Genomic DNA, 44798 nt, shown 5'->3' with positions numbered 1-44798 from the left:
TTTGTGCGTCCCCCCCCCCGACCCCCCCCCCCCCCCCCCCCCCCCCCCCCCCCCCCCCCCCCCCCCCCCCCCCCCCCCCCCCCCCCCCCCCCCCCCCCGGTGCCCCCTCAGGTCCGTCCCTCCCGCTCCTGCGCCGCCTCGATCGCGCCGGACGGTGCGGTCCAGCGGGCCCGTACGACGTGGTACCCGGCGCGTTCGGCGTCCGCGCACACGAGCGCGTCGTCGTCGACGAGCACCCGGACGTCCCGGTCGCGGGCGAGCCGGCCGAGTACCTCCAGCTTGGTGCGCCGGGCGGGCCTGCGGTCGTTGTCGCCCCGCATGTACACGCGTCCCTCCGGCAGCCCGTGCGCGGCGAGCCAGTCGAGGGTGTCGCGGCGGCAGCGCTCGGGCCGTCCGGTGAGATAGACGATCTCGCACTCCCGCGCGCTGTCCCGCACCAGCTCGACGCCCTGCGGGATCGGCGGGTCGTGCGGCGCGGCGGCGAAGAAGGCGTCCCAGTCGCGCGGCGAGCGCTCCAGGAACCGCTGCCGGTGCGCCGTGTCGGCGAGGGTGTTGTCCAGGTCGAACACGGCGAGCGGGCGCGCACTGCTGCTGTCGGTCACGCCGGCCAGCCTAGGGCCTCTCGTTCGGACCGGGCCGGGCTCGCGCACCCGCCCCGGCCGGGGGCCGTCGAACGGGGAACCGGGGGCCGGCGAACGGAGAACCGACGGACAACAAGCCGTCACCGGGCCGTTCAGCGGGCCACCGGCCGGTAGAAGTGCTCGCGGACCCGGCGCAGCCACGCCTCGGCGGGCGCCTCCTCGGGGCGGTCGGGCAGGGCGCTCGGCCGCTCGGTGAAGGCGGTCTCGTAGTGGCTGAGCAGGGGCCGCGCGGCGGAGGCGTCGACGGCGACGCGCTCCCCGAACGCGCGGTACTCCTCGGGGTCGTCCAGGCGGATCGTCAGCCGCCCGGTGGTGTACAGCTCCAGGCCCTGGTGGCACAGCCGCTTCAGGTGCCGGGCGTGCTTCGCGGTCCGGGCGCGGACCTCGGCCGAGCCGGAGGGGTCACGGGCTTCGAGGCGGCGGAACTGCTGGGTGGCGTAACCGAGGTAGGCGGCCCTGATCCGCTGAGCGCCGAGCAGCGACGTACGGATCCCGATCAGTTCGTCGCCGAGCGGGGTGCGCACCTCGTACAGCTCGTCCGGCAGCCACACCAGTTCCATGGCGGTCGGGTTGCCGCCCAGGGCGAGCCGGCACCACTTGGCGGCCTCGTGCAGGGTGGTGTCGGGCGCCGTGCCGACGTGGGACTCCTTCGGCTTGTGGAGACCGTGCAGGGCCTCGGTCGGCGCGGCGAACACGCCGAGCCGGTCGATGTCGGAGCCCTCGTGGGCGAGGCCGTAGGCGGTCGAACCGACGATGCCGGACAGCAGGACGTTGGGGACGGTCACGATCGGCCGCCTTCCTGGGACTGGGTGACGTGGGTGGCTCGGGTGGGGGGGCCGCGCGGCCGGCACGCGGGCGTCCCCCATTGTGATGACGTGCGGGAACCGCGGTCACCTGGTTTTCGCCGGGGGCGGCCCGGGAATGCCCGGGGCCGCCGCGCGTTGGAACCGGTGTGAGTTCCGTGATCGCCGCCACCCGTTTCTCCGTCCTGGACCGTTCCCGCACCCGCGAGGGGCACCCGCACGCCGAGGCGCTGCGCGACACCGTGCGGCTGGCGCGCGAGCTGGAGGGGCTCGGCTATCACCGGCTGTGGGTGTCGGAGCACCACGGCGTGCCGGGGGTCGCCGGGTCCGCGCCGACCGTGCTGGCCGCCGCCGTGGCCGCCGCGACGCGCACGATCCGGGTCGGCACCGGCGGTGTGATGCTGCCCAACCACCGGCCGCTGGTCGTCGCCGAGCAGTTCGGCGTGCTGGAGTCCCTCTTCCCGGGCCGGATCGACATGGGGCTGGGGCGGTCCGTGGGCTTCACCGACGGGGTGCGCAGAGCACTCGGACGGGACAAGGGCGACGCCGAGGACTTCGCCGCCCAGCTCGACGAACTCCTCGGCTGGTTCCGCGGCACCTCGGGGACGGGGGTGCACGCGCGTCCCGCGGAGGGGCTGAGCGTCCCGCCGTTCGTGCTGGCGACGGGTGAGGGAGCGGCGGTCGCGGCACGGGCGGGCCTGCCGATGGTGATCGGCGATCTGCGGGACCGCGAGAAGCTGCGGCGCGGCGTGGACCGCTACCGGGACGCGTTCCGGCCCTCGCCGTGGGCGGCGCAGCCGTACGTCGTCGTCTCCGGCACGGTCGCGGTGGCCGCCACGCCCGCCGAGGCGCGCCGCCTGCTGGTCCCGGAGGCCTGGTCGATGGCGTACTCCCGTACGCACGGCACCTTCCCGCCGCTGCCGCCCGCCGAGCGCGTCGAGGCGCTCACGATGACCGGCCGGGAACGCGAGTTCTACGAGTCGGGGCTCACCGGGCAGATCGCCGGTACCGAGGAGCAGGTCGCCGACGAGCTGGAGACCCTGCTCAAGGAGACGGGCGCGCAGGAGGTCCTCGTCACGACCAGCACGTACGACCGTGCGGCCCTGCTCGACTCCCACCGCCGGCTCGCCCGCGTCCTCGCCGGCTGAACCGCCGGCCGCGGTGAACGCCGCCGGGGTTCCTCGCTCAGGCGACCAGGGTCGCGTGGATCCGGTCCGGCGCGGGGGCCCCGGCCGGCTGGGCGGCGCGGGCCAGTGTCCGGCGGTCCGGGTGGCTGTCCGGCGGGATGGCGGGGCGTACCTCCACCTCGGCAACCAGCCCGCGCGACGACACCACCCGCCACACCGACGCGAGCAGTGTGTCCTCGCCGACGAAGGCGGGCGCCGTACTGGCCGCTCCCCCGGCGATCCGGTAGCGCAGACGCACCGGCTGGACCGGGACGCCCGCGTCGAGGGCGGCCTGGAACACGGCCCGGCGGAAGCTGCCCTGGGCGCGGCCGCACCAGGTGCTGCCCTCGGGGAAGGCCACCACCGCGCCGCCGCCGCGCAGCACCGCGGCGATCCGGTCGACGGTGTCCGGGAGTGCGCGCAGCCGGTCGCGGTCGATGAACAGGGTGGCACGCGCGGCGATCGGCCCCGCCACGGGCCACCGCCGGATCTCCGCCTTCGCCAGCATCCGGGCCGGACGCACGGCGGCGAGCAGCGGGATGTCCAGCCAGGAGATGTGGTTGGCGACCAGGAGGAGCCCCCCTGCGGGCGCCGCGGTGCCGGTGACGCGGACCCGCACGCCGGCGGCCCGCACGACGCTCCGGGCCCACCACCGCACCGCGCCGGCGGGGATCCGCCCGCCGAACGGCGACAGCACCGCCCCGGCGGTCACCAGGGCGGTGACCGCCACGAGCCGCAGTACCGCGAACGGTACGGCCGCGGCCGGCCCTCTCGGTTCCACGCACACGCCCGGGGTGCAGGGCGCGGTGGGCAGCCAGCCGCTCATCAGGCCGGCACGAGGGAGAGGAAGTGCCTCAGGTAGCGCGGGTTGACCCGGCGCATCGACAGCAGCACGTACAGGTCGGCGACGCCGAAGTCCGGGTCGTGGGCGGGTTCGGCGCAGACCCAGGCGCCCAGCCGCAGATAGCCGCGCAGCAGCGGGGGCAGTTCGGTGCGGGCGTCGCGGGGCGCGCCCTCGGTGTTCCAGGGCAGCAGCGGCCGGACCCGGAACTCCTCCGGGGCGAGGTGCTTGGCGCGCACCCGGTCCCAGGTGCCGGCGGCCAGGGCGCCGCCGTCGGCGAGCGGGACGGAGCAGCAGCCGGCGAGCCACTCGTGGCCGCGGTCGGTCATGTAGCGGGCGATGCCGGCCCAGATGAGCCCGATGACGGCCCCGTCGCGGTGGTCGGGGTGCACGCAGGACCGGCCCACCTCGACGAGTCCGGGGCGGATCGGGTCGAGCGGGGTGAGGTCGAACTCGCCCTCCGAGTACAGGCGTCCGACGCTCGCGGCCCGCTCGGGCGGCAGCAGCCGGTAGGTGCCGACCACCTGTCCGGTGGCGGTGTCCCGGACGAGCAGGTGGTCGCAGTGGGCGTCGAAGGCGTCGACGTCCAGTCCGGGCTGCGGGGTGGACAGCAGGGCACCCATCTCCCCGGCGAACACCTCGTGCCGCAGGCGCTGCGCGGCGCGTACGTCCGCCTCGTCGCGGGCGAGGGTGACGGTGTAGTGGACGGGTGCCTCGGGCTGCGGGGGGCGGTCGAGGGTCGTAACGCCGGTCATGGCACTCTCCTGGTCACGGGCCGGTTCGGGGACGACGGCCGTACACCCTGTTTCTTCCGAGGCCGGTTGGCGTGTACGTGACGTGTGCCGGGAGAGCGGATGTGGGAATGCTGAATGCCTGGGGCGCCCCGGAGAGCCAGACGGGACCGGGGATGAGCACCACTCCCGGTCCCGCCCGTCCGCCTGCTCGGCGAACGTCTCCTGGTGTCCTGGGCGGCCCTACCGCCTGGCCACCTTCCGCGTGGCCCGCAGCCACTCCTTGTTCATCCCGGTGATGGACACCAGCGGAATCCCCTTGGGGCAGGCCGTCGCGCACTCACCCGCCAGCGTGCAGCCGCCGAACCCCTCCTCGTCCATCCGGGCCACCATGTCCAGCACCCGTGTCTCCCGCTCCGGGGCGCCCTGCGGCAGCACGTTGAGGTGGTTGACCTTGGCGGAGGTGAAGAGCATCGCCGCGCCGTTGGGGCAGGCGGCCACGCACGCTCCGCAGCCGATGCACTCCGCGTGCTCGAACGCGAAGTCGGCGTCCGGCTTGGGTACGGGCGTGGCGTGGGCCTCGGGCGCGGCACCGGTCGGCGCGGTGACGTAGCCGCCGGCCTGGATGACGCGGTCGAGGGCCGACCGGTCGACGACCAGGTCCTTGATCACCGGGAAGGCGGCGGCCCCCCACGGCTCGACGTCGATCGTGTCGCCGTCGGAGAAGGACCGCATGTGCAGCTGGCAGGTGGTGGTGCGCTCGGGTCCGTGCGCGTCGCCGTTGATGACGAGCGAGCAGGCACCGCAGATGCCCTCGCGGCAGTCGTGGTCGAAGGCGACCGGGTCCTCGCCGCTGAGGATGAGCTTCTCGTTGAGGGTGTCGAGCATCTCCAGGAACGACATGTCGGTGGAGATGCCGTCCACCTCGTAGGTGGACATGGCGCCTTCGGCGTCGGCGTCGTGCTGCCGCCAGACGCGCAGGGTGAGCTTCATGCGTAGCTCCGCTGGGTGGGGTGGACGTACTCGAAGACCAGGTCTTCCCGGTGCAGCACGGGCGGGGTGCCCGTGCCGGTGAACTCCCAGGCGGCCGCGTAGGAGAACTCCCCGTCCCGCCGGGCCGCCTCGCCGTCCGGGGTCTGTGACTCCTCACGGAAGTGGCCGCCGCAGGACTCGGCGCGGTGCAGTGCGTCGAGGCACATGAGTTCGGCGAGCTCCAGGTAGTCGACGACGCGGTTGGCCTTCTCCAGGGACTGGTTGAACTCCTCACCCGAGCCGGGCACCTTGATCCGCCGCCAGAACTCCTCGCGGATCTGCGGGATGCGCTCCAGGGCCTTGCGCAACCCGCTGTCGGTGCGGGCCATTCCGCACAACTCCCACATGAGTTCGCCCAGTTCGCGGTGGAAGGAGTCCGGTGTGCGGTCGCCGCCGACGGACAGCAGGAGGTGCAGCCGGTCCTCGGTCTCCGCCACCACCTCCTGTACGACGGGGTGTTCGGCGGTGACGGACTCGTGGTGCGGGTTGCGGGCGAGGTAGTCGTTGACGGTGGCCGGCAGCACGAAGTAGCCGTCGGCCAGGCCCTGCATCAGGGCGGAGGCGCCGAGCCGGTTCGCGCCGTGGTCGGAGAAGTTGGCCTCGCCGATCGCGAACAGGCCCGGGACGGTGGTCTGCAGGTCGTAGTCGACCCACAGGCCGCCCATCGTGTAGTGCACGGCGGGGTAGATCCGCATCGGCACCTCGTACGGGTTCTCCGCGGTGATCCGCTCGTACATGTCGAAGAGGTTGCCGTACTTCTCCTCGACCGCCTTGCGGCCCATCCGCCGGATCGCGTCGGCGAAGTCCAGGTACACGCCCTGCCCGCCGGGCCCGACCCCCCTGCCCTCGTCGCAGACGTTCTTCGCGGCGCGGGAGGCGATGTCGCGCGGCACCAGGTTGCCGAACGAGGGGTAGACGCGCTCAAGGTAGTAGTCGCGCTCGTCCTCGGGGATGCGGTGCGGCGGCCGGTCGTCGCCCCTTGCCTTCGGCACCCAGATCCGGCCGTCGTTGCGCAGCGACTCGCTCATCAGCGTCAGCTTGGACTGGTGGTCGCCGGTGCGCGGGATGCAGGTCGGATGGATCTGGGTGAAGCAGGGGTTGGCGAACAGGGCGCCGCGCCGGTGGGCCCGCCAGACGGCGGTGGCGTTGGAGTTCATGGCGTTCGTCGACAGGTGGAAGACGTTGCCGTAGCCACCGGTGGCCAGGACGACGGCGTCCGCGAAGTAGGTGTCGACGCGCCCGGTGACCAGGTCGCGCGCCACGATGCCGCGCGCCTTCCCGTCGACGACGATCAGGTCGAGCATCTCGGTGCGCGGGTGCATCTCCACGTTCCCGGCCGCGATCTGCCGGGACAGCGCCTGGTAGGCGCCGAGCAGCAGTTGCTGGCCGGTCTGGCCGCGGGCGTAGAAGGTGCGGGAGACCTGGACGCCGCCGAACGAGCGGGTGTCGAGGAGGCCGCCGTACTCGCGGGCGAAGGGCACGCCCTGCGCCACGCACTGGTCGATGATCTCCACCGAGATCTGCGCCAGCCGGTGCACGTTGGACTCCCGCGCCCGGAAGTCGCCGCCCTTGACGGTGTCGTAGAAGAGGCGGTGGACCGAGTCGCCGTCGTTGCGGTAGTTCTTCGCCGCGTTGATGCCGCCCTGCGCGGCGATCGAGTGGGCGCGGCGCGGGGAGTCCTGGTAGCAGAACTGGACGACGCGGTAGCCCTGTTCGGCGAGCGTGGCCCCGGCGGAACCGCCCGCGAGGCCGGTGCCGACGACGATGACGCTGTGCTTGCGGCGGTTGGCGGGGTTGACCAGCCCGGCCTCGAAACGGCGGGTGTCCCAGCGCTCGTGGACGGGGCCGGCGGGGGCCTTGGTGTCGGCGACCGGTTCGCCGGTCGTGTAGTCGGCATAGGCAGTCATATCAGCTCACCACTCCGGTCATGACGCCCACGGGCACGGCGACGAAGCCGGCCGTGAGCAGCAGCGCGAGGACGTCGGCGGCGGCCCTGAGGGCGCGGTCGCGGGTGCGGCTGCCGGCGCCGAGGGTCTGGGCGGCGCTCCAGAAGCCGTGCCGCACGTGCAGGCCGAGGGCGAGCACCGCCACGATGTAGACGAGGTTGCCGTACCAGGTGGAGAAGGTGTCCACGACGTTCTGGTAGGGATGGCCCTCCTGGAAGCCGCCCGGGTGCGCGGTTCCCGTGGTCAGGTCGAGCAGGTGCCACACGAGGAACAGGCCGAGGATGATCCCGCCCCAGCGCATGGTGCGCGTCGCGTAGCTCGTATGCGCCTTGCGGTGGACGTACCCGACCGGCCGGGCTTTGATGTCGCGGCGGCTGAGCTGGTAGGCGGAGGTGGCGTGGGCGACGACCGCCACCACCAGCACCGCCCGGATGAGCCACAGCGTCCACTCGTAGTGCATGAACGGCTCGCCGACCGTGCGCAGCCAGTGCGCGTAGTGGTTGAACTCGCCCGCCCCGAAGAAGATCTTCAGGTTTCCGATCATGTGGGCGACCAGGTAGAGGAGCATGATCAGGCCGCTGACCGCCATCACGGTCTTCTTGCCGACGGAACTGTCCCACACGGTGCGTGCTATGGACGGTCGTCGGTCCGTCCGCGTTGCGAGAGCCATGTCTCCGCACGCTACGGGCCCGCACCTTCATCGGTCCAAGACATGCTCCGGCTCGTTTCGATAGCCGGCGCCTATCCTGGTCGTATGCAGTTCCAGCAGCTCCAGTACTTCGTGGCGGTCGCCGAGACCCGGCACTTCACCCGGGCCGCGGACCTCGTCCACGTCGCGCAGCCCTCGCTCTCCCAGCAGATCAAATCCCTGGAGCGGGAACTCGGAGCGGACCTGTTCCTGCGGGCCCGCGGCAACATCACGCTGACCGACGCGGGCGAGGCGCTGCTGCCGCTGGCCCGCCGCATCCTGGCCGACGCCGACACCGCCCGCCACGAGGTGCAGGAACTGGTGCAGCTGCGCAGCGGCCGGGTCCGGCTCGGCGCCACACCCAGCCTGTGCACCGGTCTGCTGCCGGACGTGCTGCGCGCCTTCCACGACCGCTACCCGGGCATCCGGCTGCTGATCGAGGAGGGCGGCTCCCACGATCTCGTACGGGAACTGGCCCGCGGCGCCCTCGACCTCGCTCTCGTCGTGCTGCCGCTGCCGACCCCGTCCCCGGCGCTCACCACGGTCGAGCTGCTGCGCGAGGACCTCGTCGTGGTGTCCTCCCCGGAGGCGCCGGCGCCGGGCGGCGGCCGGCGCGCGGTCGAGGTCGCCGATCTGGAGGGCGAGCGCATGGTGATGTTCCGGCACGGCTACGACCTGCGGGAACTGACCGTGGCCGCGTGCCGCGCCGAGGGCTTCGAACCGGACCTCGCGGTGGAGGGCGGCGAGATGGACGCGGTGCTGGGGTTCGTCCGGGCGGGGCTGGGCGTGGCCGTCGTACCGCGCATGGTGGCCGCCCGGTCGGGCCGCGGGCTGCGGGTGACCCCGCTGGCCCGGCCCGGCCTGCACCGGACCATCGCCCTGGCGCACCGCAGCGACGTGGCACCCCCCAGGGCGGCCCGGGAGTTGCAGCGGATGCTGCTGGAGCGGTGAACGGCGGACCGCGGGACGCGGTGGGGCATGCTGCGGAGCGAGCGGTGGTCCGCCACAGTCAGCGGCCGGACGCGGGCACGGACACCGCGGCCGTACGAGAGCCGCCGCGGACGCCGGTCGAACAGGGAACGGCCGGCCGCCGGACGCGGGCACGGACACCGCGGCCGTACGAGAGCCGCCGCGGACGCCACCCGAACAGTCACCGGCCGGCCGCCGGACGCGAGCACGGACACCCCCGTACGAGAGCCGCCGCGGACGCCACCCGAACAGTCAACGGCGGCCGGTGCGGTCACCAGGTGGGGATGAAGCCGCCGTCGATCAGCAGGTCGCTGCCGGTGATGTTGCCGGCGTGGTCGCCGGCCAGGAACAGGACCAGGTCCGCCACCTCCGCGGGCTTGGAGAACCGGCCGGTGACGGTGGCACCCGCGGCCTGGGCCACCACCTGTTCGGGGGTGAGCCCGGCGGCCGCCGACACGGTGTCCGCCACTCCGCCGTCGCCCAGCCACAACTCGGTCTCCACCGGGCCGGGGCTCACGGTGTTGACGCGGATGCCCTGCGGGCCGACCTCCTTCGACAGTGCCTTGGAGAAGGCGACCAGGGCGGCCTTGCCCGCGCTGTAGTCGATCACCAGCGGGTCGGGAAGGGTGGCGTTGACCGACCCGACCGTGATCACCGAACCGGCCCGGGCGGCCAGCATCAACGGCAGGGCCGCCCGGGTGACGCGGACCGCCGCGAGCAGGTTGAGGTCGACGGAGCGGCGCCAGTCCTCGTCCGTGACGGACAGGAAGCCGCCGGTGCGGGCGGGCGCCGAGCCGACGTTGTTGACCAGCACGTCCAGGCGCGGCCCGGCCGCCGCCACGAGCTGTCCGGCCGCCTCGGGCTCGGTGAGGTCCACGGGCACCCAGGTGACCGCGCCCTCCTCGACCAGGGCGTCCAGGCCCTCGGACGTGGTCCGGGACCCGGCGACGACCGTCGCTCCCGCCCCGGCCAGCGCCCGCACGATCGCCAGCCCGATGCCCTTGCTGGCGCCGGTCACCACCGCGGTCCTGCCGTGCAGTTCCCTGCTGGTCATCCTCGACTCCTGCCGCTGCCGGTTACGGTCCGCACGGCGGCGCGGACGGCTGCCCGGGCGGCCCGCCGGACCGACGGGACGGCGCCCGGCGAGCGCGCTCACGGCCGGGTGCCGACCGCGCGTCCGCCGTAGGACCATTCTCCCCCGCGACCACCCCGGACGGCAGCGGAACGCCCGGTCAGCCCGTCGCGTCCACCAGGGCCAGGTCGTGCAGGCGCTCCGGGGGGCCGGGGCGGGCGTAGTACCAGCCCTGGGCGGTGTCGCAGCCCAGTATCCGCAGCTGCTCGGCCTGGGCGCCCGTCTCGACGCCCTCCACGGTCACCGCGAGGTCGAGGCTGTGGGCGAGGGAGACGATCCCCTCCACGATCTTGAGGTCGACGGGGTCCGCCGGGAACTGCTGCATGCTCTGGGTGAAGGAGCGGTCCAGCTTGAGGATGCTCACCGGCAGCCGGCGCAGGTTGGCCAGGTTGGAGTAGCCGGTGCCGAAGTCGTCCAGGGCGATGTCGACGCCCATCTCGGCCAGCCGGCGCAACGGTTTCAGCAGGTCGTCGTCGGCGCCGATCAGGGCCGACTCGGTCACCTCCAGGCACAGCGCGTCCGGTGTGACGCCGGCGCGCTCCAGGATGTCGACGGTGTCCTGGACCAGGCCGGGATGGGTGAGCTGGCAGGGCGAGAGGTTGACGTTGATGCGCAGCGGGCCGGCGCCGTCGAAGCGCTCGCGCCAGGCGCGGGCCTGCCGCACCGACTGCTCCAGCACCCAGCGGCCCAGCGGGACGATCAGGCCGGTGTGCTCGGCGAGCGGGATGAACCGGTCGGGTCCGAGGACGCCGTGCTGCGGATGCAGCCAGCGCACCAGGGCCTCGGCGCCGCGGACGCTGCCGTCGCCGAGGTGCACCAGCGGCTGGTACTCGATGAAGAACTCGCCGCGCTCCAGCGCCGCCGGGAGGGCCGTGGTCAGTCCGTGCCGGGTGATGGCGCGGGCGTCGGCCTCGGGGTCGGCGAGCTCGAAGCGGTTGCCGCCCGCCGACTTGGCCCGGTACATCGTGATGTCGGCGCTGCGCAGCACCTCCGCGGGGCTGCGCTCCCCCGCCGGTCCCTCGACGATGCCGATGCTGCCGCGCACGGTCAGGTCCCGGCCGTCGACGCTGATCGGCGCGACCAGCGCGTTCATGATGCGCAGGGCGAGCTCGTCGACATCGCGCTCGGTGTCCGGGCCGGTGGTCAGGGCCACGAACTCGTCGCCGCCGAGCCGGGCGACCATCTCGCCGGGCGCGGTCGCGCAGGACTGCAGCCGGTCGGCGACCTCGACCAGCAGCCGGTCGCCGGCCGCGTGCCCGAGGCTGTCGTTGATGGTCTTGAAGCCGTCGAGGTCGAGGTAGCACAGCCCGAACCGCTGGCCGGCACCGGCGCCCAGCGCCTTCTCCAGGCGTTCGAAGAAGAAGGTGCGGTTGGGCAGGCCGGTGAGCGCGTCGTGCGTGGCCTCGTAGCGCAGCCGCAGGTTGAGCAGCCGGCGCTCGGTGGTGTCCTCCATGAGCGCGAGCTGGTACTGCGGTACGCCGTCGGCGTCGCGCAGCAGGGACACCGTCAGGTTGGTCCACAGGACCGTCCCGTCGGGTCGGTAGAAGGCTTTTTCGACGTGGTAGTGCTCGCGCTCACCGCGGACGAGCTCCTCGTAGAGCCGCCAGGTCTGCGGGGCGTCTTCGGGGTGCGTCCACTCCAGTACGTTGCGGCCGCGCATGCTCTGCTCGGTGAGGCCGAACATGCGCAGCAGGGCGGCGTTGACCTGGAGGACCCGGCCGTCCAGGTCGGCGATGCCGATACCTATGGCGGCGCCCTCGAACACCGCCCGGAAGCGGGCCTCGGTGGCGTGCAGCGCCTGCGCCACCACGCCCTGGGCCCGCAACGCCGCCTGCGCGATGGCCTCCTGCTCGGCCAGGGTCCGCCGGCGCAGGGCCCCGGCGAACCCGGCGGCCATGGCGTGCTGGAGCCGGGACGCGCGGGCCCGCAGGTCCTCCTGGCTGCCGTCCTCACCGCAGTACAGGACGAGGTAGGCGTCCACGCAGTCCAGGGTGCGGCTGAGCGCCTCCGGGTCGGTGCAGTGCGCGGTCACCAGGGCCGCGCCCACCGCCCTGCCCTCCTCCGCGTCGAACGCCCTGGCCCGCAACGCCGTGCTCAACCGCCTGGCCAGCGGGAGGAGTTGGGCCTCGAACTCCGGTCGGGTCGAGGAGGTCGACGTCACCGGGAACACCGCCCGGCTCCAGATCGTCGCGAACCGGCGGAGTCTGTCCTCCGGCCCGTCCGGCTCGGCGCTCACGCGCCGCGCCCGACGCCGGCGAACCCGGAGAAGGCCCAGGGATCCTCGTCCTCGGGCGCCGTGTCCGGCCGCCAGCGCGGCATCGGGACCAGTCCCGGTTCCACCATCTCGTACCCCTCGAAGAACCGCGCGATCTCGTCGCGCGAACGCATGATCAGCGGGTTGCGGATGTCCCTGTACACGTCCACCGCGCCCTCGGCCCGCTCCGTCGGCAGCGGAACTCCCTCGTACGAGGCGTGCGTCAGCACGACGAGGCTGCCGGGCGCGAGCGCCTCGCGCAGCTCGGCCACCGCTCCGTACGGGTCGTCCGCGTCTTCCACGAAGTGCAGTATGGCAACGAGAAGCAGGGCCACCGGACGCTTCAGGTCGATCAGGTCCTGGACTTCGGCGCTCGCGAGGATCTCCCGGGGCTTGCGGAGGTCCGCCGCGACCACGCGCGTCTGCTCGTCGCCCGCCAGCACCGCCTGGCCGTGGGCGACGGCCACCGGGTCGTGGTCGACGTAGACGACGCGTGCCGCGGGGTCGGCGGCCCGGGCCACCTCGTGGACGCTGCCGAAGGTGGGGATGCCGGAGCCGATGTCGAGGAACTGGGTGATGCCCTCGGCGGCGGCGAAGCGCACCGCGCGGCGCATGAACGCCCGGTTCGCCTGCATGATCTTGGGCAGTCCCGGCATGAACTCCATCGCCCTGCGGGCCGCTTCCCGGTCGACCTCGAAGTTGTGCGAACCGCCCAGGTAGTAGTCGTAGATACGCGAAACGCTCGGCACCGAGATGTCGATGCTCCGTGGTGCCCAGGCGGGACGCTCCATGTATCTCTCCAAGGCGTAGGCGATCCGGTGTTCGAGCAGAGGCTACTGATCGCCTGCCAAAGGAGCGAGCAGAAACGGAAATTGACCGTCCGTTCCCGGTCACTGCCTGCGGCACGTGCCTCGCCGACAAGCCGCCTACGCGGGTGAAACACAGCAAACCGGTCCGCCCCCTCCGTGCGGCGCGGAGGGGGCGGACCGGCGATCGAGCGGCCCTGGCGGGACGATCAGCCGTGGGGAGGTGATCTCTCTACTGCTTGGGCGCGCCGACCGGCTTGCCGTCGGGTGCGACGGCGTACCAAGTCCCGCCGACGCCCTGACCGTTGGTCTCCCCGGCGGCCTTGTCACCGGAGAAGGTGTAGATGGGCCAGCAGTTGATGGTCTGCTGCTTGACGCCGTCGGGCCGGGTGAAGCTCATCAGGCCCTTCTTCTGGACGTCCTTGGTGTCGTTGCTCGCCACCGGACCCACGGCCGGCCACTTCTCCAGGCAGGCGCCCGTGCAGGCGGAGATCGGGTCGGGCCAGGCCGTGTCCTTGAGGAAGCGGTAGACCGTCATGCCGTTCTTGTCCACGACGATCTCGCCGAGGTTGGGGTCCTTGCGGGTGGACAGGCCGGGCAGGGAGGTCAGCTTGGCCTTCTTGCCGTCGGGGGCCAGCGCGAACCACTTGCCGCCCACGTTCTGGCCGTTGACGTCACCGGCGGTGACGTCCTTCGCGTAGCGGTACGCGGGCCAGCCGCCGATGGTCAGCTGCTTGCTGCCGTCGGTGCGGGTGACCTCGCCGAGCAGGGCCTTGTCGATGCCCGCACCGGCGGTCGCGTCGTCCGCGGGGACCGGCGGCCAGGTGGAGGCGCAGTCGCCGTCGCAGTTGGACTTGGGCGGTTCGGCGGTGTCCTGGTCGAAGCGGTACAGGCTCATTCCCGCGCTGTCCGTGACCACCTTGCCGAGTTCCGAGTTGGCCGACACCGACAGCTTGCCGGCGGCGGCGGCCTGGGCCGCGCCCTGGGCGCTCGAGTCGGATCCGTACCCGTTGCCGGAGCCGGTCGACCCGAGGCTCGTACCCGTACCGGCACCCGCAGTGCTGTAGTCGCCGGCCGCGGCCGTGGCGCCAACGTTCTGGCTGCCCGCGGACGAGGTGGCTTCCTGGCCGCACGCGGTGGTCAGCGCCAGCACCGCCACGGCGCTCGCCACGAGTGAGGCGCTCCGCCAGGAGGTCTTCATCGTCAACTCCCCATTATCGCAAAGGGTGTTGCAGCGCCCTTCTGCGCCGCCGCACGACCATGGATACGCACGGAAGCAGCCACCGTGTTCAACGGCGGCACAAATTTCTTTCCGGGACCTGTGACACCACCCGCATCAGGACCCCCGTCGGCACACCTCACGGGGCACCGAGGCCGGCGTCCGGCGGCCCTGCTCGGGGATCAAACCCGCCTTCCACAAGTTCGCCCGTTCGGGGCAATCCCCCCGAACTCGCCCGCGGGACGGCGCTCCAGAGCTGATGATCTCCGTCGTGTATGGACCCGAACCGACTCGATCCGCCCTCGCCGCGAGGGTGTTGGTCCTGGTAACGCTCACCTGGCTGCTCGTCGGCGCGCCGGTGGGGACGGCGACGGCGGACGCCTGCGCGTACGCCTCGACCGGCCCGGACGGCACCGAGGCGGTGGCGGTCGCCGGGAACCTCTCCTGGCCCACACCACCGCCGTGCCCGAAGCCGACTCCGCCGCCCTGCCCGCCCACCCCGGCCCCGACCCCCACTCCCCCACCGCCGAAGCCGACACCGCCGCCACCGCGGCCGACGCCCACCCCGGACCCCACCCCCACCCCCGCACCGCCGAAGCCGGCGCCCCGGCCCACGCCGAGGCACGAACCACCGCCCACGCCGAGGCACGAACCACCGCCCCCGCCGGCCCCCCGCCCCGCGCCACCCCGCCCGCGGCCCACACCCCCGGCGCCCCCGCCACCCCTCGCTCCCCCACCGCCACCCGCGCCGACACCGTCCGCCAAGCCCACCCCCCACCCCGTCGTGACCCCGGTGAGCTACCCGCGTCATCGCGCCCTGCCGCCCCGGCACACCCCGCACGGCACCACGTCGCCGGTCACCTACGTCCTGCTCATCACCGCTCCCGCGGCGATCGCCGTCGCCGCGCTGCGCCCGCGCTGACCAGCCGGTGGCCGAGCGGCCGAACACTGGAGGAACCCCTTGCCGGATTGGCTTGTTCTCACCCTGGCGATGCTGGCCGCCTGCGTCGTGGTCGTCATCATCACCCTCGTCCGCGACCGCACCGCGCCCGAGGACGAGGACCCCAGCGAGACACCGGACGTCATCGAGTACATGACGATGTGGATCGGCGTGGTGTACGCCATCGTCCTGGGCCTGGCCATCGCCGGTGTCTGGGAGGCCCGCAGTGCCGCCCAGGACCACGTCCAGGCGGAGGCCGCCGCGCTGCACGAGATCTCCGAACGGGTGCGGGTCTACCCGGCGGACGTCCGCGACCACATTCGGGCGGATGTCAACGCCTATGTCGGACACGTCGTCACGACGGAGTGGAAGACCATGGCCGACGACGGCCGGGTCACGGCGCGGGGCGGCCAACTCCTCGACCGCGTCCGGGCGGACGTCACCGACTACCAGCCGCGGACGGACTTCGAGGCCCAGGCCTACCAGCCGCTCGTCGACCAGGTCACCGCGGCGGACCAGGCGCGCAACGCGCGCGCGGAGTCCACCGGGGCGACCATGCCGGGCGTGGTGTGGTTCGGGCTGCTGGGCGGAGCGGTGGTCACCATCGGCATGGTCTTCGCGCTGCAGATCAGGCGCACGCTGCGCGAACTGGTGCTCGCCGGCCTGTTCTCCGCCCTGATCGCCTTCCTGCTCTTCCTCATCTGGGACTTCGACGCTCCCTACAGTCGCGGTATCACGGCCTCGGCGGAACCGTTCCTGAGCCTGTTCCCCCAGCTGAAGGGCTGACCTGCCCGCAGAGCCGGCACATCCGGAGGGCTGACATCCGGAGGGCCGGACGGGGGCCCGGGGGCGCGCGCCACGCCGGTGGCGTACCCCGGTCGCGGCAACGCCGTCCCCTGGCCGGCCCACACGGTTGCCCCGTTCGCGCTACTGCGATCGCGCGGACGCACGCACGTTCCTAGCGTTTCGGTCATCGAGGCGCATTTCCGGCGCCGTGGAAAAGGTCCGCGGCTGCTCCTCGGGGACCCGGAGGAACCATCATGCGTGCGATACGCGTCGCTTCGGCCGCACTGCTGGGCGCCAGCGCCCTCGCCCTGTCCGCGCCGGTCGCCGTCGCCGACGACCACTACGTCATGTCGAACGGTTACAGCGTCCTGCCCTCCACCGTCGCGCCCGGTGGACAGGTCGTCCTCCAGGTGGACCGCGACCTCAGCGGCTGCGCCCGGACCGTGACGGTCTCGTCGGGCGTCTTCGACACCGTGGCCATCCCGCCCGGACGGACGGTGGCGACGGCGGCGGTCGACCGGGACGCCAGACCGGGCGCGGTCTACCGCGTGACGTTCAGCTGCGGCGGACTCAGCGCCGTCGAGAACCTCACCGTCGCGGGCGGGCGCCCCGACGGCCCCACCCCCCTCCCGGTGACCCCGTACCGCGGTGTGCACGCCGGCGAGGGCGGCAGCGTCGCCGGCTTCGACCTCGAAAGGATCGGCCTGGGCCTCGCGCTCGTCACCGGCTCGGTCGCGGCGGCCTACCGCCTCTCCCGGCGCCGCGCGGGCGAGGACGGCGCCTGACGCCGCCGGCCGCGCAGACCTCCGCCCCGGAACCCGCGAGGGTCCGGGGCGGAGGTCCGCGCGCGTGCGAGCACGTCCGGGGGTCGGGCGGTGACGGGCGGTCAGATGCGTCGCTCGGTGCGCCGGCGCATCCAGAACAGTCCGCCGCCGACCACGGCCGCGGCCACGAGCCCGCCGCCGATGGCCATGTCGGTCGGTGTGGCGCCACTGGAGCTGCTGCCGCCCAGACCGCCCTGGACACCGCCGATGACGGTGAAGGCGGCCGGGTTCGTCAGTGTCCGGCCGGAGCAGTTCACCGTGATGCTGTGCGAGCCGGGGCGCGCGTTGTGGTTGACGGTCGCGGTGCCCCTCGAGGTGCCGTTGGTGCCGTTGACCGGCGTCAGGCGGGTGCTCGGGAACGCGTCCGAGGTCATGGTGCCGCCACCGCGGCAGCCGTCGACGGTGACGGTCAGCTGGCCGCCGCGGGCGATGACGCTGGGCAGGGCGACGATGTTGCTGGGGCTGACGCCCATGCCGTCCCACGCGACGGCCGCGGGAGCGGCGAGCCCGAGAGCGGCGACCGCGGCGCCGGCGGCCGCCAGGGCACGAGTAGTACGCATGTGATCCTCCGCGGAAGACGCCCCGGGAACCGTCCCCGGTCGATCGGCGAGAAACGCCTCCCAGACAGACCCTCAGATGCCGTGCCCCGGACCGCATTTCGGCGCTGGTCCGTCCTGGTGAGAGGACACGCCGACACGGAACCCGGCGACGGGACATCCCCGCAGGTCACAGACCGTCAGAAAATAACTTTTCCCGGCAACTCGGATGGCGCACCCACGGGGATGCGGGCCACCCGTTCGCATCTCCTCCGTCGCCGCTTTCCCGCGCGGGACTTAGCGTTCTCGTATGCGCGAATGACGTGGTGACGGCCGCGTCGAGAGGGGAATTCGAATGTCTGCGTCCGAACTGGCCGGACTGGCCGAAGAGGAGGAGCAGCCGCGGAAGCGTGCTCCCTGGGGCGTGATAGCGCTTGTCCTGCTGACCGGACTCGCGCTCATTCGCAACGGCTCCGGGGAATTCGACGTGGGGCCACCGCAGCCCGCGTCGGCGGCGGCCGCGGACAGCCGCTCGGCGCAGGGCGCCGTGCTGCCGGACCCGCTGCCCTACTCGGTGCCGGACCGGGTGCGGATCCCGTCGATCCGGGTGGACGCGCCGATCCTGCCGGTGGGGCTGGACACGGACGGCTGGGTCGGCGCGCCGCCGCCGGAGGACCCGAACCTCGCCGGCTGGTTCACCGGCGCCGTCTCCCCCGGCGAGAAGGGCACCGCCGTCGTGGTGGGCCACGTCGACAACAAGCAGGGCCCCGCCGTGTTCTACGGACTCGGGGCCCTGAAGAAGGGAAATCGCGTCGAGGTCGCCCGCACGGACGGAAAGACCGCCGTGTTCGAGATCTACGGCATCGAGGTGTTCGAGAAGAACAACTTCCCCGGCGACCGTGTGTACGCGTCCAAGGGAACGCCCGAACTGCGGGTCATCACCTGCGGGGGCGGTTTCTCCAAGCAGAACGGCTACGACGGCAACGTCGTCGTCTTCGCCCGCCTGGCCGGGGTCCGCTGAGCGTTCCCCGGCCGGGCGGGCGCGGTCCGGCTCAGGCGTACTGCCGCCGGGGGACGGTGAGGTGGTACCCGGCGTCGATCAGCCGCGGCAGGTACTCGCGCAGGGCCCGGACACTCTGCGAGCGGTTGCCCCCGGCGTCGTGCGAGAGCACCACGGCCCCGGGAGCGGCCCCCTTCTCGACCCGCCCGGCGATGGTGCGGACGCCGGGCCTGGTCCAGTCGAGGGTGTCGACACTCCAGGCCAGCGGTTCCATGCCGAGGTCCGCGCCGAGCTGGAACGCCGAGCGGTTCCAGGCGCCGTAGGGCGCGCGGAACCACTCGGGCCGTTCCCCGTAGGCCTCCTCGATGACGTCGCTGGTGCGTTCCATCTCGGAGCGGATCTGGCCGCGGCGGAGCCGGGTGAGCAGGGGGTGGGACCAGGTGTGGTTGCCCACCACGTGTCCCTCGTCGGCCATCCGGGCCAGCAGGTCCTTGTTGTAGGAGGCCATCTCCCCGCACACGAAGAACGACGCGTGCACCTCGTACTCGGCGAGGGTGTCCAGGATGTGCGGGGTGTAGCGGGGGTCGGGGCCGTCGTCGAAGGTCAGCAGCATGGTGCGGCCGTGTCCCGACATCCGCAGGAACGGCTCTTGCCGTACGAGGGTCGGTGCGGGTTCGGCCCGCGGCGGGCCGTCGCCGGTGAGGGGCTGGAGGCGGTAGGCGGAGGGTTTGAGCACGGGCTGCGCCTGGGGACCGGCGGCGGGGCCGGCGGGCGGGACCGGAGCGTCGCCGGCGCCCGCCGCGAGGACACCGGCCGTGCCGGCCGCCCCCAGTACAGCAGCGCCGGTGATCAACGCCCGGCGCCGGGAGAGCAACTGATCCTTTGTCATGACTCATCAGTCGCCCGGCGGGAGGCCGACGCACCCCGATGACACCGGGGCGGCGGCGAGAAAACACCCGCGCGGCCTACGCGACGCCGTCAGCGGCGGCGTACCAGGGGGAACGGCAGCGTCTCCCGGATCGTCAGGCCGGTGAGGAACATGACCAGCCGGTCGACACCGATGCCGAGTCCCCCGGTGGGCGGCATGGCGTACTCCAGGGCGTCGAGGAAGTCCTCGTCCAGCTCCATCGCCTCGGGGTCGCCCCCGGCCGCCAGCAGGGACTGGGCGGTCAGCCGGCGGCGCTGCTCCACGGGGTCGGTCAGCTCGGAGTAGGCGGTGCCGAGCTCGGTGCCGAAGGCGACGAGGTCCCAGCGTTCGGCGAGCCGGGGGTCGGTGCGGTGCTGCCGGGTGAGCGGGGAGACGTCGGTCGGGAAGTCCTTGTAGAAGGTCGGCAGCCGGGTGCTCTCCTCCACGAGCCGCTCGTACATCTCCAGCACCACGTCGCCGGGGCCGTCGTCGTCGGTGTAGGGGACGCCCGCGCGGTCGCACAGCCGCCGGAGCTCCGCCAGGCCGGTGCCGGCGTCGACTGTCTCCCCCAGCGCCTCGGAGATCGCGCCGTGGACGGTCTTCACCGGCCAGCGGCCCGAGATGTCGTACTCCCTGCCGTCCCTGCGGGCGACGGCCGACCCGAAGGCGGCGCTCGCGGCGCCCTGGATCAGCTCGCGGGCGAGGTCGAGCATCACGTCGTAGTCGGCGAACGCCTGGTAGGCCTCCAGCATCGTGAACTCGGGGTTGTGCTTGTGGGAGACGCCCTCGTTGCGGAAGGTGCGGCCCATCTCGAAGACCTTCTCCAGACCGCCGACGCACAGCCGCTTCAGGTACAGCTCGGGGGCGATGCGCAGGTACAGGTCGAGGTCGTAGGCGTTGATGTGGGTGGTGAACGGGCGGGCGTTGGCCCCGCCGTGGATCTGCTGCAGCATCGGGGTCTCGACCTCGAGGTAGCCGCGGTCCAGGAGGCCCTGGCGCAGGGCCTGTACGGCGGTGGAGCGGGCCCGGAGGGCGGCGCGGGCGTCCGGGCTCGCGACCAGGTCGACGTAGCGGCGGCGGACCTTCGCCTCCGGGTCGGTCAGGCCCCGGTGCTTGTCGGGCAGCGGGCGCAGGCACTTGCCGACGAGCTGCCAGGAGGTGACGAAGACGGTCGGCTCGCCCCGGTCGCTGCGGCCGGCGCGGCCGGTGGCGGTGATGTGGTCGCCGATGTCGGTGTCGGCGGTGAACCGGTCCAGCGCGGCGCCCGAGCCGTTCCGGGTGAGGGCGAGCTGGTGGTCGCCGGACCAGTCGCGCAGCACGGCGAAGACGATCCCGCCGAAGTCGCGGACGAGCATCACCCGGCCGGCGACGGTCACCTGGTCGCCCTCGCGGACCTCGGCCAGGGTGTGGGTGCGCTGCGGGACCCCGACCGGATACGGGTCCGTGCCGCCGGCGACGAGCCGGTCGAGCTTGCGGTGCCGGACGCGGACCTGCTCGGGCGGGCCCGCGTCCGGCTCCGCGGCCCCGGTCCCGTCCCCCGCGTCGAGGCCGAGGACCGGGAGCGACGGCAGCCCTTCGGTCGAGGCGGGCCGCGGCGCGCCCCTCGGATGCCCCTTTCCCCGCAGTGTGCGCAGCGACGGTACGGAGACGAAGCCCTCGGCGACCGCGGAGGCGAAGCCGATTCGGGCGAGGGAGACGGTGTCGCCGTAACAGATGAAGCGCGGGTACCACTCGGGGTGGTACTTGGCGTTGGAGCGGTACAGGGCCTCCAGCTGCCACCACCGGGAGAAGAACAGCAGCAGTCGTCGCCAGAGTCTGAGGACGGGGCCGGCGCCGATGCGGGCGCCCTCCTCGAACACGGACCGGAAGACGGCGAAGTTGAGGGAGACACGGCGCACGCCCAGTTTGGGGGCGGCGGCGCAGAGTTCGGCGACCATGAACTCCATGACGCCGTTGGGGGCGGTGGCGCGGTCCCGGCGCATCAGGTCGAGGGAGACGCCGTCGCGGCCCCAGGGCACGAAGGACAGCAGGGCCAGGAGCCGGCCGTCCGCGCCGAGGGCCTCCACCAGCAGGCAGTCGCCGTCGGCGGGGTCGCCGAGGCGGTCCAGGGCCATGGAGAAGCCGCGTTCGGTCTCGGTGTCGCGCCAGGCGTCGGCCCGGGCGACGATCTCCTCGATCTCCTCGTCGGTGAGGGCGCGGTGGCGCCGGACGCGGCTGGTGGCGCCGGTGCGCCGGACGCGGCGTACGGCCTGGCGGGTCACGCGCATGTCGCGGCCGTCGAGGTCGAAGCCGGCGGTGTGCAGGATCGCCTCGTCACCGAGCTGGAGCGCGCCGAGGCCGGCCCGGGCGAAGGCGGTGGCGCCGTCCTCGGAGGCGCCCATCGCCGCGGGCGCCCACGCGTGCCGGCGGGCCACGTCGAGCCAGGCGGCGATGGCGTGCGGCCACGCCTCACGGTCGCCCACCGGGTCGCCGCTGGCCAGGCACACGCCGGCCTCGACGCGGTAGGTGACGGCGGCCTTGCCGCTGGGCGAGAAGACGACGGCCTTGTCCCGGCGGGTGGCGAAGTAGCCGAGGGAGTCCTGGTCGCCGTACGCCCTGAGCAGGGCGCGGATGCGGGCCTCCTCGTCGCCGTGCAGGGCGGCTTCCATGCGCTGCGAGCGGAAGAGGGTCGCGGCGGCGTTCAGCAGGGCCAGCGCGCCGAACAGGCCGAGCACGAAGAACAGCGGGCGGGGCGGGCGTCCGTCGTAGGTGCGGCCGGAGAGCAGTCCGCCGCAGACCCGGTCGGCGGCCCACAGCAGGCGCTGGCCGCGCGGCAGGGTGCCGGGGAACAGCTCGACCAGGCCCCAGCCGGCGAGGATCGCGGCGGCCAGCCCGACGAGCAGCACCAGCAGGGCGCGCCGGACGGCGGCGCGGCGGGAGGCGGCGTAGAACTCGCGGCGGGCGACGATCAGCAGCGCGAGCCCGAGTGCGCACACCGCCAGCGAGGGGACGGACTGCGCGTACAGGCCGAGGGCCACGCCGAGCGCGTCGGTGAGGACCAGCAGGCCCAGGTAGACCACGACCAGCCACCAGGCGACCTTCTTGCGGGCGGCGGTGGCCGCGGCGAGCAGGAACAGGAAGACGGCGTAGGCGAGGTTGGCGCTGACCGGGACGATCAGCTCGTTCAGGACGCGGACGACCGGGCGGAGCGGGACGCGCAGCGGCGGAATGAGGGCCAGCAGCACGCAGAGCGCTCCGAGGGCGCCGAAGAAGGTCGCGAAGCCTTCCGGCACCCTGCTGAGGAAGCCGTTCGCGGACGGTCCCACCGGGCCCGGCCGGTTCTTCGCCGGGGCGGCCTCCACGCTGGCACTCATGTTCCGACTGTAGGAACACCACGCCACCGGCGCCCGTCGAGAGGTCCCGCGTGGTGGGCGGACCCGCGGGTTCCGATAGCCTCGCAGCCGTGACGCAACAGCACTCGCACCAGTTCGAGCGGGGCACGGACGGACCCAAGGTCATCGTGGTCGGGGTGGACGGATCCGACTCCTCGCTGCGGGCGGCGGCCTACGCCGGCGGCCTGGCGCGGCGGCAGCGGGCGCTGCTCGCGGTCGTGTACGTGCAGCCGGTGATGGCCGCGGGTGCGGCGCTCGGGGCGCCCGTGGCCGAGACGACCGACCGGATCGCCGACGACCTGGTCGCCCAGATCCGGGACTCCGCCGAGCGGCTCAAGGGGATATTCGATGTGCGCTGGGAGTTCCACACCTTCCGCGGCGACCCCTACAACGGGCTGGTGAAGGCGGCGGACGAACTCACCGCGGACGCCGTGGTGGTGGGCGCCTCGGAGCAGGCCGGCCACCGGATCGTGGGGTCGGTGGCGGTGCGGCTGGTGAAGGCGGGGCGGTGGCCGGTGACGGTGGTGCCGTAGCCGGGCGCCCCCTGACGCCCGCGAGCGATCCGCGCGGGCGCCGCGACGCACCGGCCCGTCACCGCCCCATCCTGAGCCCGTCCTTCGCCGCGCCCCGGCTCAGCACCACCTGTCTGATCCGGTCCCGCACCCCCCGCACGTCGGCGCCCGCGGCCAGTGCCTCGTTGAGGTCGACGGCCCGTCCGGCGTCGGCGTCGAACCAGGCGGGCACGAACTCGGCCTTCGTCACCGCCCAGCGCCCGCCCGCGCGGCGGGGCGGGCGGAAGGTGAAGCGGCCGATGGTCGACTGGTCGCCGCGCGGGTCCCGGGTGCCGTCCGGGCCGGACGTCCCGGCGATCTGGTCGCCCAGGCCGTAGACCACCCAGGTGCCGTTGACCTTCTCGTAGGCCTGCGGCAGGTGGGCGTGGGTGCCGAGGATCAGGTCGACCGCGGGACGCTCGCCCGCACGGGCCGCGGTGAGCTGCCGGGCCAGGGTCAACTGCCGTGCGTCGGGGGCCTGTTGCCCCTGGGTGCCCCAGTCCACCGACACCACGACCACGTCGGCGCCCGCCGCGCGGGCCGCGTGGGCGTCGGTCAGGATCCGGTTCCCGTCCACCGTGTCGAGAGCCCAGGGCGCGCCCGCCGGGAGCGGACGCCCGCCGGCGTCGCCGTAGGCGAGGTGCGCGACCTTCGCCGCGCCCACGGGCAGCACCGTGACGACACCGGCCTCGCCCTCGGTGCGCGCCGATCCGGTGTGCCGCACGCCCGCGCGGTCGAGGGCGTCGAGGGTGCGGCGGATGCCGTCGGCGCCGTCGTCGAGGGTGTGGCCGGAGGCGGTCGAGCAGCCGTCGTAGCCGGTGGCGGCGAGGCCGGCGGCCAGCTCGGGCGGGGCCGTGGAGCCGGGCGCGCCGGTGGGACCGCCGTCCACGCCGAGGACCGCGTCCAGGTGACACAGCGCCAGGTCGGCGCGGGCGACGACGGAGCGGACTCCGGAGAACATCGGGCGGAAGTCGTAGCCGCTGCCGCCGGCGTCGAAGTGCGCCCGGTCGGCGACGGAGGCGTCGGTCAGGACGCCGCCGGAGGCGACGAGTGTGAAGGCGCCGGAGGCGGCGGGCGCCGGCCGGCCGGCCGCACCCTCGTCCCCGGCGGACCGGGCCTGGCAGGCGGCACCCGCGGCGAGCAGGGCCGTGAGGGCCAGGGCAACCTGTCGTCTGCGTGCAATCATCAGCTCACCCCATCGTCTTCCTATTTGCGTACAAATAGGTACGAATCTCTACGCGTCCTCAAACGGCCCCGGCGCACCCTTAGCCCGTCCGGAGCGCGCGAACGGCGGCCCGGCGACCGTTCGCCGAACCGTTCACCGACGCGATCGACCGTCCGCCGCAGACCCGTGCACCCGCCCTGTCCAGAACCCGCACCCTGGGATGGCATACGGCCATGACGGCCGGAACCACCCTCACCGAGACCGGGACGACCGCCGACCACGAGCTCGCCGCGCTGCAGCGCGAGCACGGCCGGCCGCTGTTCGCGCTGCTGTTGAGGCTGTGCGACGGCGACCGCCAGCGCGCCGAGGACCTGGTCCAGGAGACACTCGTCCGCGCCTGGCAGCACCCCGAGGCACTGCGCGCGGACGCCTTCGAGTCCGTACGGCCGTGGCTGCTCACCGTGGGGCGGCGGCTCGCGATCGACGCGCGGCGGGCCCGGCAGGCGCGGCCCGCCGAGGTCGGCGACGCCGTCCTGGAGAACGCGCGGGTCTGCGCCGACCACGCCGAACGGGCGGCCGCGACCCTCGACGTGCGCGAGGCTGTGAAGACACTCACGCCGGAACACCGTGAAGTCCTGGTGCTCGTGTACTTCCAGGGGGCGAGTGTGGCGGAGGCCGCGGCGGCCCTCGGGATTCCGCCCGGTACCGTGAAGTCCCGCGCGTACTACGCGCTGCGCGCCCTGCGCCGGGTCCTTCCCGGTTACGCTGCCGACCTGCGATGAAACTCACGCCTGAGTCAAACCTCGGTAAAGCGCCTTGCTGAGGACCCCGGTTGGGTAATCGGCTGTCCTCATCCGTGTTCCGGATGGAGCCCGGGGTCGGGCGACGCGCACGCACCGGAGGAAGGCAGGAAGGGATGCTGCACAGAGGTCACGACAGTACGGACGGCGCCGGCGAAGGCGAACTCACCGTCCCCATGGCCTGGTTCTACGCCGAGTACATCGCCGACGAACTGCTGCGGACCGGTGACCTCATGCCACCGACGTCCTTCGAGTTCCGGGCCGGGCGTGACGCCCTGGCGCTGACCATCTTCCTCGCCGACACCGAGGGCGAACTCGACGGCATCCAGGTCGTCACCCAGTTGGAGACCTGGCTGTCGCTCACGGCCTACGACCAGCCGTGGCAGGACTGGGTGCGCGAGCGCACGGCCGCGCTGGCCGCCGCCGCGGCCACCTCCGGCGGACCGTCCGCCGACCTGGAACTGGCCGAGGCGGCCTGGCGCTGGCTGGAGGAGACGGAGCTGCTCGCGCCCGACCTGGACGCGGTGCCGGGCGGCGGCGCGGTGGCCGGCGAGGACGAGGGACCGAAGGTGTGGACGCCCGCGTGGCAGCTCGGGCTGCCCCTCGGACACCTCGCCATCCACCTCTTCTAGATTCGTTTCCCCGCACACCAATCCGCGGCCCGGGCCGCTCCGAATCCCCAGGTTGCGATTCGGTACGCGGCTTGAGTGATTCGGCAGCCTCGTGCGTACCGGTGGGAGCAAGGAGTAACCCCACCCACACCCAACGGCACGAGGATTCGGCATGAGGTCCCAGGAAAGGCATCGCGACGTCGGCGCGTACGCGCTCGGCGTGCTGGACGAGGCGGAGGCCTTCCGCTTTGAGGACCATCTCATGGAGTGCCCGCAATGCGCGGCACACGTGACCGAGTTCGGGCCCGTCACCCGCCAGATGATGCTCTACCGGCGGGCCACGCCGCGTTCCGTGCATCCCATGACCCAGCCCGGCCCCAGGCTGCTGGACCGGCTCCTCGGCGAGGTGGCCGCACGGCACCGGGCGGGGCGCCGCCGGATGCTCTTCGCGCTGGCCGCCTCGGTGGTGATCGCGGTGTCCGGGTCGGGGCTCGCGATGACGACGGGCGGCCCGGAGTCGGCCGTACAGGTCGCGGCGACCGACGCGAAGTCGGGCGTGTGGGCGCAGGTCACCGCCGCGGACGAGGACTACGGCAGCGATGTGCAGCTCGAGATCAAGGACGGTGCCGGCCCCCGCACCTGCCAGCTGATCGCGGTCGGCCGCGACGGCTCCGAGCAGACGGTGACCAACTGGAACGTGCCCACGCACGACGCCCGCCCCAACACCATGCGGGGCAGCGCCACCATGCACCCCGACCAGATCGCCCGCTACGAGGTCCGCACCCGGACCGGCGAGCACCTGGTGACCCTCCCGTCGAAGTAGCCCCACCTCCCCCGACGCGGTTGCCGCGCGGGCTACTTGAGCAGTCTGGACATCCTCCGGTCCGCGAGGGGCCGGCCGCCCGTCTGGCAGGTGGGGCAGTACTGGAGCGAGGAGTCACTGAAGGACACCTCGCGGATCGTGTCACCGCACACGGGGCAGGACTCGCCCGTCCGGCCGTGCACGCGCAGGCCGCTCTTCTTCTCCGCCTTCAGACGCCCCGCGGCCACCCCCCGGGAGCGTTCCACCGCCTGGGTGAGCGTGGTGCGCAGCGCCCCGTACAGGCCCCGGATCTCCTCCGGCGTGAGGGCCGAGGTCGGCTTGAACGGGGACATCCTGGCGGCGTGCAGGATCTCGTCGCTGTACGCGTTGCCCACACCCGCGATCAGCCCCTGGTCGCGCAGGGCGCCCTTGATCTGGCGCCGTTCCCCCTTCAGCAGCTCCGCGAGCCGGGCCTCGTCGAAGTCCTCGGCGAGCGGGTCGGGACCCAGGCGCGCCACACCGGGGACCTCCTGCGGCCGCCGTACGACGTAGACGGCCAGGCGCTTCTGGGTGCCCGCCTCCGTCAGGTCGAAGCCCGCGCCGGTCTCCAGGGCCACGCGCAGCGCGAGGGGTCCCTTGCCGGGGCGGGGCGGGCCGTCGGGGAGCCGGTCCTTCCAGTGCAGCCAGCCGGCCCGGGCCAGGTGGGTCACGAGGTACGGGGCGCCGTCCGTCCGCAGGGCGAGGAACTTGCCGTAGCGCTGCACGGCGGTGACCACCCGGTCCTCGACGGCGGTGACCGGCGGGTCGTACGTCTTCAGGACGCTGATCGCGACGGGCAGCACCCGCACGATCCGCAGACCTGTCAGGTGCTCGGTGAGGAAGTCCTTGAGCGCTTCGACCTCGGGAAGTTCCGGCATACGTCCAGAGTGCCACCGCCGGCGGCCGGCCTCAGTCCGGCTCCGCCACCCGGAACTCGCACCACACGCACTTGCCGCTGCCCCGCGCCTCCACGCCCCAGCGGTCGGCGAGCAGGTCGACCAGGAGCAGGCCGCGCCCCGAGACACCGGAATCCCCCGCCTCGCGGCGCCGGGGCAGCGCGCTGGAGGAGTCCTCGACGTCGACCCGCAGCCTGCGCTCGCGGCCGGTGAGGACCCGGAGGGTGACCACCGAGGCGCCCTCGGTGTGGATCAGCGCGTTGGTGATCAGCTCGTCGGCGACCAGTTCGATCTCGTCGGCGCGGTCCCGGGCGCCCCAGGCGCGCACAGCGGCGCGGATCATGTGCCGGGCCTCGGTCAGGGCCTCGGCGTCACCGGGCGCCACATGCTGCTGGAGCCGGCCGACGGGCCGCGGGGCGTCCGGGCCGAGCCGGCGCAGCAGGAGCAGCGCCACGTCGTCGTCGCCGCCGCGTTCCTCGGCCACGTCGATCAGCCGGTCGGCGAGGTCCCGTACGTCGTCGGGGCCGGTGGCGATGAGCGCGGTGAGGGTCCGCATGCCGTCGTCGAGGTCGGCGCCGGGCTGTTCCACCAGGCCGTCCGTGCACAGCACCAGTGTGTGGCCGGGGTCCAGTTCGACGGTGGCGACGGGGTAGTCCAGGCGGCCGAACTCCGCGGACAGCCCCAGCGGGAGGCCGCCCGCCACGGACAGCCGGCGGCAGGTGCCGTCGGGCTGCCTGATCAGCGGGTCGATGTGACCGGCCCGCACCACCTGGACGACCCCTGTGGTCAGGTCGGCCTCCGCGTACAGGCAGGTCGCGAAGCGGTCGGTGTCGAGTTCGTGCAGGAAGACGGAGGCGCGGGCCATCACGGTGGCCGGGGTGTGGCCCTCGGCGGCGTACGCCTTCAGCACGATGCGCAACTGGCCCATGACGGCCGCCGCGTGCGTGTCATGCCCCTGCACGTCACCGATGACGGCGCCGACCCGGCCGCCCGGCAGCGGGATCACGTCGTACCAGTCGCCGCCGATGTCCCTGCCGAGGGAGCCGGAACGGTAGCGGACCGCGATGTCGGCGCCCGGCACCCGGGGGATGGCGCGGGGCAGCATGGCCTGCTGGAGGCCGGTGGCGAGGTCCTTGTCCTGCTCGTGGAACATGGCCCGTTGCAGGCTCTGCGCGATGCTGGAGCCGAGGGCGATCAGCACGTTGCGGTCCTCGGCCGAGAACCCGCGCCGGTCGTTGTAGAGCAGGCCCATGGCGCCGATCGGCCGGGCCTCGGCGATCAGCGGCAGGTAGGCGGCCGCGGTGATGTCCAGGCCGGTGAGATGCGGCCACAGGATCGGATAGCGCTCGGCGAACTCCTCGGGTGACTCGATGAAGCGGGGGGTGAGGGTCCGTACGACCTCGCTCATCGGGTAGGGCTCGTCGATCCGGGTGACGTCGGTGCCGGGCACGAAGGCGCCCTCGGGCCCGTCGGCGACCAGTCTGATCCGGCCCGCCTCGACCAGTCCCATGACGAGACTGGTGGCGCCGAGGTGGGTGAGGCCGTGGGTGTCCTTGAGGACGTCGATGACGTCCTGGACGGTGCGGGCGTGCGCGAGGGCCGCCGTGGTGAGCTGTACGACGTTGGTCTGCCGGCGCCGGGCCTCGTCCTGTTCGGCCTGCTCCCGCCGGGACAGGATGTCGTCGAGCTCCTGGGTGGCGTCGCGGAGGATGCCGACGATCCGGCGCGGCCGGCCCGTGCTGTCCCGGCGGATGTAGCCCTGGGTGTGCGTCCAGCGCAGCGAGCCGTCGCGGCAGCGGATACGGAAGTACGTCCCGTAGTTCTCGCTGCCGTCCTTCATGGCCTGGGCGACGAGCGCGTCGAGCCGGGTCGCCTCCGCGGCGGGGACCCGGACGGCGAGGGTGGCGGGGTGGTCGTCGTACTCCTCCGGGCGCAGGTCGAAGACCTCGTGGGCCTGGGCGTCCATGTGGAACAGGCCGCTGTCGAGGTCCCAGTCGAAGCTGCCCATCCGATTGAGCGCCAGGATCGGATCCGGGTGGGCGGGCCAGTCGTCCGGGAGTGCCAGGGCGCTCGCTCCCCGATCAGCCATGGGGCCCACCTTGCCAGGGTTAGTCCGATTATTCGACTGGGAAAACCAAACACGCGGTTCATCTGGCGGGGTCCGGGATCAGCCGTCGGAGAGGTCGGCGGGGGTGCCGGAAACGGCGTCCCCGGTCACCGGATCCGCGTCCGGAACCAGTCCCCCGCCGTCCCGCAGGTCGGGGATCTCCGGGACACGGTCGGGACCGATCTCGTCCGAGAGACCCAGCGGCGAGTCGGGTTCGCAGGGGGTGGCGGCGGCTTCGTCACCGGGGGGCCCGTCAATGGCGGTTCCGGTCTCGGCGCTCCCGGTGCCTGTCACGGCGGCCCCGGGGCCGGTGCCGGTCTCGGCGGTCTCGGCGGTCTCGATTGCGGTCTCGGCGGTCTCGATCGCGGTGAGGTCGTCCGCCGGGATCGGGTCCTCGCCGGTCGGATCCTCGACGGTCGGGTTCCCGGCGGACGCGTTCCCGGCGGAGGCGTTCCCGGCGGACGCGTTCCCGGCGGTCCCGTCCTCGGTCGCCGGATCGGGAGCGGGCCCGGACCGGTGGTTTCGCGGGCCCGGAGCGAGGGACGGCGACGTGTCGAGGGTGCCGGGTGCCGACGGCTGGGCGGTCCCCGGGGCAGCGCAGTCCGGTACGTCGGCCTCGGCCGCCGGCGGCTGCGGCGTTCGGGTGACGAGGGACGGCAGGGCCGGCACGGCGGTCGGGGCGCCCCTACCGGAGTCCGGGCCGGCACCGGGGCCGGACTCCGAGCCGGCATCCGGGCCGGGGGCGGGGGCCAGGTCGGAGGCGGCGGCCGGGTCGGAGCGGAGTTCGCCGCCCGGCTTCGCGTCCCGGCCGCGTGCGTTCGCGTCCCGGCCACTCGCGCCGCCGCAGCCGGCGAGGAGGAGTGCCGCCGAGAGCGCGCAGGCGGTGACGGCGGTTCCGGTGGGTATGCGCACCACGTTCTCCCACTTCATCGCACTTCGGTCGTTGGGCGGTTCGTCACCATTTTCTGCCGCACCCCCCTCGGTTACGCAAACGGAGGCGAAATGGACGCAGAGTGACATCCGGTTCCCGTGCCACACCGGAGAAGAGGAGCGCGCCTTCGTGGACTGGTTCACCGCATCCGACTACTGGCTGAGCCGGCTGGTCCTCCAGCGGGCTCTGGCCGGGCTGTACCTGATCGCGTTCCTGGCGGCGGCCCTCCAGTTCCGCCCGCTGATCGGCACCCGCGGGATGCTGCCGGTCCCCCGGTTCACCGCGCGGGTGCCGTTCCGCAGCGCCCCGAGTCTCTTCCAGCTCCACTACACCGACCGCTTCTTCGCGCTGTGCGCCTGGACGGGCTGCGCGGTGTCGGCGGCGCTGGCGGCCGGTCTCGACTCCCGGCTGCCGCTGTGGGGAGGCATGCTGCTGTGGCTGGTGCCGTGGGCGCTGTATCTGTCCGTCGTCAACGTGGGGCAGACCTGGTACGCCTTCGGCTGGGAGTCGCTGCTCCTGGAGACGGGCTTCGTCGCCGTGTTCCTCGGCAACGACGACGTGGCCCCGCCGGTCGTCGTGCTGTTCCTGCTGCGCTGGGTCCTGTTCCGGGTGGAGTTCGGCGCGGGTCTGATCAAGCTGCGCGGAGACGCGTGCTGGCGGAACCTGACCTGCCTCGACCACCACCACGAGACGCAGCCCATGCCGGGCCCGCTGAGCTGGTTCTTCCACCATCTGCCCCGGCCTCTGCACCGGGTCGAGGCAGCCGCCAACCACGTCACCCAGCTCGTGGTGCCCTTCCTGCTGTTCGCGCCGCAGCCGCTCGCCTCGGCGGCCGCCTGCCTGATGATCGTCACCCAGCTGTGGCTGGTGCTGTCGGGCAACTTCGCCTGGCTGAACTGGATCACCGTCGTGCTGGCCCTGCCCGCGCTGCGGCTCCCGTCCGCCGGGCGGTCCCTGCCGGAGCCCCCGCTGTGGTACGAGATCGTGGTCCTGGCGGTCGCCGCGCTGCTGTTGGGGCTCGCTCACCGTCCGGTGCGCAACATGCTCTCCCGCCGCCAGGTCATGAACCGCTCCTTCGACCCGCTGCATCTGGTCAACACCTACGGCGCGTTCGGCACCGTCAGCCGGGTCCGGTACGAGGTGGTCGTCGAGGGCACCGACGACGAGGTCCCGCGGCGGGAATCGGACTGGCGGGAGTACGAGTTCCGGGGCAAGCCCGGTGATCCCCGGCGCTGGCCGCGGCAGTTCGCGCCCTACCACCTGAGACTGGACTGGCTGATGTGGTTCGCGGCGCTCTCGCCCGGGTACGCCGAGCCCTGGTTCGCCGCCCTGGTGGAGCGGCTGCTGGAGAACGACCGGGACACGCTGAGGCTGCTGCGCCGCTCCCCCTTCCCGCCGGACGCGCCGCCGCGCTTCGTCCGGGCCCGTCTCTTCCGCTACCGGTACACGACCTGGCGCGAACTGCGGGAGACGGGCGCGTGCTGGGAGCGCACGTTCGTGCGGGAGTATCTGCCGCCGACCCGGCTGGCGGGGGCGGCTCAGAGGTCGTAGACGCGGGCGGCGGTGGTCTCGAAGATCCGGCGGCGGTCCGTCTCGTCCAGGCCGGCGGTCAACTCCTGCGCCAGGGAGAGGACTTCCGCGTACGAGGCGAGCGGGGTGCACACCGGCCAGTCCGAGCCGAACATCAGCCGCCGCGGGCCGAACGCCTCCAGGACGACGTCCGCGTACGGCCGCAGGTCGCCGGCGCTCCGGGCGGCGGGACCGGCCTCGGTGACCATGCCGGAGAGCTTGCAGACGGTGTTGGGCAGGGCGGCGAGGGCGCGCACGCCGGACGCCCAGGGTTCGAGCGCGGCGGACGCGATGGGTGGTTTCCCCAGGTGGTCCAGGACGAAGGTGAGTCCGGGCAGGGCGGCTGCCGCCTCGGCGCAGGCCGGGAGCTGGCCGGGCAGCACGACCAGGTCGTAGACGAGCCCCGCGTCGGCGACGGCGGCGAGAGAGCGGCGTACGTCCGGGCGCAGCAGCCATCGCGGGTCGCGCTCGCCCTGGACCTGGTGGCGGACGCCCTTGAGATACCGGCCGCCGGGCAGTTCCCGCAGCCGGGCGAGTTCGTCGGCGACACCCGGACGCGTGAGGTCCGTCCAGCCGACCACCCCGGCGACCAGCGCGTGCCCGGCCGCCAGCGACAGGAACTCCGGGGTCTCCTCGGGCACGGTGACCGTCTGGACGAGGACCGTGCGGTCCACGCCGGCCGCGCGGGCCTCGGGTTCGAGATCCGCGAGGGTGAAGTCGCGGCGCAGCGGGTCGCCCGCACCGATCCAGTCCTGGTCCCGCACGGACAGCTCCCACACGTGGTGGTGGGCGTCGACGGTCACGGCAGCTCCCAGACGACCGGCAGACCGGCGTCGGCGCCCTCGCCGGAGTAGTCGTGCGCCACGTCCAGCAGACCGGCCATGCGGGCCTGCCAGGCCACGTTGACCGGGAGCTTCTCCAGTTCGGCGAGCAGCCGGGCGTAGTCCGCGCACTCCATGAGATGGAAGAGCTCGGTACCGCTGCGCCAGATGGTCCAGGAGGTCGCGCCGGCCGCGCGGATGGCGTCGGTGAGTTCCTCCGGGACCTCGCGGTGGGCGGCCTCGTACTCGGCGACGCGGTCGGCGCGGACCCGGGTGTGCAGGGCGATCCTCATGACGGCTCCTCGGCGGGTACGGGGGCGTCCGGCGGCAGCAGGCCCGTGTCGCGGGCCTCCTGCCAGAAGGCGGCGGGCACGGGACGCGCGAACTGCTCGGCACAGTCGCGTACTTCGGCCGCCGACCGGGCGCCGACCAGGACGCTCACGACGGCGGGCGGGGCGGCGCAGAAGGCGAGGGCGGCGGCCCGCAGCGTGGTGCCGTGCCGGCCGGCGAGCTCCTTCAGGCGCAGGGCGCGGTCCAGGATTCCGGGCGGAGCCGCCGCGTAGTCGTAGGTCGCGCCGGGTCGCGGGTCGGCCAGCAGGCCGGAGTTGAAGGCGCCGCCGATGACCACCGAGGTGCCGCGTTCCTCGGCGGCGGGCAGCAGGTCGGTCAGGGCCCGCTGGTCGAGCAGGGTGTAGCGGCCGGCGCACAGCACCACGTCGACGTCGGTGTCCCGGACGAACCGGGTGAGCATCTCCGCCTGGTTCATGCCCGCGCCGATCGCGCCGACCACGCCCTCCGCGCGGAGTTTCTCCAGCGCCGGGTAGCCCTCCCGGAAGGCCGCTTCGGCGTGGTCGTCGGGGTCGTGGAGGTAGACGGCGTCGACGCGGTCGAGGCCGAGCCGCTCCAGGGCGGCCTCCAGGGTGCGGCGTACCCCGTCGGCGCTGAAGTCCCACACCCGGCGCAGCGTGGCGGGCACGGCGAAGCCGTTCGCGAGGTCGTCGCCGCCGTCCGCGGAGGGTTCCAGGCGGCGGCCCACCTTGGTGGACACCGTGTAGGCCGTACGGGGGTGCTCGCGCAGGGCGGCGCCGAGGCGGCGTTCGGACAGGCCGAGGCCGTAGTGCGGCGCGGTGTCGAAGTAGCGGATGCCCCGTTCCCAGGCCGCCGTCACGGCCTGGTGCGCCTGTTCCTCGGTGACCTCGGTGAACAGGTTGCCGATGGCGGCGCCGCCGAGGGCGAGCGGGCTGACGCGGACGCCGCTGCGGCCGAGCGTGCTCACCGGTCCACCGGGCGCAGCCGCAGGCCCTGCATGCCGCCGTCGACGGCGAGCGCGGTACCGGTGGTGGCGCCGGACAGGGGGCTCGCCAGGTAGGCGATGGCGCCCGCCACTTCGGCGGCCGTCACGAGCCGGCCGGTGGGCTGGCGGGCCTCCAGGGCGGCGCGCTCGGCCGCCGGGTCCCCCGCCGCGTCCAGCAGCCGCCCGACCCACGGGGTGTCCGCCGTACCGGGGTTGACGCAGTTGACCCGGATGCCCTCACGGACGTGGTCGGCGGCCATCGCGAGGGTGAGGGAGTACACGGCGCCCTTGGTCGCGCTGTACAGCGCCCGCTGCGGGAGGCCCGCGGTGGCCGCGATGGAGCAGGTGTTGACGATCGCCGCGTGCGCCGACCGGCGCAGGTGCGGCAGCGCGGCCCGCGCCGTGCGGACCATGCCGATCACGTTGACGTCCAGGACGCGGTGCCACTCCTCGTCCGCGTTGTCCTCGACGGTGCCCTGCGCGCCGATGCCCGCGTTGCTGACGACCACGTCCAGTCCGCCGAGGTCGGCTACGGCCGCCGCCACGGCCTCGCGCACCGAGGCGTCGTCGGTGACGTCGGCGCGGTAGGCGAGCAGCGGCTTCGCGACCGGCGCCGGGTCCAGGTCGAGGACGGCGACCCGGGCACCGCGTTCGGCCAGGAGCTCGGCGGTGGCGCGGCCGATGCCGGAGGCGCCGCCCGTCACCAGGGCGGTGAGGCCCTCGAAGTCGTTCATGCCGCGTGCCCCTTCTTCGCGTCGAGGTCGGCGGCCCAGAAGGTGCCGCCGGGAAAGGTGTACCGCGCGATGGACTCGGGCCGCATGGCGGCCGAGAAGCCGGGCGCGGTGGGTGCGGTGTAGTGGCCGTCGCGGATCACCACGGGGTCGGTGAAGTGGTCGTGCAGGTGGTCGACGTACTCGATGACCCGGTCCTCGGTGGTGCCGGTGACCGCGACGTAGTCGAACATCGACAGGTGCTGGACGAGTTCGCACAGGCCGACCCCGCCGGCGTGCGGGCAGACCGGCACCCCGAACTTGGCGGCGAGCAGCAGGATGGCGAGGTTCTCGTTGACGCCGGCGACGCGGGCCGCGTCGATCTGGACGACGTCGAGGGCGCCGGCCTGCAGCAGCTGCTTGAAGACGATCCTGTTCTGGACGTGCTCGCCGGTGGCGACCTTCACCGGGGCGACGGCCTTGCGGATCGCCGCGTGCCCGAGGACGTCGTCGGGGCTGGTGGGTTCCTCGATCCAGTACGGGTCGAACTCGGCGAGGGCCCGGGTCCAGCGGATCGCCTCGTCGACGTCCCAGCGCTGGTTGGCGTCGATGGCCACCCGGATGTCCGGCCCGACGACCGAGCGGGCCACCCGGCAGCGCCGGATGTCGTCCGCCAGGTCCGCGCCGACCTTCAGCTTGATCTGCCGGAAGCCGTCGGCGACCGCCGCGGCGGCGAGCCGGGTGAGCTTCTCGTCGCTGTAGCCGAGCCAGCCGGCGGAGGTGGTGTAGGCGGGGTATCCGCCGGCCAGCAGGCGGGCGGTCCGCTCGGCGGCGCCCGCGCGCCCGCGCCGCAGGAGGTCCAGGGCCTCCCGCGGGGTGAGCGCGTCGGAGAGGTAGCGGAAGTCGATCTGGCCGACCAGCCACTCCGGTTCGGCCTCGGCGAGCAGCCGCCACAGCGGCTTGCGGGCGCGCTTGGCCGCCAGGTCCCACACGGCGTTGGTGACCGCGCCGATCGCCATGTGCATCACCCCTTTCTCGGGTCCGAGCCAGCGCAGCTGGCTGTCCCCGATCAGGTCCCGGTGGAGCGATCCGGGATCGTCGCACACCTCCGCCACGCTCCGTCCGATCACGTGGTGGCGCAGCGCGTGGATCGCCGCGACCTGGACCTCGTTGCCCCGCCCGATGGTGAAGGTGAAGCCGTGTCCCTCGGCCTCCCCGCCGTCGGCGTCCGTGCGCAGCACGACGTAGGCGGCCGAGTAGTCGGGGTCCGGGTTCATGGCGTCGGAGCCGTCGAGTTCACGTGAGGTGGGGAAGCGGATGTCGTAGGTGTCGACCGCGGTGATGCGGGCGGGGGTCGGGGACACGGAGGGCCTTTCCGTCGGGGGCGGGGACAGCGCGGAACGGCGCGCCGTCAGTCCTGGGCGCGACCCGTCGTCACACGGGCGATCATGAGGGCGACCAGGATGATTCCGCCGTAGATGGCCTGGATCCAGAAGGACGGCACCTGGGCGAGGGTGAGCAGGTTCTGGACGACACCCAGCAGGAGTACGCCGGTGAGGGCGCCGAACATGGTGCCCCGGCCGCCGTCGAGGCTGATGCCGCCGATCACCGCGGCCGCGAACACGGTGAAGATCATGTTGTTGCCCTGGTTGGCGCTGATCGCGCCGACGTAGCCGGTCTGCATGATCCCGCCGACGGAGGCGAGGACGCCCGCGACGACGAACACGCCGAGCATCACCCGTTCGACGCGGATACCGGCCGCCCGGGCCGCTTCCGCGTTGCCGCCGATGGCGTACAGCGCGCGGCCCACGCGGTGGTACCTGAGCACGAACCCGGCCACCGCGAAGGAGGCCGCGGCGAGCCACACCGACATGGGAACGTTGAGGAAGGTGGTGGTCGCCAGGGAGTAGAAGCTGTCGGGCATGCCGAACAGCGTCTTGCCCTTGGTCGCGCCGACCAGCAGACCGCGCAGCACGATCAGCATCGCGAGCGTCACGATGAACGCGTTGAGCTTGAACTTCACGACGAGGACCCCGTTGAAGGCGCCGACGGCCGCGCCGACGACCAGCACCGCGACGAGCGCGAGCGGGGCGGACAGTTCCGTGCCCCAGCCCGACTGGGCGGCCGGCAGGACCAGGAGCGCGCCCACGGCGGGCGCGATGCCGACGACCGATTCGAGGGACAGGTCGAACTTGCCGGTGATCAGGACCAGCGACTCGGCGAGCACCACCATCGCGAGGGCGGCGGAGGCGCCGAGGATGGAGATCAGGTTGCGTTCGGTGAGGAACGAGTCGTTGACGACCGCGCCGAGCACCATCAGCAGCAACAGGGCCGGTACGAGGGCGAGTTCGCGGGCCCGCCGCAGCATGACCGTTCTGGCCGAGCCGGGGGCCAGGGCGCGTACGGCCGCGAGCGGCGGGGCCGCCTTGGTGTCAGCCATGGTCCACTCCTTCGATGGAGGCGATCAGCTCGTGGTCGCGCCAGCCCGCCGGGTGTTCGGCGACGACGCGGCCGTGGAAGAGGACGAGGACGCGGTCGCAGCGTCTGAGATCGTCGAGTTCGTCGGAGACGACGAGTACGGCGGTGCCGTCCTCACGGGCCCCGTCCACCCGGGCGAGCAGGGATTCCTTCGACTTCACGTCGACGCCCGCGGTGGGGTTGATGAGGACGAGCAGGCGGGGGTCGGAGGCGAGGGCACGGGCCATGACGACCTTCTGCGCGTTGCCGCCGGACAGGTCCGAGACGGGCTGGCCGGGGCCCTCGGTGTGGATGTCGAGGCGGTCGATCAGGTCGGTGGCGAGCCGCCGTTTGCGGTCGCCGCCGACGAACCCGAAGCGGCCGAGCCGGTCCAGGACGCTGAGGGTGGTGTTGTCGCCCACGGTCATGCCGGAGACGAGCCCCTGGTCGTGCCGGTCCCGGGGGACGCAGCCGACGCCGGCCTTCAGGGCCGCCTGTACGTCGCCGAACGGCAGCCGCTGTCCGTCCAGTTGGGCGGTGCCGCCACCGGGGGTGCGGAGTCCGGCGAGGGACTCGGCGAGTTCGATCTTGCCGCTGGCGCTGGACCCGGCGAGGCCGACGACCTCGCCGCGCCGGACGGTGAGGTCGACGTCCGTGTAGGCGTCCGAGGTGAGCCCGCGGGCGTCCAGCAGGACGGGGGCGGCCTCGCGGGCCTCCCGGTCGCGTACGGCCTGTTCGGCGACGGTCTCGATGACCTGGATGCTCTCCCCGGCCATGGCCTCCACCAGGGCCGCCCTGGGCAGTTCGGCGACCGGTGCCGTGATGATCCAGCGGGCGTCGCGCAGGACCGTCACGGTCTGGCAGACCTCGTAGACCTCCTGGAGGTGGTGGGAGATGAACAGGAAGGTGACGCCGGATTCCTGCAGGGTGCGCATGCGGGTGAAGAGCCGCTCGATCTCCCGGTTGTCGAGCTGGGCGGTCGGCTCGTCGAGGACGATGAACCGGGCGCCGAAGCTCAGCGCCCGGGCGATCTCCACCATCTGGCGGTCCTCGACCTTCAGGTCCGAGGTGCGGGCCTCCGGGTCGACCCGCACGTCCCAGGTGTCGAGGAGTTCGACGGCCCGGTCCTTGAGCCGGCGCCAGCTGATGACGCCGGCCCGGGAGACGGGCTGCCGGTTGATGAACAGGTTCTCCGCGACCGTCAGTTCGGGTACGACGGTGGGCTTCTGGTAGACGCACGCCACCTTGCGGCGCCAGGCGTCGCGGTCGGCGAGCGGGGGCGCGGGCCGGCCGTCGAAGTGGACCGTGCCCTCGTCGGGCGCCTGGAGGCCGGTGAGGAGGGTGACCAGGGTGGACTTGCCGGCGCCGTTGCGGCCGACCAGAGCGTGGGACTCGCCGGGCAGGACGGTGAGCCGGCCGTCGGCGAGGGCGGTGGTGGCGCCGTACCGCTTGACGATGTCCCGGGCTTCTACCAGTGGCGTGCTCATTTGACCGTGTTGCCCCACAACTCGGAGTCGTCGACGTTGTCCTTGGTGACCAGCGGGGCGGGCAGCTGGTCCTCGAGGATGCCGCTGGGCAGCTTGACGATCGTCGAGCCGTGGTCGGTCGGGCCGGGCTTGAAGGTCTTCCCCTGCATGGCCGCCTTGATGTAGTACATGCCGTACTTGGCGTAGGTGTCGGCGGGCTGGGAGACGGTCGCGTCGATCTCGCCCTTGCGGATGGCGTCGAACTCCTGCGGGATGCCGTCGTTCGAGATGATCGTGATGTGGCCCGACTGGCCGGCCTTCTTCAGCATCCCCTTCGACTTGAGGGTCTGCAGGGTCGGCGCGAGGTACACGCCGCCCGCCTGCATGTAGATGCCCTTGAGGTCGGGGTTGGCGTTGAGCAGGGTGTCGAGCTTGGAGGCCGCGGTGTCGGACTCCCACTTGGCGGGGATCTCCAGGACCTTCAGCTTCGGGAAGTTCTTCTTCACGCAGGCGCGGAACGCCTCGGAGCGGTCCCGGCCGTTGACCGAGGCCAGGTCGCCCATGATCTGCACGACCTTGCCGGACGGTATCTGCTTGCCGAGGTACTGGCAGGCCTTCTCGCCGTAGGCCACGTTGTCGGCGCGGACCACCATGGCCACCTTGCCCTTGTCGGGTGCCACGTCGACCGCGACCACGGGCACGCCCTTGCGTTCGGCCTGGTCGAGGCCGGCCTCGATGGCGGCGCTGTCCAGGGGGGCGACGACCAGGCCCTTGACCCCCTGGTTGAGCTCGTTGTTGATGTCGGTGATCTGCTGGGAGGGGTCGCTGTTGGAGTTGACCGTCTTCAGCGCCTCCACGCCCTCCGACTTCGCCATCTTGGGCACGTAGTCGTTGTACGACTGCCAGAACGGCGACGTCAGCAGGGGCAGGATCACTCCGACCTTGCCGGTGCCGCCGCCGGAGGTGCCGGCCGAGCCGCTGTCCTTGGTGCTGCCGCATCCCGTGAGCGCGAGGGCGGCGACGCCGGCCGCAGCCGTCGTCCGTACCGCCCATGAGGTGAGTCGTCTGTTTCGCCGTTCGTTCCGCACCGTGCTGCCGGACATCCTGTCAGCTCCTCATCGAGCGTGATCGAGCAGATGACGGCATATTTATCAGACCACTTCCGTTGAAGAACACCCTTCGACGGCAGATTTTCGCGATTTTCGGCAGTAGTGGTCCGACCACCTTGGCGGTTAGACTGCGGCGCACCGGCGACCGAAGGAGTGGCGTGGACGAGAACCTGGCCGGGGAGACACCGACCGGACCCGCTCCGCAGAAGGGCACCGTGCCCCAGCGGGCCATCGACAGCATCAAGGCGCTGATCCGCGACGGCTCCCTCGAACCGGGCCAGCGGCTGCCCACCGAACGCGATCTCGCCGCCCAGCTCGGCATCTCCCGCAGCTCGATGCGCGAGGCGATCCGCGCGCTCACCGTGCTGGGCGTGCTGGAGGCCCGGCACGGCTCGGGCATCTACGTGACCCAGCTGGAGGCCGGCGACCTGCTGGAGACCTTCGGGGTGGTGGCCGACCTGTCCCGCGGGCCGCGGCTGGTGGAACTCCTGGAGGTGCGCCGCATCCTGGAGTCGACGGCGACCGCGCTGGCCGCGGCGCGGATCACCCCGGACCAGCTGGCCGAGGTCGAGAAGCACCTGGCGGCGATGAACGCCACCGACGACCCGGAGGAGATCCTCGCGCACGACCTGGCCTTCCACCGCGAGATCGCGACGGCCGCCGGCAACGACACCATGGCCGCGATCCTGGACGGCCTCTCCTCGCGCACCTTCCGCGCCCGCGTGTGGCGCGGCTACCAGGAGGAGGGCGCGTTCGCCCGCACCCGCCGCGAGCACGCCGCGATCCACCGGGCCCTGGTGGCGCACGACCCGGAGGCGGCGCGCGCGGCGGCGGCCGCGCACGTCGGCGAGGTCGAGGAGTGGCTGCGGGCCCAGCTCGCGCCCTGAACCGGACCCGCGACCCACGCTCAGGCCCGCTTCAGCCGCAGGGTCACCGCTCCAACGGCCGCAGCCGTACGGTGATCCGGTCGCCCTCGATACGCACCGCCTCCGCGTCGGGAAGTGACGCTCCAGCAGGTCGGTGACCTCGGCGCCGGCCACGGCGAACCCGGCGGTGGAGGCGGCGCGGGCCCGGCCGCCGTGGGCCTGGTGGCAGCGGACGGACGGGGGCGCCAGGATGCGTGTGCGGTGCCGGTCCGTGGGCCCCGCCCGCCCAGACGCTCAGACGCGCCAGTCCACCTTGAATACCCACACGTACCGGCCCGCCTGCCGGGCCGCCTCCGGCACGTCGATCACCAGCGCGCCGTTGCGCACGGCCCACGTCAGGGGCCGGTCATGGCCGAGCATCGTGACCTTGTCGCCGGCGCGGACGGGCACCGGTGCCTCGACGGTGAGCGTGGCGCCCGGCCGGACCAGGGAGTGGATGTAGAACGCCTCGTCCTGGCGGACGGTGAACCGCAGGTCCTCGCCGAGCTGCGCCGTCCGCGACCAGTACGTGGTGTCGTAGATCGCCTCCCCGTTGGTCCGCAGCCAGCGGCCCGTCTCACGCAGCCGGGTCTGCATGATCTCCGGGATGGTGCCGTCGGCGCGGGGGCCGATGTCGAGGAGGAAGTTGCCGTTCTTGGAGACGATGTCGACCAGGCTGCGCACGACCTCCTCGGCCGACATGTAGGCGTCGTCGGGCGTGGCCCGGTTGTAGCCGTAGCTGAACGGGTCGAGGCCGCGGCTGGCCTCCCACTTGGCGACGACCGTGTTGTCGTACGTCGTGTACTCGGGGGTCGTGAAGTCGTGGAAGCCGATGCCCGAGCGGTTGTTGACGGTGACGTCGACCGGACGGGCCCGGTTCTTGGCGTGGTTGAAGTACTCGGCGAGCACATGCAGGCTGTCGTTGGCGCCGCCGATGTCGCACCAGATGAGCTCGGGGTCGTAGCCCCTGATCAGTTCCAGCATCTGCGGGGCCTGGTAGTCCTTCACGAAGTCCTTGCCCGCGGTGTATCCGGTGTACGGCACCGGCTCCTGGGTGTACGGGTTGCGCGGGGCGTGCCCCGACCACGGGTTGTCCGGGTTGAACCACTCGGGCATCGAGAAGTACAGGCCGCGGTGGAGTTCGGGCGTGTAACGGCGCGAGGCCTCGAACAGCTCCTTGACCAGGTCCCGGCGCGGGCCCGTCTTGACGGAGTTGCGGTCGGAGACCTTGGTGTCCCACAGGGCGAAGCCCTCGTGGTGCTTGGCGGTGAGCACGTGGTACTGGGCGCCCGCGTCCCGGAACAGCTCGACCCAGGCGCGCGGGTCGAACCGCTTCGCGGTGAACCGCGGGATGAAGTCGTCGTAGGCGAAGTCCTCCCCGTACGTCTGGCGGTGGTAGGCGTACACCTCGTTGCCGGGGTCCTGGAGGTGGTTCCAGTACCACTCGGCGTACTGCTTGCCGACCGGTGACCAGGCGGGCACCGAGTAGACGCCCCAGTGGATGAAGATGCCGAACTTGGCGCCGCTGAACCAGTAGGGCGCCTGGTGGCCGGAGAGGGAGGACTCGGTGGGCTGGTAGTCGGCGGTGCCGAGGGTCAGCTTCCTGTTCTGCGCGGTGATCCCGCCGCCGCGTCCGGTGACGGTCACCGCGCCGTCGCGGGTGGTGCCGGGGGCGGTGCCCGCGCGGTTGCGGATGCCGACGCGCACCCGGGCCTGCTCGCCGGGGTCCAGGCGGCGGACGCGGGCCGGCTGCACGGTGCGGGCGCCGGGCACGTCGACGCGCACGGACACGGCGTCGTGGGCGAGCACCGCGACCGTGCCCGCGTTGACGACCGTGGCCTCGACGCTCTGCGCGCCGCTGGACTCCAGGAGCGAGCCGGTGGAGTGGGCGTCGCGCAGGGCCAGCGCCCGTCCCTGGGCGACCGGTTGCAGGGACAGCGCGAAGACGTGCAGCGCTGTCGAGTTCGCCTGCGCCGGGCCGACGGTCGGCAGGGTGATCGCGACCGCCTCCCGCCGGGGGTCGAGCCACACCTGAGAGGTGCCGATCCCTACGGTGTGCTCGTCCTTGGCGCCGGCCGGCGTGTAGCGGTACGGCGCGGACAGGGAGCCGCCCGCCGCGTACCAGTCGGCGCCGCCGAGTGAGGCGGTCGTGGTCGAGCCGTCCGCGTAGTGCGCGGTGGCCCTGCCGGAGGCGTTGCCGTAGCTGCCCGCGGTGAGGAAGACGGCCGACAGGTAGCGGCCCGGGGGCAGCTCGATCCGCTGGCCGGTGGCGACGATGTTGTTCTTCGCGCCCGCCGCCGAGGACGGGAAGAGGAAGGGGACGCCGTCGACCTCGACCCGGCCCGCGGGCAGTTCCTCGCCCGGGAAGGTGTAGCCCGAGCCGTCGAAGTCGCCGCCCCGCGCGGCGGCGGAGTCGATGGCGTCGTTGTCGTAGAGCGCGTCGAGCGGGACGGGCACGGGGTCGGGGACGGGAACCCACTGGCCGGCGGGGCCGTCCGGCGGTTCGGCGGCGTGCGCGCCGGTCGCGGAGACGAGCGGCAGGGCGGCGGCCGACACGGCGACACCGACCGCTGTTCCGAGAAGCTGACGACGTGGATACGAACCCATGAGCGGCTCCCATTCATCGGATGTCTGATGATTGATTGGACCTCAGGGCCTGTCAATGGGGCCGGACAGAAGTCGAGTTGACTGATTGGTCGGATGACCAGCGGGCGGCAGAGAAAGGTCGGCCGGACCTGGCGGGAAGGGCGGGACGCGCTGCCCGTCCGTCCGGGGCGCGCGCTCTCGACGCGGGGCCCCGGCCCCGGGCACAGTGGCCCCACGTACTCGTCAGTACGCCCGCCGCTTCGCATCCCCCGAGGAGCCCGAGTGACCAACTGGGTCGGCCGGACCGCCGCCGAGATCGCCGCCGCCGTACGCGAGAAGCGGGCCACGCCCAGCGAGGTGGTGGCCGAGCACCTCGACCGGATCGAGCGGCTCGACGGCCGCGTCGGCGCCTTCCGCACGGTGCGGGCCGGGGCCGCGCTCGCCGAGGCCGAGGAGGTGGGCGCCCGCGGTGACCTGGCCGAACTGCCGCTCGCCGGCGTGCCGGTGGCCGTCAAGGACAACCTCGCGGTGCGCGGGGAGTCCACCCGGATCGGTTCCGCCGCGACCCCGGACACGCCCGCCGACGAGGATCACGTCACGGTGGCCCGGCTGCGGGCCGCCGGCGCGGTGGTGGTGGGACTGACGAACGTGCCGGAGCTGTGCGTCTTCGGGAGCACCGAGGGCGTGTACGGCACCGCCCGCAACCCCTGGGACACCTCCCGCACGGCCGGCGGCTCCTCGGGCGGCAGCGCGGCCGCCGTCGCCGCCGGGCTGGTGCCGATCGCGCTCGGCAACGACGGCATGGGCTCCCTGCGCATCCCCGCGGCCAACTGCGGTCTGGTGACCATCAAGCCGGGGCCCGGGGTGGTCCCGGCCGGCGTCAGCGACGGCGACTGGTTCGGCATGTCGGAGAACGGGCCGCTGGCGACGACGGTCGAGGACGCGCGCCTGATGCTGTCGGTCCTCGCGGACACCGCCTTCCCCGCACCCCGGGAGGCCGCCGGCCACCGGATCGCCTTCTCGCTGCGCAGCCCGCTCACCGGGATCGTCGTCACGCGGCCGTATACGGCCGCCGTCCGGGAGGCGGCGGGGCTGCTGATGCGGGCCGGGCACCAGGTCCGCCGCGCCGACCCGCCCTACCCCCGGTCGCTGAGCCTCACCTCGCTGGCGCACTGGACGGCGGGGACCTCGGTCGACGCGCGGTACCTGGACCCGCGGCTGCTGGCGCGGCGCACCCGCGTCCACGCGGCCGTCGGCCGCCGCTTCGCCGGCACCGTGCGGACCGGCAGGGCGCGCGAGGAACTGCGCCGGCGCCTGGAGCCGTTCTTCGACGAGTACGACGTGCTGCTCATGCCGGCACTGGCCCGCCGCTCCCCCAAGGCCGGCC

At 73.1% G+C, this 44798-nt stretch carries 40 protein-coding genes and 1 pseudogene (1 of these 41 running past the window's edge); 13 read left to right on the top strand and 28 right to left on the bottom strand.

The features are described from left to right. Positions 1-107: 107 nt before the first annotated feature. On the bottom strand, positions 108-602 hold the full coding sequence (locus AC07AZ_RS16100) for a phosphatase domain-containing protein (protein WP_478848002.1): 495 nt from the start codon (positions 600-602) through the stop codon (positions 108-110). A 131-nt stretch (positions 603-733) separates the two neighbouring features. Further along, complete coding sequence (locus AC07AZ_RS16095; protein WP_478848000.1) at positions 734-1426, bottom strand: nucleotidyltransferase domain-containing protein; 693 nt, start codon at positions 1424-1426, stop codon at positions 734-736. 167 nt (positions 1427-1593) lie between these two features. Between AC07AZ_RS16095 and AC07AZ_RS16090 the strand changes: the two genes are divergently transcribed. After that, positions 1594-2592, top strand: a complete 999-nt coding sequence (locus AC07AZ_RS16090; protein ID WP_478847998.1) for an LLM class flavin-dependent oxidoreductase — start codon at positions 1594-1596, stop codon at positions 2590-2592. A gap of 37 nt (positions 2593-2629) precedes the next feature. On the opposite strand, the gene AC07AZ_RS16085 is transcribed toward AC07AZ_RS16090, so the two are convergent. The 5 genes from AC07AZ_RS16085 to AC07AZ_RS16065 all read right to left on the bottom strand — a co-directional run bounded on the left by AC07AZ_RS16085 (position 2630) and on the right by AC07AZ_RS16065 (position 7794). Continuing rightward, entirely contained in the window at positions 2630-3436 is an 807-nt protein-coding gene (locus AC07AZ_RS16085; protein WP_478847996.1) for a lysophospholipid acyltransferase family protein, read from the bottom strand. Then, on the bottom strand, positions 3436-4206 hold the full coding sequence (locus tag AC07AZ_RS16080; protein WP_478847994.1) for a GNAT family N-acetyltransferase: 771 nt from the start codon (positions 4204-4206) through the stop codon (positions 3436-3438). Before AC07AZ_RS16080 ends, AC07AZ_RS16085 begins: the two co-directional genes overlap by 1 nt. Before the next feature lie 219 nt (positions 4207-4425). Next, on the bottom strand, positions 4426-5175 hold the full coding sequence (locus tag AC07AZ_RS16075; protein WP_478847992.1) for a succinate dehydrogenase/fumarate reductase iron-sulfur subunit: 750 nt from the start codon (positions 5173-5175) through the stop codon (positions 4426-4428). Then, complete coding sequence (locus tag AC07AZ_RS16070; protein WP_478847990.1) at positions 5172-7121, bottom strand: fumarate reductase/succinate dehydrogenase flavoprotein subunit; 1950 nt, start codon at positions 7119-7121, stop codon at positions 5172-5174. Before AC07AZ_RS16070 ends, AC07AZ_RS16075 begins: the two co-directional genes overlap by 4 nt. Position 7122: 1 nt before the next feature. Continuing rightward, entirely contained in the window at positions 7123-7794 is a 672-nt protein-coding gene (locus tag AC07AZ_RS16065) for a succinate dehydrogenase (RefSeq protein WP_478848270.1), read from the bottom strand. Positions 7795-7914: 120 nt separating this feature from the next. Here AC07AZ_RS16065 and AC07AZ_RS16060 point away from each other — a divergent pair, with 120 nt between their 5' ends. Then, positions 7915-8799, top strand: a complete 885-nt coding sequence (locus AC07AZ_RS16060; protein ID WP_478847988.1) for a LysR family transcriptional regulator — start codon at positions 7915-7917, stop codon at positions 8797-8799. 289 nt (positions 8800-9088) lie between these two features. Here the strand turns inward: AC07AZ_RS16060 and AC07AZ_RS16055 are convergent, their stop codons facing one another. The 4 genes from AC07AZ_RS16055 to AC07AZ_RS16040 all read right to left on the bottom strand — a co-directional run bounded on the left by AC07AZ_RS16055 (position 9089) and on the right by AC07AZ_RS16040 (position 14210). After that, a complete protein-coding gene (locus AC07AZ_RS16055) occupies positions 9089-9871 on the bottom strand; it encodes an SDR family NAD(P)-dependent oxidoreductase (RefSeq protein ID WP_478847986.1) in 783 nt (260 codons plus the stop codon). Between the two features lie 178 nt (positions 9872-10049). Continuing rightward, complete coding sequence (locus AC07AZ_RS16050) at positions 10050-12185, bottom strand: putative bifunctional diguanylate cyclase/phosphodiesterase (protein WP_478847984.1); 2136 nt, start codon at positions 12183-12185, stop codon at positions 10050-10052. Next, a complete protein-coding gene (locus tag AC07AZ_RS16045) occupies positions 12182-12994 on the bottom strand; it encodes an SAM-dependent methyltransferase (RefSeq protein ID WP_478847982.1) in 813 nt (270 codons plus the stop codon). Before AC07AZ_RS16045 ends, AC07AZ_RS16050 begins: the two co-directional genes overlap by 4 nt. A 247-nt stretch (positions 12995-13241) precedes the next feature. Beyond that, complete coding sequence (locus tag AC07AZ_RS16040) at positions 13242-14210, bottom strand: SCO0930 family lipoprotein (RefSeq protein WP_478847980.1); 969 nt, start codon at positions 14208-14210, stop codon at positions 13242-13244. An 811-nt stretch (positions 14211-15021) separates the two neighbouring features. Here AC07AZ_RS16040 and AC07AZ_RS16035 point away from each other — a divergent pair. The 3 genes from AC07AZ_RS16035 to AC07AZ_RS16025 all read left to right on the top strand — a co-directional run bounded on the left by AC07AZ_RS16035 (position 15022) and on the right by AC07AZ_RS16025 (position 16739). Continuing rightward, positions 15022-15150 carry a hypothetical protein gene (locus AC07AZ_RS16035; RefSeq protein WP_478847978.1) on the top strand — a complete coding sequence of 43 codons (129 nt, stop codon included), beginning with the start codon at positions 15022-15024 and terminating at the stop codon, positions 15148-15150. 39 nt (positions 15151-15189) lie between these two features. Then, positions 15190-15954, top strand: a complete 765-nt coding sequence (locus AC07AZ_RS16030) for a bestrophin-like domain (protein WP_478847976.1) — start codon at positions 15190-15192, stop codon at positions 15952-15954. Positions 15955-16208: 254 nt separating this feature from the next. Next, complete coding sequence (locus tag AC07AZ_RS16025) at positions 16209-16739, top strand: hypothetical protein (protein WP_478847974.1); 531 nt, start codon at positions 16209-16211, stop codon at positions 16737-16739. A gap of 101 nt (positions 16740-16840) precedes the next feature. On the opposite strand, the gene AC07AZ_RS16020 is transcribed toward AC07AZ_RS16025, so the two are convergent. Continuing rightward, positions 16841-17338 carry a hypothetical protein gene (locus AC07AZ_RS16020; protein ID WP_478847972.1) on the bottom strand — a complete coding sequence of 166 codons (498 nt, stop codon included), beginning with the start codon at positions 17336-17338 and terminating at the stop codon, positions 16841-16843. A 331-nt stretch (positions 17339-17669) separates the two neighbouring features. Here AC07AZ_RS16020 and AC07AZ_RS16015 point away from each other — a divergent pair, with 331 nt between their 5' ends. After that, positions 17670-18335 (top strand): class F sortase, encoded by a 666-nt coding sequence (locus AC07AZ_RS16015; protein WP_478847970.1) that lies wholly within the window; start codon positions 17670-17672, stop codon positions 18333-18335. Between the two features lie 31 nt (positions 18336-18366). Here the strand turns inward: AC07AZ_RS16015 and AC07AZ_RS16010 are convergent, their stop codons facing one another. After that, on the bottom strand, positions 18367-19203 hold the full coding sequence (locus AC07AZ_RS16010; protein ID WP_478847968.1) for a polysaccharide deacetylase family protein: 837 nt from the start codon (positions 19201-19203) through the stop codon (positions 18367-18369). Between the two features lie 89 nt (positions 19204-19292). Then, a complete protein-coding gene (lysX, locus tag AC07AZ_RS16005) occupies positions 19293-22574 on the bottom strand; it encodes a bifunctional lysylphosphatidylglycerol synthetase/lysine--tRNA ligase LysX (RefSeq protein WP_478847966.1) in 3282 nt (1093 codons plus the stop codon). 89 nt (positions 22575-22663) lie between these two features. Here lysX and AC07AZ_RS16000 point away from each other — a divergent pair, with 89 nt between their 5' ends. Then, the gene (locus tag AC07AZ_RS16000; RefSeq protein WP_478847964.1) at positions 22664-23125 is read left to right on the top strand and encodes a universal stress protein; all 462 of its coding nucleotides are present in this window, start codon (positions 22664-22666) and stop codon (positions 23123-23125) included. 58 nt (positions 23126-23183) lie between these two features. Here AC07AZ_RS16000 and AC07AZ_RS15995 read toward each other — a convergent pair whose 3' ends face one another. Beyond that, entirely contained in the window at positions 23184-24329 is a 1146-nt protein-coding gene (locus AC07AZ_RS15995) for a CapA family protein (RefSeq protein WP_478847962.1), read from the bottom strand. Between the two features lie 212 nt (positions 24330-24541). On the opposite strand from AC07AZ_RS15995, the gene AC07AZ_RS15990 reads away from it, so the two are divergent. The 3 genes from AC07AZ_RS15990 (at position 24542) to AC07AZ_RS15980 (ending at position 26542) form a co-directional block, all read left to right on the top strand. Next, positions 24542-25090 (top strand): sigma-70 family RNA polymerase sigma factor, encoded by a 549-nt coding sequence (locus tag AC07AZ_RS15990; protein WP_478847960.1) that lies wholly within the window; start codon positions 24542-24544, stop codon positions 25088-25090. 134 nt (positions 25091-25224) lie between these two features. Then, positions 25225-25740 (top strand): hypothetical protein, encoded by a 516-nt coding sequence (locus AC07AZ_RS15985; protein WP_478847958.1) that lies wholly within the window; start codon positions 25225-25227, stop codon positions 25738-25740. A 151-nt stretch (positions 25741-25891) separates the two neighbouring features. Then, a complete protein-coding gene (locus AC07AZ_RS15980) occupies positions 25892-26542 on the top strand; it encodes a zf-HC2 domain-containing protein (RefSeq protein ID WP_478847957.1) in 651 nt (216 codons plus the stop codon). A 32-nt stretch (positions 26543-26574) separates the two neighbouring features. Here the strand turns inward: AC07AZ_RS15980 and AC07AZ_RS15975 are convergent, their stop codons facing one another. The 3 genes from AC07AZ_RS15975 to AC07AZ_RS15965 form a co-directional block, all read right to left on the bottom strand. Then, positions 26575-27438 carry an Fpg/Nei family DNA glycosylase gene (locus AC07AZ_RS15975; RefSeq protein WP_478847956.1) on the bottom strand — a complete coding sequence of 288 codons (864 nt, stop codon included), beginning with the start codon at positions 27436-27438 and terminating at the stop codon, positions 26575-26577. 31 nt (positions 27439-27469) lie between these two features. Further along, complete coding sequence (locus AC07AZ_RS15970; protein WP_478847954.1) at positions 27470-29545, bottom strand: SpoIIE family protein phosphatase; 2076 nt, start codon at positions 29543-29545, stop codon at positions 27470-27472. Between the two features lie 78 nt (positions 29546-29623). Then, positions 29624-30493, bottom strand: a complete 870-nt coding sequence (locus AC07AZ_RS15965; protein WP_478847952.1) for a hypothetical protein — start codon at positions 30491-30493, stop codon at positions 29624-29626. A gap of 130 nt (positions 30494-30623) precedes the next feature. Between AC07AZ_RS15965 and AC07AZ_RS15960 the strand changes: the two genes are divergently transcribed. After that, positions 30624-32045 carry a lipase maturation factor family protein gene (locus AC07AZ_RS15960; RefSeq protein ID WP_478847950.1) on the top strand — a complete coding sequence of 474 codons (1422 nt, stop codon included), beginning with the start codon at positions 30624-30626 and terminating at the stop codon, positions 32043-32045. Here AC07AZ_RS15960 and AC07AZ_RS15955 read toward each other — a convergent pair. Genes AC07AZ_RS15955 through AC07AZ_RS15920 form a run of 8 tightly spaced genes read right to left on the bottom strand, consistent with a single transcriptional unit; the run spans position 32033 to position 39914 of the window. Then, positions 32033-32866, bottom strand: a complete 834-nt coding sequence (locus AC07AZ_RS15955; protein ID WP_478847948.1) for an amidohydrolase family protein — start codon at positions 32864-32866, stop codon at positions 32033-32035. The genes AC07AZ_RS15960 and AC07AZ_RS15955 overlap by 13 nt on opposite strands. Continuing rightward, complete coding sequence (locus tag AC07AZ_RS15950; RefSeq protein WP_478847946.1) at positions 32863-33177, bottom strand: L-rhamnose mutarotase; 315 nt, start codon at positions 33175-33177, stop codon at positions 32863-32865. The genes AC07AZ_RS15955 and AC07AZ_RS15950 overlap by 4 nt, the downstream gene beginning before the upstream one ends. Continuing rightward, positions 33174-34160 carry an aldo/keto reductase gene (locus tag AC07AZ_RS15945; protein ID WP_478847944.1) on the bottom strand — a complete coding sequence of 329 codons (987 nt, stop codon included), beginning with the start codon at positions 34158-34160 and terminating at the stop codon, positions 33174-33176. The genes AC07AZ_RS15950 and AC07AZ_RS15945 overlap by 4 nt, the downstream gene beginning before the upstream one ends. Further along, positions 34157-34912 (bottom strand): SDR family NAD(P)-dependent oxidoreductase, encoded by a 756-nt coding sequence (locus tag AC07AZ_RS15940; protein WP_478847942.1) that lies wholly within the window; start codon positions 34910-34912, stop codon positions 34157-34159. Before AC07AZ_RS15940 ends, AC07AZ_RS15945 begins: the two co-directional genes overlap by 4 nt. Further along, positions 34909-36252, bottom strand: a complete 1344-nt coding sequence (locus AC07AZ_RS15935) for an L-fuconate dehydratase (RefSeq protein ID WP_478847940.1) — start codon at positions 36250-36252, stop codon at positions 34909-34911. Before AC07AZ_RS15935 ends, AC07AZ_RS15940 begins: the two co-directional genes overlap by 4 nt. Before the next feature lie 47 nt (positions 36253-36299). Continuing rightward, the gene (locus tag AC07AZ_RS15930) at positions 36300-37328 is read right to left on the bottom strand and encodes an ABC transporter permease (protein WP_478847938.1); all 1029 of its coding nucleotides are present in this window, start codon (positions 37326-37328) and stop codon (positions 36300-36302) included. Further along, on the bottom strand, positions 37321-38832 hold the full coding sequence (locus AC07AZ_RS15925; protein WP_478847936.1) for a sugar ABC transporter ATP-binding protein: 1512 nt from the start codon (positions 38830-38832) through the stop codon (positions 37321-37323). The genes AC07AZ_RS15930 and AC07AZ_RS15925 overlap by 8 nt, the downstream gene beginning before the upstream one ends. Next, entirely contained in the window at positions 38829-39914 is a 1086-nt protein-coding gene (locus tag AC07AZ_RS15920) for a sugar ABC transporter substrate-binding protein (protein ID WP_478847934.1), read from the bottom strand. The genes AC07AZ_RS15925 and AC07AZ_RS15920 overlap by 4 nt, the downstream gene beginning before the upstream one ends. 164 nt (positions 39915-40078) lie before the next feature. Between AC07AZ_RS15920 and AC07AZ_RS15915 the strand changes: the two genes are divergently transcribed. Beyond that, entirely contained in the window at positions 40079-40807 is a 729-nt protein-coding gene (locus tag AC07AZ_RS15915; protein ID WP_478847932.1) for a FadR/GntR family transcriptional regulator, read from the top strand. 20 nt (positions 40808-40827) lie between these two features. Here the strand turns inward: AC07AZ_RS15915 and AC07AZ_RS15910 are convergent. Both AC07AZ_RS15910 and AC07AZ_RS15905 read right to left on the bottom strand, forming a co-directional pair. Beyond that, a pseudogene (locus AC07AZ_RS15910) lies at positions 40828-41020 on the bottom strand (glycosyl hydrolase-related protein); the annotation flags it as partial. A gap of 60 nt (positions 41021-41080) precedes the next feature. After that, entirely contained in the window at positions 41081-43432 is a 2352-nt protein-coding gene (locus AC07AZ_RS15905) for an alpha-L-fucosidase (protein ID WP_478847928.1), read from the bottom strand. Positions 43433-43693: 261 nt separating this feature from the next. Here AC07AZ_RS15905 and AC07AZ_RS15900 point away from each other — a divergent pair, with 261 nt between their 5' ends. Continuing rightward, a protein-coding gene (locus tag AC07AZ_RS15900; protein WP_478847926.1) for an amidase crosses the window boundary here: on the top strand, positions 43694-44798 show its 5' portion. 239 nt of this gene lie beyond the right edge of the window; the window shows 1105 of its 1344 coding nt (coding positions 1-1105); its start codon is at positions 43694-43696; the stop codon falls past the right edge of the window.

Source organism: Streptomyces sp. NPDC043878 (assembly GCF_056435735.1).
This window is presented reverse-complemented; position numbering and strand designations above follow the sequence as displayed.

Bases quoted from the DNA above. Each gene is read 5' to 3' on its own strand.
- AC07AZ_RS16085 (WP_478847996.1), bottom strand. From the start codon at position 3,436: ATGAGCGGCTGGCTGCCCACCGCGCCCTGCACCCCGGGCGTGTGCGTG.
- AC07AZ_RS16080 (WP_478847994.1), bottom strand. From the start codon at position 4,206: ATGACCGGCGTTACGACCCTCGACCGCCCCCCGCAGCCCGAGGCACCC.
- AC07AZ_RS16075 (WP_478847992.1), bottom strand. From the start codon at position 5,175: ATGAAGCTCACCCTGCGCGTCTGGCGGCAGCACGACGCCGACGCCGAA.
- AC07AZ_RS16070 (WP_478847990.1), bottom strand. From the start codon at position 7,121: ATGACTGCCTATGCCGACTACACGACCGGCGAACCGGTCGCCGACACC.
- AC07AZ_RS16060 (WP_478847988.1), top strand. From the start codon at position 7,915: ATGCAGTTCCAGCAGCTCCAGTACTTCGTGGCGGTCGCCGAGACCCGG.
- AC07AZ_RS16055 (WP_478847986.1), bottom strand. From the start codon at position 9,871: ATGACCAGCAGGGAACTGCACGGCAGGACCGCGGTGGTGACCGGCGCC.
- AC07AZ_RS16045 (WP_478847982.1), bottom strand. From the start codon at position 12,994: ATGGAGCGTCCCGCCTGGGCACCACGGAGCATCGACATCTCGGTGCCG.
- AC07AZ_RS16040 (WP_478847980.1), bottom strand. From the start codon at position 14,210: ATGAAGACCTCCTGGCGGAGCGCCTCACTCGTGGCGAGCGCCGTGGCG.
- AC07AZ_RS16025 (WP_478847974.1), top strand. From the start codon at position 16,209: ATGCGTGCGATACGCGTCGCTTCGGCCGCACTGCTGGGCGCCAGCGCC.
- AC07AZ_RS16020 (WP_478847972.1), bottom strand. From the start codon at position 17,338: ATGCGTACTACTCGTGCCCTGGCGGCCGCCGGCGCCGCGGTCGCCGCT.
- AC07AZ_RS16015 (WP_478847970.1), top strand. From the start codon at position 17,670: ATGTCTGCGTCCGAACTGGCCGGACTGGCCGAAGAGGAGGAGCAGCCG.
- AC07AZ_RS16010 (WP_478847968.1), bottom strand. From the start codon at position 19,203: ATGACAAAGGATCAGTTGCTCTCCCGGCGCCGGGCGTTGATCACCGGC.
- lysX (WP_478847966.1), bottom strand. From the start codon at position 22,574: ATGAGTGCCAGCGTGGAGGCCGCCCCGGCGAAGAACCGGCCGGGCCCG.
- AC07AZ_RS15995 (WP_478847962.1), bottom strand. From the start codon at position 24,329: ATGATTGCACGCAGACGACAGGTTGCCCTGGCCCTCACGGCCCTGCTC.
- AC07AZ_RS15990 (WP_478847960.1), top strand. From the start codon at position 24,542: ATGACGGCCGGAACCACCCTCACCGAGACCGGGACGACCGCCGACCAC.
- AC07AZ_RS15985 (WP_478847958.1), top strand. From the start codon at position 25,225: ATGCTGCACAGAGGTCACGACAGTACGGACGGCGCCGGCGAAGGCGAA.
- AC07AZ_RS15980 (WP_478847957.1), top strand. From the start codon at position 25,892: ATGAGGTCCCAGGAAAGGCATCGCGACGTCGGCGCGTACGCGCTCGGC.
- AC07AZ_RS15975 (WP_478847956.1), bottom strand. From the start codon at position 27,438: ATGCCGGAACTTCCCGAGGTCGAAGCGCTCAAGGACTTCCTCACCGAG.
- AC07AZ_RS15970 (WP_478847954.1), bottom strand. From the start codon at position 29,545: ATGGCTGATCGGGGAGCGAGCGCCCTGGCACTCCCGGACGACTGGCCC.
- AC07AZ_RS15965 (WP_478847952.1), bottom strand. From the start codon at position 30,493: ATGAAGTGGGAGAACGTGGTGCGCATACCCACCGGAACCGCCGTCACC.
- AC07AZ_RS15950 (WP_478847946.1), bottom strand. From the start codon at position 33,177: ATGAGGATCGCCCTGCACACCCGGGTCCGCGCCGACCGCGTCGCCGAG.
- AC07AZ_RS15940 (WP_478847942.1), bottom strand. From the start codon at position 34,912: ATGAACGACTTCGAGGGCCTCACCGCCCTGGTGACGGGCGGCGCCTCC.
- AC07AZ_RS15930 (WP_478847938.1), bottom strand. From the start codon at position 37,328: ATGGCTGACACCAAGGCGGCCCCGCCGCTCGCGGCCGTACGCGCCCTG.
- AC07AZ_RS15925 (WP_478847936.1), bottom strand. From the start codon at position 38,832: ATGAGCACGCCACTGGTAGAAGCCCGGGACATCGTCAAGCGGTACGGC.
- AC07AZ_RS15920 (WP_478847934.1), bottom strand. From the start codon at position 39,914: ATGTCCGGCAGCACGGTGCGGAACGAACGGCGAAACAGACGACTCACC.
- AC07AZ_RS15905 (WP_478847928.1), bottom strand. From the start codon at position 43,432: ATGGGTTCGTATCCACGTCGTCAGCTTCTCGGAACAGCGGTCGGTGTC.